Raw genomic sequence first — 56985 nt, 5'->3', positions numbered from 1 at the left:
AGGTGAACAGCAGCTCCACGGCGCGCAGGTCGGTCGGGAAGCCGACGACCGTGCTGAAGCCGAGGCCCTTCTGCCACACCGCGGTGCACCGATTTGCCCCGGCGATCGCCGAGACCAGCTGGAAGCGGGCCGACTCGTAGGGGCGGTCCACCCCCACGCGGATGGCGGCGGGTCCGTCGCCACCACCAGCGTCCCGGTCGAGCAGGGCACGGTCGATGCTGTGGCGCGTCATCAGCTTCTGGGCGGCGGCCGTGAAGGTCTCGGCCTCCGCCGGGAACGTGGTCGACTCGGCCTTGGCCAGCATCATCCGCACCCTGCTGAGCAGGCGCTGGTCGACCTCTGGCCCGGGCGCCTGCCGTGGCGTCGCCTCGCCCGGTCGCGCGGACAGCTGCTCGATCGGCGGCAGGACCTTGAGCGTCACCTCCAGCAGGGCGGCAGCCCGGCTGACCGCCGCCCAGCCACCGTTGGCACGAGCGGCTCGTGCGGTCACCGGCTCCTCCTCGGGACGCCACCACACGAACGCGCCGATCTCCTCCAGCTGGGCCTTCCACCGGGCATCAACGGTCACCGGCGCATACCTGGCCACGTCGGCCGCCATCAGGTCGCCGAGCAGGTCCGCGACGAGCGCAGACTCCACGCGGGTGGCGACGCGGTGCAGGTCAACCGGCTCCCAGCCCCTCGCCCACGCCTCCTGGACCAACCGCCCCAACTGCGGCCCCGGGCCGCCGGTGCCTCTCGTGCCGGCCCCACCTGTCGACATACGATCCCCTCCTCGTCGTGCCCCGCCCCGTCGGCGGACCTCATCCCGGTGCCCACGGTGGCACACGGCACGGACAGGGCGTCCGTCGCCTGTGGATAGTGATGGAGGCCTCGGCGGCCCCGCTCCGCCCGGGTCAGCACCGCCCGGCGGGAGGGAGGACTCCAGCAGTAAAGAGCCGGTCAATTCTGAGTGCCGTGTTCGTATGACCTGGGTGCTACCGGGGAGTTTCGGCCTAGCCTGCTCGCGCAGGGGAAAACCTTCATAGGAGCGAAAGTGTTGAGATCGCGTTCCGCTGCTCTGCTTGCGGCGCTTCCCGTGCTGGCCCTCGGACCGGCCACCCTGTCCACCGCCATCGTCGAGAGCCCCGAGCCGACGTCCGAGGTCGCCAGCGCCTCGACCACGACCGAGGAGCTGGCCGCTGCCCCGCACATCGTGCGGCTGGTCGACCCGCCCCTCGCGACGTATCGCGGCGGCATCGCCGGCCTCTCGGCCACGACCCCTCGGACGACTGGTGAGACGCGGCTCGACGTCTCGTCCCCTGCGTCCCGCGCCTACCTGGCCCATCTCCGCACCGAGCAGGACGCGTTCCTGACCGCCGCGACCCTGGCTCTCGGGGAGAGGCCCGAGGTCGAGCACCGCTACTCCCACGCCCTCAACGGTGTCGCGGTCCACGTCACGCAGGCCCAGGCCGAGCGGCTGCGCGGGTTGCCGGGCGTGGCCGAGGTCGAGGCACCGTTCGCGCGGGAGGTGCAGACCGACGCCGGGCCCGAGTGGATCGGTGCCCCCGGGCTGTGGGACGGGACCGCTGGTCCCGGCGGCGCCGCCTCGATGGGAGAGGGTGTGGTCATCGGGGTCATCGACACCGGGATCAACCACGACCACCCGTCGTTCGCGGACGTGGGTGGCGACGGCCACGACCACGACAACCCGCGCGACACCTTCTACGGGCTCTGTGACCCCCTCACCGGTGCACCGCTGTGCAACGACAAGCTGATCGGCGTCTGGGACCTCACCGGCACGGGGCCCAACGACGAGCACGGCCACGGCAGCCACACCGCCTCCACGTCCGGTGGCAATGTGGTGGACGCCGTCGTGAAGGCCCCGACCATCGCGCTCGAGCGCCCGGTCTCCGGGGTCGCGCCGCACGCCAACCTCATCGCCTACAAGGCCTGCACCCCCGCGGGCACCTGCCTTTCGCCCAGCCTCGTCGCGGCGATCGACCAGGCCACGGCCGACGGGGTGGACGTCATCAACTACTCCATCGGTGGCGGCTCCAGCGACCCGTGGGGCGATGCTGACGCTCTCGCGTTCCTGGCGGCTCGCGAGGCCGGCGTCTTCGTGGCGACCTCGGCCGGCAACGAGGGCCCCGGCGCCGAGACCATCGGCTCACCCGCCGACGCGCCATGGGTCCTCGGCGTGGGTGCCGCCTCGCACGACCGGGCGATCATCAACTCGGTCGCGGGCCTCAGCGGTGGCGCGTCGACCCCTCCGGGCGAGCTCGTGGGCCGGAGCATGACCGCCGGCTACGGCCCCGCGGCACTCGCGGATGCCAGGGCGTTCGGCGACGCCCAGTGCCTCCAGCCGTTCCTGCCGGGCACGTTCGACGGCCAGATCGTGGTCTGCGAGCGCGGTGTCAACCCCAGGGTGGAGAAGGGCACCAACGTCCAGCTCGGTGGTGCCGGCGGCATGATCCTGGTGAACACCGAGGCCGACGGCGAGTCCACCGTCGCCGACCCGCACGTGCTGCCGGCGGTGCACCTCGGATACACCGACGGCGCCCGGCTGGCGGCGTGGATGCGGGACGGCGGGGACGGTCACACCGGCTCGATCACCGGGACGGTCGTGACCAACGAGGCGAGCCTCGGTGACATCACCGCAGGCTTCAGCTCCCGCGGGCCCAACCTGTCCGTTCCCGGTGTCATCAAGCCGGACGTCATCGCCCCGGGCGTGGACATCCTGGCGGCCGTCCACACCGTCGACCCCACCGCCGGCCCCGAGTTCGGGCTCATGTCCGGCACCTCGATGTCCAGCCCGCACGCGGCGGGGGCCGCGGCGCTGGTGCGTGCGCTCCAGCCGGAGTGGACGCCCGCCGAGGTGCAGTCCGCCCTCATGGTGACCGGCCTCGACAAGGTCGTCCGCAAGGACGACGGCACCACCCAGGCCGACCCCTTCGACGAGGGCGCCGGGCGGGTGGACCTGACCCGGGCGGCCCGTGCCGGGATGGTCCTGGACGTCCCGGGCGCCGACTACCTGGCGGCTGACCCGGCACAGGGCGGCGACCCGAGCACCCTCAACCTGCCCAGTCTGGGTGAGGACGAGTGCCGCGGGACGTGTTCCTGGACGCGGCTGGTCCGCAACCCGGGCGACACGGCAGTGACCTGGCGGGCCACCACCGAGGGTGATGTCGGGCTGACCGTCTCGCCGCGCCGGTTCACGGTGCAGCCGGGAGAGCAGGTCGCCGTGAAGGTCACGGCCGACGTCAGCGGTCGGTCAGTCGGCACGTGGACCTTCGGGGCCGTCCGCTTCACGGCAGCGGGCAGCACCACGGTCCCCGAGGCGCACTTCCCCGTCGCAGTACGACCCGCCGGCGCCGGTGGCGACTCGATCGACATCGAGGCCGGCGCCGCCACCGGTTCGCACACCGAGACGGTGACCAGCCCCATCGACGTCAGGAGTCTGCAGGTCACGGTCGCGGGCCTGCAGCAGGGGGTGCGCGAGACCGTCCTGGTGCCGCAGGACCCGACGATGCTCGACCCCTACGACACGACCGTCGGCACCCACACCACGCTGGTCGAGGTGCCTGCCGGGTCCAGGGTGATCGCAGCCGACATCGGCCGCACCACCGCCAACGACCTGGACCTGTTTGTCGGCATCGACAGCAACGGGGACGGGGTCGCCCAGGCGGGGGAGGAGCTGTGTAGCTCAGCGACGGCCGGACCGATCGAGGGCTGCACGGTCGCCGACCCGGAGGGCGGGACCTACTGGGTGATGGTGCAGAACTGGCTCTCGGGCCAGGTTGCGGACGAGGCGGATCTGACCATCGCCGTGGTCCCCGGTGCCGATGCCGGGAACCTGACGGCGAGCGGCCCGGGCAAGGTCGCGGCGGACACACCGTTCGACCTGAGGTTCGACTGGGCGCTGCCGTCGCTCGAGTCAGGTGACGTCTGGGTCGGGGCCGTCGACCTAGGCTCCAGCAGGCAGAGCCCTGACGACGTGGGCTCGGTGCTGGTGACCCTCCACCGTCCCTGACGCTGCTGGACGGCCTGCTCGGGTCGCGGACAGTTCAGCCGCCACCTCGTCGAGCAGCTGTTGGAAACCTGGCTCCTCGACGGGGAAGTGTCCGCAACCTTCCAGCCGCACGGCCCGGGTGGGCGCGGGCAGCGCCGCGAGAAAGGCCTCGCTGAGCCCCGGTGCGGTCCACCGGTCCTCGTCGGGATGGAGGAGTATGACGGGTGGCCGGCTGACCGTCTCGGGCGGCACGGCCGGGCCGGACGTCAGGAAGGTGCGGTACCACCCCAAAGGCATCGCGCCGCGGCCACCGCGGCGGTCCTCCAGCACCTCGGCTGACAGGCCGGGCGAGTTCGAGATCGTCGCCATCGGCGTCAGCCAGCGGATCGGCAGGGGCAGGCGCGCGAGGGGACCGCGGGCGAGGTGCAGCAGGGGGAGGCCGAGCGTGGCCAGCCAGGGGCACCGGACGATCCCGGCGCGGACCTCCGGCTGGGTGCTGTCCAGCAGGCAGGTCACGATGACCCGGTCCGCCAGGCCGGAGCGGGCCGCGGTGTCGAGGGCCAGCATCCCGCCCATGCTGGCGCCGACCAGGATCAACGGTCGGTCGTCGCGTTCGTGGTGGACGAGGTCGACGAGGATCTGCTGCCAGTCCGGGTAGCGCACGCTGCCGGACCGTCCGGACGGGTGCGTCCTCAGCCCCCACGTGCTCGACGTTGAGGAGCCAGTCGCCGCGGCCGTCGGCGTCGTGCCATGACCAGGCCGAGCGGGTCCGTGGCACCGGCCGGGGGAGCGGCCGGACGTGGCGCTCGGAACGGTCGTCGTCCGGGGTCAACCTCTCCGCGGCCGCGTGGAGGCGGGTGGCACGGGCACGGCTTCTACCCACGATTCGACGTATCCCTGGGTAGTTGTCGGGCACGTGTCTGGATGACCGTCCAGCTCTCCCGGCTGCCCCTCACCAAGTGAGCGGGTCCGGTCACCGGCACCACGGCATACGGCCTGATCAGTCGTCGTCGTGGGCGTTGACCATGAAGTTGGCCGCGTGCGCCATGTAGCCGCGCATCAGCTCGTCGTCCATCGGGGCGAGGCCGAGGGTGTCGATGGCGGCGTTCATGTGGGTGAGCCAGCGGTCCCGCTGGGTCGGTGTCACCTTGAACTCGATGTGGCGCATCCGCAGTCGGGGGTGGCCGCGCTGCTCGGAGTAGGTCTTGGGGCCGCCCCAGTACTGCTCCAGGAACATCCGTAACCGGACCTCGGCCGGGCCCAGGTCCTCCTCGGGGTACATCTCCCGCAGCGGCTCGTCGGTTGCGACGCCCTTGTAGAACTCGTGGACCAGCTTGACGAACGTCTCGTGTCCACCGACCCGCTCGTAGTAGGTCTGTGTCTGCTCCTGCTCTGCCTGGCTCACCCGGCCAGTGTCTCAGGAGCGGGTGCCGGTGCCGAATCCCGTCCGGACCGCGGCAGGAGGACCAGCGAGACCAGGGCGATGACCACCGTCACCAGGATCAGCAACCGGTAGTCGACCAGGCCCAGGACCGCCGCGCCGACGAGGGTGACGAGTGTCTGGGGCAGGTTGATGGCGATCGCGGTCGCGGCGCCCGTGCGTCCCTGCAGCCTGGGCGGGGTGAGCCGCTGCCGCAGCGTGATGAAGGAGACGACGGTCCACGTGACCCCGAAGCCCACGGCGGCGAGGCCGACGACCACCGCCGGGAGACTGGAGGTCATCGTGGGGGCCATCCCGAGGGCCAGGAGGACGACGCCGATGGCGAACACCCGCACCTCACCCCACCGGCTGATCACGGCGGCCGCGGTCAGGCCCGCGACGACCGCCCCCAGGCCCTGGATGCTGACCAGCGGTCCCAGCGACTCCGGCTGGAGCCCGAGCCCCTGCTCGATGATCGGGAAGATCGCGACGTTGACCAGGCCGGTCACGCCGAAGGCGATCGCGAGGATGATCGTCAGGCGACCGAGGACGGGGATGCCCGCCAGGTGCCGGAAGCCCGCCGTCAGCTGCGTCCAGTAGGTGCCCCGCTGGTCCGCGGTCTCCGGCTCGGACTCGCGCACCTGCACGGTCGTCAGCAGGCCGGCGGCGACGACGAACGCCCCGGCGGTGAGCAGGACCACGGCGTGGGGGCCCCATACGGCATACAGGGCGGTGCCGAGCAGCGGGGAGACCAGGCGCAGCGACTGGTCGATGCTGGAGAGCAGGCCGTTCCCCGAGGCGAGGTGCTCGTCGGGCAGGAGGTCACGGACGAGGCCGGTCTGGGCGGCGGCGGTCAGGTAGGCGACCATGGCGTAGGCCAGCACCACCCCATAGATCCACACGATCTGGCTGGCCGAGTCGACCAGCAGCAGCGTCAGCACCACCGCGGCGACGGCGAGGTTGGCGAGCACCAGGGTGCGTTTGCGGGAGAACCGGTCGGCGACCTGGCCGAGGACCGGCGCGAGCAGCGCGGGGACACCGAGCATCACGAAGGTGAGGGCGGCCGCGGCGTCGGAACCGGTCAGGTCCTTGAGCCAGACCGCGAGCATCAGGTAGAGGGCGCTGTCGGCCAGGTTGGTGAAGACCCAGGCCGTGGTCAGCCGTCGGAAGCCAGGGCTCTGCAGGGCAGCGGGGCCCCGCCTCCGCGTGGTCGGCATGCTCTGAGGCGTGGTCATGACGGATCCTCCGGATCGGGGTTGACGGTGCCGAACATGCGCACCTGGCGAGCGCCGGGCGGGCGGAGTGAGGGGTCCTCCGACCGGCCGGCGAAGCGCTCGCTCAGCCGGCGGAGGTCCTCGGAGTACTGCGCGGTCTCCTCGGCCGTCGCCCAGAACGAGCCCGAGGTGACCGTGGAGGCGTTCATCCACGCGGAGGTCTCCTGCCCCAGGGCAGCGAGATAGCGACGGACCCGTTCGGTCTCCCGCAGCATGTGCAGCGAGGCGACCTCCGAGACGGCCGTCACCGACCCGGGCTGCCCCTCCTGGGGACGCAGGTCGTAGCCGCCGGGGATGACCCGCCAGGGCTTCTCCCGGCCGCGGGACTCGGCCCGTTCGATGTAGCCGTACTTGTGCAGCATCCGCAGGTGGAAGGAGCAGCTGGCGACGGACTCGCCGATGTGCTCGGCGCACTGGGTCGCCGTGGCGTCCTCGACGTCGCCGAGGAAGTCCAGCAGCTCGAGGCGCACCGGGTGAGCCAGCGCGCGGATCCGCTCGGGGTCTGAGATGGGCTGGTCGGGAGAGGGCATGTCTCCATCATGCATCCTAAAGAACTGTTGCGCAAGAGTTCTTTAGGATGTTCACACGCTCGGTGGGATTGGGGAACGGGGGTTGGGGGGCGGGTGGCCGGTGCGCTCGGTGAGGCCAGGGAGCGGGTGCCGGTCTGCTCGGTGGGATGAGGGAGCGGGTGCCGGTGCGCTCGGTGGGACTGGGAGCGGGTGCCGGTGAGGTCGGTCGAAGGGTGGGGTGGTCAGGACGGGGGTGCGCCGAAGGTGACCGGCGGCAGGCGCACGCCCTCGGCGTCGAAGGTGGCCTTGGCCTTCTCACGGATCTGGCGCGGCACGCCCCACTGCTGGCCCGGCACGCACTTGGCGAAGACACGGATCGTCATCGCCCCGGCCGCGACCGACTCGACACCCGCCACGGTCGGCGGCTCGAGCAGCTTGGCGGCGGACTCCGGGTCGGCATAGAACTCGGCGACGACGCGCTCGACGAGGGGGATGACGCGGGCGGGGTCCTCGGTCGCGGCGACCTGCAGGTCGATGGTCGCCATGGCCCAGCCCTGGCTCTGGTTGCCGATCCGGATGATCTCCCCGTTGCGGATGAACCAGACGACGCCCGCCGCATCGCGCAGGCGGGTGACCCGCAGCGTCACCTCCTCGACGGTGCCGACCGCCTCGCCGGTGTCGATGACGTCGCCCACGCCGTACTGGTCCTCGATGATCATGAAGATCCCGGACAGGAAGTCCTTGACCAGCGACTGCGCCCCGAAGCCCAGGGCGACGCCGCCCACGCCGGCGCTGGCCAGGAGTGGTCCCAGCGGCAGCCCGACCAGCGACATCACGGTGAGGACCGCGATGGTGGCGACCACGAAGGTCGCCACGCTGCGCAGCAGTGAGCCCATGGTGAGCGCCCGCTGGCGCCGTCGCTCGGCCGCGACGCCGAGCAGCCGGCCGCTCGTGCTGAGCCGGTTGTCCTCGGCCCGCCGCACCGCGTTGTCGACGACGGTGCGGATCGCCCGGTGGCTGAGCCAGCGGGCGACGAGGGCCAGGAGGATCGTCACCAGCACCAGCAGGGGTGCCCCCAGGAGCCAGGTGCCGAATTCGGGCCAGGTGCTGAACGGCATACCTGGCATTGTCACTCACCCGACCCGGCCGGCTGGCAGACTGGCCGGGCACACCCCAGACCGACCCGAGAGGCCCACAGTGACATCTGCTCTTCCCGCCCGGCTCGTCGAGCTCGCCCAGGGGCACGGGGTGGCGACCGAGTTCTGGGACTGGCAGGGGAACCACCGCGACGTGGAGGAGTCGACGATCCGCGCGGTGCTGGAGGCGCTGGGGGTGCCGGCCGCCGACGAGGAGCAGGTGCGTGCGGGCCTGGCCGACCTGCGGGAGGCACCGTGGCGCCGGGTCCTGCCGCCGGTCAGGGTCATCCGCGCCGGTCGGGCCCACCGGCTCCCGGTCCACCTCCCGACGGGGAGCGAGTTCACCGCCCGCGTCGTCCTCGAGGGCGGTGGGGTGCTGGAGGTGGCGCACGACCGCGGGACGGTGGAGCGCGAGGTCGACGGTATGCCGCTCAGCCAGTTCGAGGTGCGGCTGCCGGACTCCCTTCCCCTGGGGTGGCACCGGGTCGAGGTGCGGACACAGTCCGGTGCCCGGGAGGCCGACTCCCCCACGATGCCGCTGGTGGTCGCCCCTGCCCGGCTCGAGCTGCCGGACTTCCTGCAGGGGGACGGCGACCAGGCGTGGGGTGTGATGACCCAGCTCTACGCGATGCGCTCGCGCCGCTCGTGGGGCACCGGCGACCTGGCCGACCTCGCCGACCTCGGCGCCTGGGCGGCCGGCCTCGGCGCCGACTTCGTGCTGGTCAACCCCCTGCACGCCGCGGAGCCGTCGGCGCCGATGGAGCCCTCGCCCTACCTGCCGACCACGCGGCGCTTCGTCAACCCGCTCTACATCCGCGTCGAGGACGTGCCCGAGGTGGCCTACCTGTCGGCCGCCGAGCGCCAGCTGGTCGAGTGGCACGCCGACGACGCCCAGCGCTTCAACGACCTGGACTTCCTGGAGCGCGACGCCGTCTGGGCCGCCAAGGAGGCGGCGCTGCGGATGGTCTTCCGGCAGGGTCGTTCGGTGCGCCGCGAGCGGTCGTTCCATGCGTTCGTCGAGCGCGAGGGCCAGGGGCTGGTGGACTACGCCACCTGGGCGGTGCTGTTCGGCGTGCACGGGCCCGACTGGCGCGAGTGGCCGGAGGAGCTGCGCGACGCGCGCGGCGCGGCCGTCGACAGCTTCCGCCAGGAGCACTCCGCGGAGATCGAGTTCCAGTGCTGGCTGCAGTGGATCCTCGCCGAACAGCTCGCTGCGGTGCAGCGCGAGGTCACCGAGACCGGCATGCGGCTGGGCGTAGTGCACGACCTGGCCGTCGGCGTGCACCCGCACGGCGCCGACACCTGGGCGCTGGGCGACGCCCTGGCGCGCGGTGTCACCGTCGGGGCGCCCGCCGACCAGTACAACCAGCTCGGCCAGGACTGGTCCCAGCCGCCGTGGCGCCCGGACCGGCTCGCGGAGCTGGGCTACGCGCCCTACCGCGACATGATCCGGGCGGTCCTGCGCGATGCCGGGGGCCTGCGCGTCGACCACGTGATCGGGCTGTTCCGGCTGTGGTGGATCCCGGAGGGGCAGGAGCCGCGGCTGGGGACCTATGTGCGCTACGACCACGAGGCGATGGTCGGCATCCTGATGCTCGAGGCCCACCGGGCGGGCGCCGTCGTCGTGGGGGAGGACCTGGGCACCGTCGAGCCGTGGGTGCGCGACTACCTCGCCGACAGCGGCATCCTCGGGACCTCGATCCTCTGGTTCGAGCGGGACTACGACGGCGACGGCGGGCTGCTCCCACCGGAGAGCTACCGCAAGCTCTGCCTGGCCACGGTCACCACCCACGACCTGCCGCCGACGGCGGGCTACCTGCAGGGCGTGCACATCGACCTGCGCCACTCCCTCGGCCTCCTAGACCGGTCGCTGGAGGAGGAGCGGGCCGCCGACCGGACCGCGCGTGAGGAGGTGCTCGCCGACCTGCGCCGGCGCGGGCTGCTGCGCCCGGGCGCAGGGACCGCCGAGCAGGTCGAGGCGCTGCACCGGTTCCTCGGCTTCACCCGCTCCGCGCTCATCGGGGTGTCGGTCAGCGACCTCGCCCAGGACACCCGGATCATCAACCAGCCCGGCACCGACGAGGAGTACCCGAACTGGCGGGTACCCCTCGCCGGCACCGAGGGCCGGCCGGTGCTGCTCGAGGAGCTGTTCGCCTGGCGCTCGGCCCGGCGGCTCGCGCGGACGGTGTCACGCGAGGCCTGAGCCCGGGCTGGTCAGGCGGCGTCGCGCGCCTGGACACTCAGCGCGCGGGCCACTGTGTCCCGGTTCTCCGCCACGGTGCGGCGCAGGCCCGACGGGGCGTCGGGGTTGGCCGTCAGCCACTCGGTCGTGGCGTCCAGCAGCCGCTTGTCAGCGAGGGCGTGCGGATAGAAGCCGATGGCGATGGACTCCGCGATGTGGTGGGTCCGCGACGCCCAGACGGAGCCGATCGCCTCGTGGTAGCGGTCGACGTAGTCGCCCAGCAGCTCCGGGTCGTGCACCCGGCCGAACCCGAGCGCGGTCGCCGCGATGACAGCGTTGGGCAGGCTGTCGTCCTCGACCCCCGACTCCCAGGCCGCGGCCTTGGCGGCCGCGGTCGGCCGGGAGGCCAGCGCGCGGGCGGCCCGCTCCCGGCCGGTTGCCGTGTTGTCGCGCGTGCGCTCGGCCTCGATCTCGGCCTCACCCGCGGCGCCGGCCGTGGCCAGGGACGTGACCAGGGTCCAGCGGATGTCCTGGTCGACGGTCAGGCCGTCGAGGGACTCCGTGCCGGAGAGCAGGGCCTGCACGAGGGACACCGACTCCGGCGACCGGGCGAAGGAGGCCCAGGCGGTGACCAGCTGGAGCTGCGCGTCCGAGCCCGGCGCGGCGGCCCGGGTCGCGGCGCGCAGGGCGACCTCCACCTCGTCGAGGAGCGCGTCCCGGCGGGCCGGGGCGGTGTAGGTCAGCGCCGCGGTCGTCACCTGCTGGATCAGCACGCGCAGGAGGGTCGACTCGGTCTCGACCGCAATCGCCTGCAGCCCGAGGCGCACATAGTCGGTCGCGGCCATCTCGCCGTCGCGGGTCATGTCCCAGGCCGCGGCGAGCACCAGGGAGCGGGGGAGGGACTCCACCAGCGCGCGGGGCTGCGCCAGGGCGACGGCCAGCGACATCTCGTCGAGCCGGATCTTGGCGTAGGCCAGGTCGTCGTCGTTGACCAGCAGGAGGTCCGGCATGGGACGGCCGACCAGCTCGGGCACCTCGGTGGACGCACCGTCCACGTCGAGCTCGACCCGGTGGGTCCGCACGAACGCGCCGTCCTGCAGGTCGTAGCAGCCCACGGCGAGCCGGTGCGGACGCAGCGTCGGCCACTCGGCCGGGGCGCTCTGCGCGATCGCGGCCGCGGTGATCGTGCCGTCCTCGACGGTGACCTGCGGGGTCAGCGTGTTGACCCCGGCGGTCTCCAGCCACAGCCGGCTCCAGGTCCGCAGGTCGCGGCCGGAGGTGGCCTCCAGCTCGGTGAGCAGGTCGCTCAGGGTCGTGTTGCCCCACGCGTGCTTGACGAAGTAGGACCGCAGCCCGTCCCGGAAGGGTTCGCGTCCGACATACGCGACGAGCTGCTTGAGCACCGAGGCACCCTTGGCATAGGTGATGCCGTCGAAGTTCACCTCGACCGCTGCCAGGTCGACCATGTCGGCGGCGATCGGGTGGGTCGAGGAGAGCTGGTCCTGGCGGTAGGCCCAGCCCTTCTCTGCGGTCGCGAAGGTGGTCCACGCGTCGGTCCACTGGGTGGCCTCGGCCTGGCAGGTGGTAGAGGCCCACTCCGCGAAGGACTCGTTGAGCCACAGGTCGTCCCACCACTGCATCGTCACCAGGTCGCCGAACCACATGTGCGCCAGCTCGTGCAGGATCGTCAGGGCGCGCCGCTCGATGATCGACTCGGTCACCTTGCCGCGGAAGATGTACTGCTCGACGATGGTCACGCAACCGGCGTTCTCCATCGCGCCCATGTTGTACTCCGGCGTGAAGATCTGGTCGTACTTGGCGAACGGGTACGGCTGGTCGAACTCCTCCTCGAAGAAGGCGAACCCGCGCTTGGTGACGTCCAGGACGTTGTCGGCGTCGAGGTGCTCGCTCATCGACCGGCGGCAGAAGACCCCCAGCGGGATGGTCCCGGCGCGGGTGTCCACCTCGTCGCGCACCACGGCATACGGGCCGGCAACCAGAGCAGTGATGTATGACGAGATGCTGGGTGTGGCCCCGAAGGTCCAGGTCGCGATGGGGCCGGCCTCGGCGTCGGCCGAGTCCGTCTGTCCCGCACCAGGTCTGCTGCCGGCGGCGACCGGCTCCGGCGTCGGCTGGTTGGAGATGACCTGCCAGTGCGCCGGGGCGGTCACGGTGAGCTGGAAGGTCGCCTTGAGGTCGGGCTGCTCGAAGACGGCGAAGACGCGGCGGGAGTCCGGGACCTCGAACTGGGTGTAGAGGTAGACCTCGCCGTCCGCAGGGTCCACGAAGCGGTGCATCCCCTCGCCGGTGTTCATGTACGCGCCCGTGGCGTCGACCGTCAGGGTGTTGCGCTCGCGCAGTCGCGGCAGCCGGATGCGGGAGTCCGCGAAGTGCTCCGCCGGGTCCAGCTCCTCCCCGTTGAGCGTGATCGCCTGCACCGACGGCGCGATCAGGTCGATGAAGGTCTCCGCGCCCTCCCGCGCCCCGAACTCGACGGTGGTCACCGTGCGGAAGGTCTCCGGGCCGGTCGTGAGGTCCAGCGACACGGCATACGAGTCGGTGGTCACGATCGCGGACCGGGCCGCGGCCTCGTCGCGGGTGAGGTTCTTGCCGGGCATGCGGTGGCTCCTGTGCGTGGTCGGGGTCGGGGCGATGGGTGTCGCAGTCTGGTGCAACGATGGTGCCATGAGCACCCCGACATCGAGCACTCACGAACCCGGCAGCCGCACGGCGGCCGAGATGTGGTTCGACCCGGTCTGCCCCTGGGCCTGGATGACGTCCCGCTGGCTGATGGAGGCCCAGCAGGTCCGTGACCTGGACATCACCTGGTCGGTGATGAGCCTGTCGGTCCTCAACCAGGGCCGGGACCTCCCCGAGGACTACGCCGCGCTGATGGACCGGGCGTGGGCGACGGTGCGCGTGGTCATCGCGGCGGCCAAGGAGCACCCGGGCGAGGACGGTGGCAACACGACCCGCAAGGCGCTGTATGACGCGCTCGGCCGTCGGATCCACACCGAGGGTCGCGGCTCCGAGGACCTGGCCACGGTCATCGCGGAGGCCCTGGAGGAGGTCGGCCTGCCCGTCGACCTCGCCCGCCATGCCGACACCGAGGAGCAGGACGCCGATGTGCGTGCCAGCCACGAGCGGGCGATCAGCCTGGTCGGCGACGACGTCGGCACTCCTGTGGTCTCGGTCAACGGCGTGAGCTTCTTCGGCCCGGTCGTCACCCCGGCGCCCAAGGGTGAGGCCGCCGGCCGGCTCTGGGACGGGTGCGTGCTGGTCGCCGGCACGCCGGGCTTCTACGAGCTCAAGCGGACCCGCGACGCCAGCCCCGACTTCAGCTGAGGAGAGACCAGATGCGCATTCACATCGGTGGCGACCACGCCGCCTACGACCTGCAGCGCGAGCTCGTCCGGTGGCTGGGCGAGGAGGGGCACGAGGTCATCGACCACGGGCCGGTGACCTATGACGAGCTGGACGACTACCCCGTGTTCGTGCTGCGGGCGGCCGAGGCGGTGGCTGACGACCTCGGCTCGCTCGGCATCGTGCTCGGCGGCTCCGGCAACGGTGAGCAGATCGCGGCCAACAAGGTCACCGGCATCCGTGCCGCCCTCTGCTACCGGCCCGAGCTGGCCCAGCTCGCACGGGAGCACAATGACGCGCAGGTCCTCTCGATCGGCGCGCGGATGCACTCCGTCGAGGAGGCCAAGGAGATCGTGCGCACCTTCCTGACGACCGAGTTCAGCGGCGCCGAGCGGCACCAGCGGCGGATCGACATGATGGCGGCCTACGAGGTGGACGGCGCCCTGCCCGACGTGCCCTGAGGGCCGGCCTGCCGAGCCGCGGCCTGACACACGGAGCCCCCGGGACCTCCCCGGGGGCTCCGTCGTGTCGACCTGTCTCAGCCCTGTGGGGCCGGGGGAAGGTTGGTGTCGAGGGTGCCGTCGGTGGTGGCCGCGTCGGTGGGCGCGTCCGTGGTGGGGGTCTCGGCCCCCGGCTCCGCGCCGAAGTCGTCGGCCGTGCCGTCCAGGCTGTCGAGGCCGCCCTTCAGCTTCTCCTGGCCCTGGTCGATCTGGTCGGAGTACTTGCCGCCGGTCTTGTCGTCAATGAACTCTCCGGCCCGCTCGAGGCCCTGTTCGATCTTGTCTCCGTGCTGGTCCACCGCGTCCGTGATCTTGTCCTTGTTCTTCTCGAAAGCACCGGTGATCTTGTCCATGAGACCCATTCGGGGTTCCTCCCGTTCTTGGTGCCGGCGCGAGGACCGGCCTGACCCCCACACCCTGCACCCCGACGGGGGCACTTGTCGAGTGCGCTGACCGTGGGGCAGTTGCTCTCCTGCCCAACGGTTTCGGCTCTGGACGCGAAACAGCCCCCGGCCGCGTGTGCCAGGTGCTGCCCGTATGCCGTGTGGTGACTCAGGCTGGGGGATCGCCCTCACCCTCGGCGCTGCCGCCCCCGAAACCCTCGACCGCGTCACCCAACTTCTCCTGGCCCTGGTCGACCTGGTCGGAGTACTTGCCACCGGTCTTGTCGTCGACGAAGTCACCGCCCTGCTCGATGCCCTGGTCGATCTTGTCACCGTGCTCGTCGACGAGGTCGCCCACCTTGTCCTTGTGGTCGTCCGCGGCGCCGGTCACCTTGTCCATGAACCCCATGAAGTCATCCTTCCGTGTTCCTGTGCCGACCTCGGTCGGCCTGACGCCTCCAAACGTGGCACACACGGGCCCGGCTGTCGACCGCAGTGTCAGCGGAGCTCCCAGCTGACGGTCACCCGGGCCGCCACGGTGTGCTCGCCCGCCTCGACCGGCATCGAGGCCTCTGCGAACGCGGCCCGGGCCGGTCTCGGGACCGGCCCCTCGGCGTCCGGCACGTCTCGGACGCCACGGACCGCTCCCAGCGTCCGCTCCGCCAGCGCGGCATACTGCTCGGCGCGTGCGCGGGCATCCGCGAAGGCCGCCTCCCGGGCGCGGGCGTGCAGGTCGGCCTGGTCGGCCACGGAGAGGGTGAGCCCGTCGATGCCCAGCGCGTCACCGGCGGCCTCCGACAGCACGCTCACGACCTCGCCCGCCAGGTCGGTGCCCGGCAGGCTGAGCCGCAGCTGCTGGGAGGCGGTGTAGCCCACGACCCGCTGCCCCCCGCGGTCGTGCCGGGTGAACAGGCTCAGCCCCTGGGTCCGTGGCGCCGGGACGGAGCCGGAGCGGTGGGCGGCGGTGCGCTCCACGACCGCGCGCACCGCCTCGGCGACTGCGCGCAGGCTCGCGGCGACGGTGTCGCGCTCGGCCTGGATCCGCAGGTCGAGCACGACCAGGTCGGGGGTGCCCGCGGCCTGGCCGCTGCCGGTGACCTCGATGGTGTCCGTCATGGCGAGATGGTACGCGCCAGAACGCCCCCGGAACGCCCCTGACGTGGCATTCTGGAGGTGACAGGGTGCTCCAGGGCACGGGCAGGAGGACGTCATGACGAACCATGGGCTCCCACCGGTCGAGGTCGCGCCGCTGCACAAGGGCGGCTGCCTCTCCGGTTTCCTGCTGCTGCGTCGCTGGCCGCAGGACCCGGTGGAGTGGTCCCGCTTCCTCGTCCTGGCGGTGCAGATGGCTGCCGTCCCGGGCATGCTGCCGCGGGGCAGCACGGTGTTCCGCGTCGTCGAGGAGGTGCCTGACCGCGAGACGGACGAGGTGGGCGCGGTCGGTGGCGGTGGGGACCTGCTGGCGGATGCCATCGGGCTCGTGCTCGCCGAGGGCCAGCTCCTGGGGGAGCACCACCTGGAGCCGGGGCAGTTCGCCGACCATCCCCCGCCCGGCCTCGCCGTGCTCCACCCGCCGGCCAGCACGCTGAGCTCGGTCCCGGAGTACGAGACCGCCTCCGGGTGCATCCTGCTGCCCGGTGTCCCGGACCTCGGGCTCGACCACCGCGCCGCCTGGGCGGAGGTGGACCGCGAGGGCACCATCACCCGCCTGACGACCAAGTCGTGGGTGGACCCGCAGGGCGACGCCGACACCGCGGCGCTCTCGCTGCTGCTCGTCGCCTGAGTCGCGGGGAGCCCGTCCCGGGACCCTGGTGAGGGGCCGATCCGGTGCGTCACGGCATACGGCCGGCCTGTGGAGCGGGTGACGAGAATCGAACTCGCGTAACCAGTTTGGAAGACTGGGGCTCTACCATTGAGCTACACCCGCGTGCGGCCAGTGCGGAGACCGGCCAGCGAGGGACTACTGTACTGCCCACCCGTGCCGAGTCGGAAACGACCTCCGGCACCGGGTGAGCGCGGGGTATGGCGCAGCTTGGTAGCGCGTCCGCTTTGGGAGCGGAAGGCCGCCGGTTCGAATCCGGCTACCCCGACCCCTTACCATGGGGCGATCTGTGGATGTCCGGCTGCCCTGTTGCCGGCGCCGACCGCGAGGAGTATGCCGGACCGAACCGGCGCGTTGCTGCGGTCCGGTGGGAGCACCCACGGATCCCGAACGCCAACGACCAGATTCTGGAGTGCCGCAGAGTGAAGAGTGCCGTCGAGACCCTGAGCCCGACCCGGGTGAAGCTGAGCGTGGAGGTCACCTCCGAGGAGCTCGCACCCCGGATGGATGCGGCCTACAAGACCATCGCGCAGCAGGTCAACATCCCGGGCTTCCGGCGCGGCAAGGTGCCGAACCGGATCATCGACCAGCGCTTCGGCCGTGGCGCCGTCGTGCAGGAGGCCGTCAACGACGCCATGGGTGAGTACTACGCCCAGGCGCTGGCCGAGCACGAGGTCAAGCCGCTGGGGCAGCCCGAGGTCAACATGACCGAGCTGCCGCTGGAGGACGGCCAGCAGCTGAAGTTCGACGCCGAGGTCGACGTCGTGCCGACGTTCGAGCTGCCCGACTTCAGCACCATCACCGTCGAGGTCGACCCCGTTGCGGTCGACGAGGCCGACGTGCAGACCCGGCTCGACAACCTGCGGGCCCGCTTCGGCACGCTCGTCGGTGTCGACCGTCCCGCCCAGGAGGGCGACTTCACCTCCGTGGACATCCGGGCCACCATCGACGGCGAGGACATCGACGCCGCCGAGGGCATCTCCTACGAGATCGGCTCCGGCACGATGCTCCCCGGCATGGACGAGGCCCTGATCGGCCACACCGCCGGTGAGACCGTCGAGTTCACCGCCCCGCTCGCCGGTGGCGACCGCGCCGGTCAGGACGCCGAGGTCACCCTCGTGCTGCAGTCCGTCAAGGAGCGCCAGCTGCCCGAGGCGGACGACGACTTCGCCCAGCTCGCCTCGGAGTTCGACACCTTCGAGGAGCTCATGGAGGACCTGCGCAAGCAGTCCGAACAGGGCGCGAAGTTCGAGCAGGGCGTCCAGGCCCGCGACAAGGTCCTGGAGCAGATGCTCGAGCTCGTCGACATCCCCGTGCCGGACTCCGTCGTGGAGGCCGAGGTGCACAGCCACCTGGAGAACGAGGGTCGCCTCGAGGACGACGTGCACCGCGCCGAGGTCACCGAGAGCACCCAGAAGGCCGTCCGCACGCAGCTGCTGCTGGACGCCCTGGTCGAGCGTGACGAGGTCCAGGTCGGCCAGGAGGAGCTGGTCGAGTACCTGATCATGGCCGCGCAGCAGTACGGCATGAACCCCAACGAGTTCGCCCAGCAGCTCGACAGCCAGAACCAGGTCCCCGGCATGGTCGCCGAGGTCGGTCGCCGCAAGGCGCTGGCCAGCGTGCTCGAGACCGTCACCGTCAAGGACACCGACGGCAACGTCGTCGACCTCAACGAGATCGAGACCGGCGAGGAGGACGAGGACGAGGACGCCGACTCCGCCGCGTCCGCGGACTCGGTGGACAGCGTCGACTCGGTCGACAGTGTGGACTCCGTGGACAGCGTCGACTCCGTCGACAGCCCGGACGTCGAGGACGACGAGGTCGAGGCCACCGAGAAGGCCTGACCCACTGCACACGCACGACGCGGACTGCCGGTTCTCCGGCAGTCCGCGTCGGCGTGTGCGGGGCAGGGCGCAGGGCGTCACGACGGCTCGGCAGAAGGCGCGGAGCGTCACGACGGCTCTGCACAAGGCGCGGAGCGTCCCGATGGCTCTGCACAAGGTGTCGCACGCGACATCTTCTGCAGAGCCGGGAGCGTCTGGCCGGGGTGGGGCTGCTGCGCTCAGGGCGAACACGGACGGAATGCGGGAGTGCCCCGTCGAGTGCGGGCGTTAGGGTCACTGACGAAGGACGCGGCCGGGCCGCGACCCCCAGCGATGAGATGGAGCAGATGGTGAGCAACAGCGAGATCGTCGCGGCCAGCGAACGACCGGTGGCCGGACTGGACGACCAGATCTACAACCGCCTCCTCAAGGAACGGATCATCTTCCTCGGCTCGGACGTGCGGGACGACAACGCCAACGCGATCTGCGCGCAGCTGCTGCTGCTGGCCGCGGAGGACTCCGAGAAGGACATCTGGCTCTACATCAACTCCCCGGGTGGCTCCGTCAGCGCCGGCATGGCGATCTACGACACGATGCAGTGGGTCCCCAACGACGTGGCGACGGTCGCGATGGGCCTGGCGGCCTCGATGGGGCAGTTCCTGCTCTCCGCGGGTGCACCGGGCAAGCGCTACGCGACCCCGCACGCCAAGGTGATGATGCACCAGCCCTCCGGCGGCATCGGCGGCACGGCCAGTGACATCAAGATCCAGGCCGAGCAGATGCTGCACACCAAGCGTGAGATGGCGGCGCTGATCGCCGAGCACACCGGGCAGTCCGTTGACCAGATCGAGGCGGACTCCGACCGCGACCGCTGGTTCACTGCCCAGGAGGCCAAGGAGTACGGCTTCGTGGACCACGTCTACGAGCGCTCCGACGACGCCGGCGCCAAGGCCTGAGCCGGACCGACCAGAGACGAGAGAGAGCAATCATGACTCAGACCCCGTATGCCGGCGGGTCGGCCCTGGCGGGACCGTCCAGCCGCTACATCCTGCCCCAGTTCGAGGAGCGCACCTCCTACGGCACCAAGCGGCAGGACCCCTACACCAAGCTGTTCGAGGACCGGATCATCTTCCTGGGCATCCAGGTCGACGACGCCTCGGCGGGTGACATCATCGCCCAGCTGATCGTGCTCGAGAGCCAGGACCCGGACCGGGACATCCTGATGTACATCAACTCCCCGGGCGGCTCGTTCACCGCGCTGACCGCGATCTACGACACGATGCAGTACATCAAGCCCGATGTGCAGACCTTCGTGATCGGGCAGGCGGCGTCCGCGGCTGCGGTGCTGCTCGCGGCGGGGACCCCTGGCAAGCGGTTCGCGCTGCCCAACGCCCGGGTCCTCATCCACCAGCCGGCCCTGGCCGGCGGTGACTACGGTCAGGCGTCCGACATCGAGATCCAGGCCAACGAGGTGCTGCGCATGCGCACCTGGCTCGAGGAGACCTGGGCCCGGCACTCGGGCAAGACGACGGAGCAGGTCCGCAAGGACATCGAGCGCGACAAGATCCTCACCGCTGCCGAGGCCAAGGAGTACGGCCTCATCGATGAGGTGCTGGAGTCCCGCAAGGCCTCTGCCGCCCTCTGACATCCGCACGCCACCGGAGCGGGTCGGTCCACACGGACCGGCCCGCTCTGCTGTGCGGCTAGCCGAGGCGTCCCCGGACCAGGTCGAGCAGGCTGCCCACCATCAGGTCGAGCAGGGCGTCCCGGTCCACTGCCGGGCCGTCGAGCCACTCCAGGCACAGGGCGATCACCAGAGCCAGCCAGCCGCGCACGGCAAGCCGCAGCACCTCGGGCGGCTCCGGGAGGGCGCCGAAGGCCTCCAGGACCCGCTGCTCGTCCCGGGCCAGGTCCTGCCGGCGCAGCTCGCGCACCTCGGGGTCCGCGATCAGGCCGCGGTGCATCGCGCGGTAGCCCGCCCTGTTCTCCTCCGCGAACCGCACATACGCGTCGAGGACGAAGCGCAGCTGCTGCTCGACCGGCCAGCCCCCGTCCGGCTGCGCGTCGTGGAAGACGTCGCTGCACACCGACTGGGTCACCGCGATCGCGAACTCACGCTTGGTCGGGAAGTAGTGGTACAGCAGGCCCCTGGAGACGCCGGCGCGGTCCGCGACCTCGGTGATCCGCACCGCGTCGTACGGCGTCGTGGCGAAGAGCTCTGCGCCGATCTGCAGCAGCTGGCCACGCCGGGCGTCGGTGGACATCCGGGTCCGGGTCCGTGGCGGCATGCGCACAGGCTAGTTCCTCCCACACCGATTACTTGACAGGGGTTCAGTAGTCCATCAGTGTATTAGACACTGATTCAATAGGCATGGGAGGCCATTGTGCGCACCATTATCGAGTCAACCTTCATCTCGCTGGACGGCGTGATCGGAGACCCGCACGAGTGGGGTATGCCCTACTGGGACGAGGACCACCAGGGCTATGCGACCCAGCTCATGGACCGGGCGGATGCCCTGCTCCTCGGGCGCGAGACCTACGAGGCCTTCGCGGAGGCCTGGCCGCAGCGGTCCGGCGATCCGTACTCCGACAAGATCAATGCGATGCCCAAGCATGTCGCGTCGCGCACCCTGACGGAAGCCACCTGGAACGCCACGCTGCTGCCCGACGACGTCGCCGGTGCCGTTCGAGACCTCAGGGCGCAGGAGGGCGGTGCCATCCTCAAGTTCGGCACCGGGGAGCTGGACCGCACCCTGCTGGCCGAGGGGCTGCTCGATGAGCTGCACCTGTGGGTGTTCCCGGTGATCGTGGGTCGGGGTGACCGGCTGATGGACGGCCTGGTCGACACCACCCACCTGCACCTCAGGGACACGGCGGTCATGCCCAACGGCATCGTCGTCCACGTGCTGGCGCCGACCGGCTCGGACGAGCGTGCGGGGCAGGCATGACGGGCGAGCGCATCGCGCTGAGCCCCGTGCAGGAGCTGCACGTCCGGCAGCACACGGCCGACCTGCTCGAGGTGGAGTCGGTCTGGCAGCCGGGGGAGCCCCCGCCCAGGCACCTGCACCCCCGGCAGCAGGAGGAGTTCGAGGTGCTGGAGGGCCGGCTCACCGTGGAGCTCGGCGGCGCCGGGCCGCGGTTGCTCACGGCCGGCGAGACCGTCGTGGTCCCGCCCCGCACGCCACACCGGATGTGGAACGCCGGCCCGGAGACCGCGCGGGCGTCCTGGAGGGTCACCCCGGCGCTGCGCAGCCTGGAGCAGTTCCGGTTCATCGCCGGCGGCACCGGACCGCCGCGGGCGCTACGGATGCTGTGGACCTTCCGGCACGAGTTCCGGCTCAGCCGCTGAGCCCGCGACGCGGAGTCAGCCGTATGCCGTGGCCCGGGTCGGTGCGAGCCGGCACCTCAGTGGGGCTGGGCGAGGTTGCGGAGCACGGCGCGGGCCAGGTCCGGGAGGGACTGCCCGGTCTCCCCGCTCGGCAGGTTGCCGGCCAGCGCCAGGGTGGCGAAGCCGTGGGTGAGGCTCCACGCGGCGAGGGCGAGCGGGTTGGTCCGCGGTGCGCCCTCGGAGGGTCGACCTGAGAAGTCGGCCACGCCGAGCATCAGCGCTCCGGCCAGCTCGCCGAGTGCCGTCTGCAGCGCGGGGTCCGCCTCGTCCACCAGGTCCGGGCGGAACATCACCTGGAAGTGTGCCGGGTGTGCCAGGGCCCACTCGATGTAGGCGACACCGGTCTCCAGGAACCCCTCCGGTCCGGTGCGGTCGACCGCACGCAGGGCCTGCGTCATACCGGCATATCCCTGCGCTGCCAGTGCAGTGAGCAGCCCCCGGCGGTCACCGAAGTGGTGGCGGAACGCGGTGTGGCTGACCTCCGTGGCGCGGGCGAGCCCCCGGATGCTCAGCCGGTCGACCCCGTCAGCGGCGATGGCGGTCGCGGCGGCCTCCAGCATCGCGCGGCGCAGGTCTCCGTGGTGGTAGTGCATCCCGAGAATTTACCACTGGTAATTTCCCGGTCCAGGCCCTAGTCTTTCCAGTGGAAAGATTCAGAGCGAGGGAGAGCCCATGTTGAGTGCCAGCGCCGCCCAGACCGGCGGCATCGTCCTGCTGACCGTCGTCGCGATCGCCTACGGCGGCACCTTCCTGCTGCGCGTGGTCACCGCGAAGGTGCCCACGAACGACCTGCAGGCGTCGTTCTTCCGGGCCGGGCACGCGCACGCCGGTGTCCTGGTGATCCTCGGCCTGGTCGCGACCCTGTATGTCGACCTCGCGGGCGTGTCCAGCCCCTGGCGAGCGCTCACGAGTGGCGTCCTGCTGGCGGCCATCCTGATGCCCGCGGGGTTCTTCCTCTCGGTCATCGGCCGGGACCCGCAGCGGCCCAACCGTCTGATCGCGCTGGTCTGGCTGGGGGCCCTGAGCCTGACCGTCGGCGTCGTGAGCGCGGGGGTGGGGCTGCTCACGGTCTGACCGGGCCGGCTCGGCGCGGCCCGAGGGGTGCTGGGCGGCGGCCCGTCGGCGGGCGGCGATCTGTGGCCAAAACCACAGGTCAGGTTGCGGACCGATAACAATTGACCAATTGTTGACAATCTCTTGGTGCGCGCCCTTCAGGACGTTTCCGCAGGTCAGGACGCTGTGGGAGGTCGCTTTTGCGGTCGTGAGCCCGGCTGGGCCCGCGTGTCGCCGGTTGTGGTCGCGAGGGCAGTTCCCTACGTTGGATGGCGATTCCAGTCCCCGAGGGGCGACGTCTCTCCGTGTGCGGCGTGCGCGCGCGGTCCTAGGCAACAGCCTCGTCCAACCGAAAGGACCACGTATGAACAGTTCCAGGATCCGCAAGGGCGCCCTCGCGCTCACCATGACCGCGGGGCTCCTCGGCCTCGCGGCGTGTGGCGACGACGGCGGCGGTGAGGGCAACACCCTCGAGCGGGCGCAGGAGGAAGGCACCATCAAGATCGCCTACGCCGGTGAGATCCCCTACAGCTTCGAGAACGACGAGGGCGAGCTGACCGGAGCGACGATCGCGATCGACGAGGAGATCTTCAAGGCACTGGGGATCGACAACGTGGAGGGCCAGCTCGTGGAGTGGGATGCTCTCATCCCCGGCCTGAACAAGGGCGAGTACGACGCGGTCTCCGCCGGTATGTCGATCCTCCCGGACAGGTGCGCGAAGGCCGCGTTCGCCGAGCCGACCATCATGTACACCAGCACGCTGATGGTTGCCGAGGGCAACCCCGAGGGTCTGAGCGACTTCGCCAGTATCGAGGGGACCGGCCTGACGCTGGCCGTGCAGTCGGGTGCGATCGAGCAGGGCCAGGCACAGGACCTCGGCCTGGAGAACACCATGACGGTCAACTCCGCGCAGGACGGCATGGACGCGGTCGCCAACGGGCGGGCCGACGCGTTCGCGCTGACCAACATCACCCTCTCCACCATGGCCGAGGACAACCCGGACGCCGGTGTCGAGACCACCGACGCGTTCGTCGCCGAGATCGACGGCCTGAAGCAGATCAGCGCCGGCTCGACCGTCTTCCGCCCGGAGGACACCGCGCTCCTGGAGGCCTACAACGAGGAGCTGGCCAAGATCGTCGGCGACGAGCAGCGGTTCGTCGAGACCGTCGGCGAGTTCGGCTTCACCGACGCCGAGCGGCCCCCGGAGGGGCTGACGGCCGAGATGCTCTGCGAGGGTGACCTCGAGGCCGCCAACGAGGCGGCCGACGGCGCCGGCGGCTCGACCGACTCCGAGGACTCGACCGGCTCCACGGACTCGACCGACTCCACCGACGGCTGAGCACTCACCTCCCGTGAGCGACTTCTTCTCAGGCGTCGCCACGGCCCTGCCGCGACTGCTCGGGGAAGGCCTGCTGGCCACCCTCGTGTCCTTCGCCGGCGGGGCCGTGGTGATGGTCCTCGTTGCTGTCGTGCTGGGCCTGGTGGAGCACCAGGCGCCGGCCTGGCTCGCCGTGATCGCCAGGGTCATCGTGGAGCTGTTCCGCGGCAGCTCCCTGGTGGTGCAGCTGTTCTTCTTCTTCTACGTGATCCCCACCCTTACCGGTGTCGACCTCGGATCCACCTGGACGGCGATCATCGCCCTCGGCCTGAACTACGGCGCCTACGGTGCCGAGGTGGTGCGCGGTTCGCTGAACGCCGTGCCCAGGGGGCAGTGGGAGACGACCACTGCCCTGTCGATGCCGTGGGCCACCAAGATGAGGCGGGTGATCTGGCCCCAGGCGTGGGCGCTGATGCTGCCGGGCTTCAACAACCTGATGGTGATGCTGATCAAGGGCACCGCAGTCGTGAGCCTCGTGCTGCTCAGCGACATCACCTTCGAGGCCGACCAGCTGCGCCGGCAGGTCGGGCTCTGGCCCGCCTTCCTCTCGGCCCTGGTGATCTACTACCTCATCGCCCTCGTGGTCTCAACGGTCATGCGCTGGGGCGAGGGACGTGCCCAGCGTCGGCTCGGCCTCGGTGACTTCCAGATCCGTCAGGCCCGCCGGGACGCCGCCAAGGTCCTCGCGGGTGCCGCGGCGGCCGAGGCTGGCTCCGGCGGGTCCGGTGCGCGACGAGAGGGGCGTGACACCTGATGTGGGAGAACGAGCTGTTCTTCGAGGCAGTGCCGCTGCTCCTCGAGGCCTTCATCAAGGTCACCCTCGTGGTGACGGTGCTCGGCACCCTCATCGCGGTCGTCCTCGGCCTGGTCTGGGCCATCGCGGTGCGGGAGCTGCCGCCCCTGCTGGCCGCACCGCTGAGGTTCCTGGTCGACTTCATCAGGATGACGCCCCTGCCGGTGCACCTGCTGGTGATCTACTACGCGTTCAACTCCCTCAGCGCCATGACGGTGGGCATCCTGGTCATCGGCGTCCACTACTCGACCTACATGGCGGAGTCCTACCGGGCCGGGATCGAGTCGATCCGGTCGGGCCAGTGGGAGGCCGCCACGGCGCTCTCGCTGCCCGCCAGCAGGACCTGGCGCGCGGTGATCCTGCCCCAGGCGATCCGCAACACCCTGCCCTCGCTGGGCAACTGGGCGATCGCCATGTTCAAGGACACCCCGTTCCTGATCTTCATCTCGGTCCCGGAGATGGTGACCAGGGCCCGTGAGTTCGGCGGTCAGCACTTCACCTATGTCGAGGCGATGACCGTCGCCGGCGTGCTGTTCCTGCTGGCCAGCTACCCCACCGCCGTCCTGATGCGAAAGTTGGAGAAGAAGCTTGCCTACTGACCAGAACCCCGACCCTGCGACCACCAGCCACCCCCACAACGGTGGGGTGCCTCGCATCCAGTTCGAGGACGTCGTCAAGAAGTTCGGCTCCACCACGGTGCTGGAGGGCCTGAACTTCTCCGTCGACCGTGGGGAGCGCGTCACGCTCATCGGCCCCTCGGGCTCGGGCAAGACGACGATCTTGCGACTCCTGATGACCCTGGAGGAGCTCACCGACGGCTATGTCTGGGTGGACGGTGACCCGCTCACCCACGACCGCCGCGACGGCAAACGCGTCGAGCTCAAGCCCAAGCAGGTCTCCGCGGTGCGCAAGCGCATCGGGATGGTGTTCCAGCAGTTCAACCTGTTCCCGAACATGACGGTCCTGCAGAACATCATCGAGGCTCCTGTCCATGTGCTCGGTCAGTCGACCGAGCAGGCGCGGACCAAGGCGCTGGAGCTGCTGGACCGCGTCGGGCTGGGCGACCGCGGTGACGCCCACCCGATGCAGCTCTCCGGTGGGCAGCAGCAGCGGGTCGCCATCGCCAGGGCACTGGCGATGGACCCGGAGATCCTGTTGCTCGACGAGGTGACATCGGCGCTCGACCCCGAGCTCGTGGGTGAGGTGCTCGGCGTGCTGCAGGACCTCGCGGCGACCACCGACATCACGATGCTGATCGTCACCCACGAGATGCAGTTCGCCCAGGACGTCTCGGACCGCGTGATGATGTTCGACTCCGGGCACATCATCGAGGAGGGCCTTCCCGCGAAGATCTTCTCCGACCCGGACAACGAGCGCACCAGGCAGTTCCTGCAGGCCGTGCGCTGAGACACGTCACGGTGAGTCCGGTCTGTCGTGTCCCACGCGTCACGGCAGTCCCAGCCAACCCCGGTCGGGGGCACCGGCCAGGGTTGCGCTGTCAGCGGACAGCCCCCGAAACACGCCGTGGCGGGCTCCTAATGAACTGTGTTGCCGGCCGGTGTCGGGGTAGCGTCGTGCCAGGGCACCGCGGTTGGTGCCTGTTGTCGAACCGAAGGGATCCGCCGTGGCTCGCATGGGAGAGAGCAGCGACGTGCTGAAGTGCTCCTTCTGTGGGAAGAGCCAGAAGCAGGTCATCAAGCTGATCGCCGGTCCGGGTGTCTACATCTGCGACGAGTGCATCGACCTGTGCAACGAGATCATGGAGGAGGAGCTGGCCGAGGCCAGTGACCTCGGTCTCGGCACCCTGCCCAAGCCGCGCGAGATCTTCGACTTCCTCGAGCAGTATGTCGTGGGGCAGGACCCCGCCAAGCGCGCCCTGGCCGTGGCGGTCTACAACCACTACAAGCGGGTGCAGGCGGGTCAGGCCCGCAAGGGTGAGGACGCCGTCGAGATCGCCAAGTCCAACATCCTGCTCATCGGCCCCACCGGGTGCGGCAAGACCTATCTGGCGCAGACCCTGGCGCGGATGCTCAACGTGCCGTTCGCCATCGCCGACGCGACCGCGCTCACCGAGGCGGGCTACGTCGGCGAGGATGTCGAGAACATCCTGCTCAAGCTCATCCAGGCGGCGGACTTCGACGTCAAGAAGGCCGAGAGCGGCATCATCTACATCGATGAGATCGACAAGGTCTCGCGCAAGTCGGAGAACCCGTCGATCACCCGTGACGTCTCCGGCGAGGGGGTGCAGCAGGCGCTGCTGAAGATCCTGGAGGGGACCACCGCCTCGGTCCCGCCGCAGGGCGGCCGCAAGCACCCGCACCAGGAGTTCATCCAGATCGACACCTCCAACGTGCTGTTCATCGTGGGGGGCGCCTTCGCCGGCCTGGAGAAGATCATCGAGGCCCGCGCGGGCAAGCAGGGGCTCGGCTTCGGGGCCGAGCTGCACTCCGCCAAGGACGCGGGGGAGCGCTACGAGGACGTGCTGCCCGAGGACCTGATGAAGTTCGGGCTGATCCCCGAGTTCATCGGCAGGCTCCCGGTCATCACCACCGTCTCCCCGCTCGACCGTGAGGCTCTGTCCAGCATCCTGACCGAGCCACGCAACGCGCTCGTCAAGCAGTACCAACGGATGTTCGAGATCGACGGCGTGGAGCTGGACTTCACCGACGACGCCATCGACGCGATCGCCGAGCAGGCCCTGCTGCGCGCCACCGGCGCGCGCGGGCTGCGGGCGATCCTGGAGGAGGTGCTCATGCCGGTGATGTTCGACGTCCCCAGCGACGACGAGATCACCCGCGTCGAGATCACCCGCGAGGTCGTCCTGGACAACGTCAACCCGACGATCGTGCGCAAGCAGTCCGGCGGCCGCAAGCGCCCGCCCCGCAAGGAGTCCGCCTGAGTCGGGCAGCGCCTGCCGCTTGAGTCGGGCAGCGCCCGCCTGAGGCAGCGTCCGCGTCAGGCCGTCGGCTCCGCCTGGCGGACCGTCACCACCCAGTAGTGCAGCCCGACCGCCAGGCCGAGAGCCAGGAGCCCGGAGAGCACCGCGATCAGGCCACCCGAGTACCCCCAGGCCTCCTGGGCGTACGCGACCAGGGACAGGACGATGGTGGCGCCCGCCACGAGAGCCAGCCGCACCGCATACGTCCTGAAGAGCTGCCTCGGGAGCTCGGCCTGGGCCGGGGCAGCGGCGCTGAGGGCACAGGCCGTGTGGAGCAGCAGCAGGCACAGGGTGGCCGGCACCGCCCAGGGGTCGAACGGATCGGCGACCCCCGCCCACCAGACAGCCAGGCAGTAGATCATCACCGCGGCCGGCAGGACGGTGTGCGGGTTGATGATGCAGCACGCGCTGAGCAGGGAGAGCACCACGAGCGCGTAGACCGAGGACTCGCCCGCGATCAGCAGCACCGTCGTGAACCCCAGCAGCGCCAGCGCGATGGCGGCGCGCAGCAGCACCTGCTGCTGGCTCAGTGACCGCAGGTCCTCGAGGAGGTCCTTCATCGGGTTCATCGTGCGGCGCCCTGTCGGTGTCGGGCCAGGCTGCGCAGCACCTGGTCCAGGCTCCCGGGGCCACGCCACGGCACGACCGGCACGCCGCTGGCCCGGACCCGGCGCACCTCGCCCTCACGCTCCATCAGCCGGATCCGCCAGCCGAGGCGGGCGATGTCGTCCTGCTCACCGGGCGGTTGGACATCGTCGACGAGGGCGTCGATCACGACGACCTGCGTGCCGCTGCGGCTGAGCAGGGCAGCCTGGGCCAGGGGGGCGGGGGAGACGAGCGCGGAGATCATCACGGCGAGTGTGCCGGGCCCCATGCCGTGGCGGACCCTGCGCGGGTCGATCTGCTCCTGCGGCTGGGCCTGGACGAGGGCGAGCGCCTGCAGCACGCGGTGCGTGTGCCGCCGGCCCGTGCCCGGCGGGAGGCTGAGGGGGGTGCGGGCGGACAGCACCTGCAGGCTGACCCGGTCGCCTTGGTGCAGGAAGTGCTCGGCGACCGCGGCAGCGGCGCGCACCGAGTAGTCCAACGAGCTGGACTGCCGCGTGGCCAGGTCCGAGCTGCCCAGGTCGTAGTGGGCGTCGACGATGATCGCCACGTGCGTGTCCTGGTCGGCATAGCTGGATGTGACGTGCAGCTCGCCCGTGCGCAGCGACCGTGCCCAGTGGATCCGCTTGAGCCGGTCACCCCACTGGAAGGTGCGGATCGTGTTGAACTCGCTGCCGTCACCCGGGAAGCGGGAGCGGTGCTGACCGACCAGTCCCTGCGGGTGCGGGGCGGGGGCCGAGGTGTCGAACACCGCCGGGTCGGGTAGCACCTTGACCGTCTGGTGCTCGATCGGCACCGGACCCCACCGGAACGCGCCCCAGGGGCTGGTGGCACCCACGAGGACCGGTCCGACCCGACGCAGCCCCCAGCGCCCGGGCCGGACCCGGGTGCTGACGTGCAGCTCGGCGCGTTCCCGGTCCCGCGCGGTCACCAGGTGGGTCCGCGCGCCGCGCTCCGGGTCCAGGTCGACCTGCGTGCCGTGGGTGAGGGAGCTCGACACCAGCTCGGTGTGGGGGCAGGTCATGACGCCGACGACGGCGCGGCTCCACTGTCCCTCCCGCAGGTGTGCGGCCGGGATGACCAGCCGGGTCTCCGGCACCGTGGTCGGCCGGCTCAGCACCGACCAGAGCGCGACCATGCCCAGCGGGGAGCCCATCAGGAGGAGGTCGGGGCGCTGGGCCAGCAGCGCCCCGAGGGCAGCCACGGCGAAGACCAGGACGGCGCGGGCGTGGGCATGGGTGACTCCCCACCGGTTGTCCGGGTGGGTCCGTGCCGACTGCCGCTTCAGGCTCATGCGCGCTGCGGGGCCCCCGTGACCTGGCGGGCCGAGGGCACCGGGATCTCGGCGAGCACGGCCTCGACGACGCCGTGCCCGCCCAGGTCGGACATCCACAGCTCCGGCTTGATCGAGATCCGGTGGTCCAGGACCGCGTGGGCGACGGCCTTGACGTCCTCGGGCGTGATGTAGTCGCGACCGGAGACCACGGCGTGGGCCCGGGCCGTGAGCATGAGCGCCAGGGAGCCGCGGGGCGAGGCACCCACCTGCACCGCGCGGTGCCGCCGGGTCGCGGTCGCCAGCGCGACGCAGTAGCGGCTGATGTCCTCCTCCACCGGCACGGTCTCGATGGCCAGCTGCATGGCCAGCAGGCCGGTCGCATCGGTGACGGGGGCCAGGTGCTGGTCCTCCTGCTGACGGGCGACGCGGCGCCGCAACACGTCATACTCCTCCTCCTCGGTGGGGTAACCGAAGGAGATCCGCAGCAGGAACCTGTCCAGCTGGGCCTCGGGGAGGGGATAGGTGCCCTCGTACTCGACCGGGTTGGCCGTGGCGAGGACGTGGAACGGCTGCGCGAGCGGGAAGGTCTCTCCCTCGACGGTGACCTGGTGCTCCTGCATCGCCTCCAGCAGGGCGGACTGCGTCTTGGGAGGGGTCCGGTTGATCTCGTCCGCCAGCAGCAGCCCGGTGAACAGCGGCCCCCGCCGGAACTCGAACTCCCCGGCCTTCTGGTCGTAGACGAAGGCGCCGGTCAGGTCCGCGGGAAGCAGGTCCGGGGTGAACTGGGCGCGGGTGAACTCCAGCCCCAGACTCTGGGCGAAGGACCGGGCGGCCAGGGTCTTGCCGAGGCCGGGGAAGTCCTCCAGCAGCACATGACCGCGAGCGAGTATGCCGCACAGCACCAGGGTGAGAGCCTGCCGCTTGCCGACGACTGCCGTCTCGACCTGGTCGAGGACGGCGGCCACCTGCTGGGAGACCTGGGTGACGCTGAGGGCGGGTGGGGACGGACTGGTCACAGTTCCTCGATTCGGTCGAGCGCTCGGTCGATGTCGCGCTTGCTGCGCCTGCCGGTGCCGACCGGTGGGCGGGACAGGTAGGTCGTGAGCTCCGGGTGCATGACCGCCTCCGCGGCCTCGCGGTCGGTGGCCAGGTCGATGTCGTGGTGGGCGAGCAGCCGCTCGGCCGCGAGCGCACGCACCACCGGGAAGATCTCGTCCACGCGGTCGTTGCGCTCGGTCGCGTCGCGCAGGTCACGGCGCAGGCGCAGCATCCGGTAGTCCAGGGCGGCGGGGCGGACCGACTCCTCCCGCACGGTGGCGAACCAGTAGGCGGGCTTGAGCCGGGGGCTCTCCTCCGACATCACCCAGGTCAGCAGCGTGACGACGGCGCCCACGGCGAGGGCGACCACCACGGCCGTCACCAGGTCGAACCGCAGCACGTTGAGATACCAGAGCAGCAGTCCCACGGCTCCGGTGACGACGAAGGCCACGAGGGCGCGGCGAAGGCGTTCCCAGCGGGTGCTGGCGCGTCGGGCGGTCGACTGCCGGGCGAACCCTACCGGTGGCATCACGGGGCACCACCGGGCTCTGTGGTGGGGCTCGCCGCGGTCACCCCGGCAGCCTCCTCCGCGCGGTGGGCGCTCGCGCGCAGCTGCTCGTGGATGCTGCCGACGACCGCCACGGCCCGGTCGCCCGTCGCCCGCGACACGGGGTGACGGGAGAAGCGTGCCTCGCGGTAGAGCTCGGCGAGCTCCCGGGTGGAGGCCTCGTCGACCTCCCAGGTGCCGAGGAAGCGTCGGGTGAACTCCGCGGCGGTCTCCGCCGGGTCACGGGTCAGGCCCGAGGCGGCCGCGGCGTCCTCGAGGGCGACCCAGCAGCGGACGACGACGTTGCGGGGCTCGCCCTCGGCCAGCGCTGTGGTGCGGGCCGACTCGGAGGTCGCCGCCAGCAGTAGGTCGAGGTCGTCTCCGAGCTCCTCGTCGTCGGGCTCCTCCGCCTCCTCCCAGTCCCGGTTCAGCAGCCACTGGAGGAAACGCACCGCGATGGCCAGGACGATGAGCGCGAAGACGATCATCAGCCAGTCGAGGGCCGGGGCGGCCAGCTCGTTCATCTCCTCCGGTGCCGCTGTCGTCTGGGCGGCGACGTCCGGAGGCGGCGGAGCAACTCGGGTCGGCGGGGCACCGGCCTCACCGGAGGGAGAGTGCAGCACCGTGGTGCCGGACCCGCTGCCCCAGAGGAGCAGGAGCAGCATCGCCGCGGCGACAACCGCAGCCGCGACCACCTTGCCCCGATGCATGCGCCAACCCTACGGCGTGCGGCCAGCCGGAGGTCAGAGGTTGGCCGGGGCGGGCTCAGGAGGTCGCGACGAGGGTGGTGTCCGAGACCGTGAAGGCGTCGGCCGGCGCATAGGTCACGTCACCGACGACCTTGCCCGCGGCGCGCAGGTCGGCCTCGGCCGCGCGCACCAGGTCAAGGTCGGCGTCCGGGCCGCTCATCGTGGTCGCGGAGACCTCGGTGCGCATGCCGACCTTGGCCTCGGACTTGGCGCGCCGGACTCCGGCCAGGGCCTGGCCGACGACCTCGAGCATCCGGGGGTCGGCGCCCTCGGCGCCGGCAGCGATCTCGGAGACCGTGGGCCAGGGCTGCCGGTGCACCGAGTCGCTGTGCCACCACGACCAGACCTCCTCGGTGGCGAAGGAGATGACCGGCGCGAGCAGGCGGAGCAGGACGTCGAGCGCGACCTGCAGGCCCGCCCGGGCGGACTCGACCGCCGTGCGGTCCAGGGTCTCGTCGGAGCCGTAGGCGCGCTCCTTGACCAGCTCAAGGTAGTCGTCGCAGAAGGTCCAGAAGAAGGCCTCCGTGACATCGAGCGCCTTGGAGTAGTCGTAGGCCTCGTAGGCGTCCGTCGCCTGCTGGACGACGCGGGCGAGGCCGGCGACCATGGCCCGGTCCAGCGGCTCGCTCACCCGGTTGACCAGGGCGGGAAGGTCCTCTGGCAAGGGCGGCTCGGTGCCCTCGGCCAGCCCGTGCTGGGTCATCCCGAGCGCGAACTTGCTGGCGTTGAGGATCTTGATGGCCAGGCGGCGGCCGACCTTCATCTGCGAGGCGTCGTCCACGGTGTCCACCCCGGGGCGCGCTGCGGCGGCCCAGTAGCGGACGGCGTCGGTGCCGTTCTGCTCCAGCATGCCCAGCGGCGTCGTCGCGTTGCCCTTGGACTTGGACATCTTCTTGCGGTCCGGGTCCAGGATCCAGCCGTTGACGTAGGCGTCCGTCCACGGCACCGAGTCGTGCTCGAAGTGGGCGCGGACGATGGTCGCGAACAGCCAGGTGCGGATGATGTCGTGGCCCTGCGGCCGCATGTCGAAGGGGAAGACCTTCGCGAACAGCTCGCTGTCGTTGCCCAGCTCACCGTCCGGGCGGCCGGCCACCGGCCAGCCCGCCGCGATCTGCGGGGACAGCGAGGAGGTGGCCCACGTGTCCATGACGTCGGTGTCGGCCGTGAAGCCGCCGGGGACGTCACGCTGCTCACTGGTGTAACCGTCCGGGACGTCGGTCACCGGGTCGACCGGGAGCCGGGACACGTCCGGGGTGAGCACGGTGTCGTAGTCCGTCTCGCCGTCGGCGTCGAGGGCGTACCAGACCGGGAACTGCACGCCGAAGAACCGCTGGCGACTGATCAGCCAGTCGCCGTTGAGCCCCTCCACCCAGTTCCGGTAGCGCGAGCGCATGAACGCCGGGTGGAAGTCGATCTGCTCGCCGCGCCCGACCAGGGCGGCATTGAGCTCGGCGTCCTTGCCGCCGTTGCGGATGTACCACTGCCGGCTGGTGACGATCTCCAGGGGCTTGTCGCCCTTCTCGAAGAAGTTGGCCTTGCGCTGGGTCGGCGTCGGCTCACCGTCCAGGTCACCGGACGCCTGCAGGGCCTCGACCACGGCCTTGCGTGCACTGAACGTGGTCTTCCCGGCCAGCTCCGCGGCATACAGCTGCTCGCCGGGACCACCGGCCAGCCACTCTGGCGTCTCGCCCTGCAGCCGGCCGTTGCGGGTGATCACCGAGCGGGTCGGCAGCGACAGCTCGCGCCACCAGATGACGTCGGTCAGGTCACCGAAGGTGCAGCACATCGCGATGCCGGCACCCTTGTCCATCTCGACCATCGGGTGCGCCAGCACCGGCACCTCGACCCCGAACAGGGGTGAGCGGACCGTGCTCCCGAACAGGGCGGCATACCGCTCGTCGTCGGGGTGGGCGATCAGGGCGACCACCGAGGGGATGAGCTCGGGTCGGGTCGTCTCGATGTAGACGGGGTCGGCGCCGGTGTGGAAGGCCACCCGGTGGTAGTGCCCGGGGTAGTCGCGGGCCTCGAGCTCGGCCTGGGCGACCGCGGTCTGGAAGGTGATGTCCCACAGGCCCGGGGCCTCGGAGGTGTAGGCCTCGCCGCGGGCCAGGTTGTTGAGGAAGGCCTGCTGGGCGACGGCGCGGGACCGGTCGTCGATGGTGCGGTACTGGACGTTCCAGTCGATGCTCAGTCCCAGCCGGCGGAAGGTGTCCTCGAAGGTCTTCTCGTCCAGGACGGTGAGCTCCTCGCAGAGCTCGATGAAGTTCGACCGGCCGATCGGCACCTGGTTGGCCGCCTTGCTCGAGCTGTTGCTGCCACCCTGCTGCGGCGGCGTGAAGTCCGGGTCGTGGGGCAGCGTCGCGTCGCCGCGGACGCCGTAGTAGTTCTGCACCCGCCGCTCGGTGGGCAGCCCGTTGTCGTCCCAACCGATCGGGTAGAAGACGTGCTTGCCGCTCATCCGCTGGTAGCGCGCCAGGCAGTCGGCCTGCGTGTAGCCGAAGACGTGACCGACGTGCAGGCTGCCGCTCGCGGTCGGCGGGGGCGTGTCGACGGCGAAGATCTGCTCCCGGGGACCGGCCAGGGCCGCCTCGCGGTCGAAGGCGTAGGTGTCCTGCTCCTGCCATACGGCCGCCCACTTGGCCTCCAGCCCGTCGACGGACGGCTTGTCCGGCAGGGTCACCGGGGTCAGGCGTGCGGACTGTGTGGCATCAGTGGTCATGGGCGGCATTCTCCCATCCCCGGCAGGGCCGGACGAACCTGGTTTCGGCGGCCGCCGGTCACCTCCGGTCGGGTCGCGTCCCGGTCCCGACCCGGTGCGCCGGGAACGGGCATCCATCAACGTCGCGCACTGCGCGGTTGTTCCCCAATTTGGTCACGGTTTGGCAAAGTCTGGTCCCTTGGGTTGCCTGACGGTCCCGATGCGAGTTCTCTGTAGTGATGTTGCACACCCCCGTGATCGTGCCCCCGACCCAGGCGACGGAACCCACCGGAGCCCTGGCCGACATCGAGAAGGCGATCAACGACGCCTTCGAGCCGATCGCCAAGGTCTTCGGTGAGATCGTCTTCTTCCAGATCCCGGGGTGGGAGACGGGCCCACCGTTCGTGGTCCTCTGGCTGGTCGTGGGCGCGGTCATCTGCACGCTGTACTTCGGGCTGATCCAGGTGCGCGGCTGGACCACCGCGTTCGACGTCGTCAGGGGCAAGTTCAGCTCGCCCGACGACCCCGGGGAGGTCACCCACTTCCAGGCGCTGGCCTCGGCCCTGTCCGGCACCGTCGGGCTGGGCAATATCGCCGGCGTCGCGATCGCGGTCACGCTGGGAGGGCCGGGCGCGACCTTCTGGATGATCCTGGCCGGGCTGCTCGGCATGGCGACGAAGTTCGCCGAGTGCACCCTCGGGGTGAAGTACCGCGAGATCAACGAGGACGGCACGGTCTCCGGCGGCCCGTTCAAGTACCTGTTGGTCGCCTACGGCAAGATCCACGGCGGCCTGGCCACGGTCATGACCGGCATCTACGCCGTGGCCATCCTGGTGTTCGGCGTCGCCGGCGGCAACATGTTCCAGGCCAACCAGACCTACGCCCAGGTGAGTGAGGTCACCGGCGAGGACAGCTTCCTGTCCGGCAGCGGCGCGGCCCTCATCTTCGGCCTCGTCCTGGCAGGCCTGGTCGCTCTGGTCATCATCGGCGGGATCCGCTCGATCGCCCGGGTCACCGACAAGCTGGTGCCGTCGATGGCGGTCCTCTACATCCTCTGCTGCCTGACGGTGCTGATCGTCAACGCCTCGCACATCCCATCGGCCCTGACCGGGATCTTCTCCGGGGCCTTCAACCCTGAGGGTGTTGCCGGAGGCATCATCGGCGTGATGATCGTCGGTATGCAGCGGGCGGCCTTCTCCAACGAGGCAGGTCTGGGGTCGGCGGCCATCGCGCACTCCGCGGTCAAGACCCGCCGCCCGGTCTCGGAGGGCTTTGTCGCCCTGCTGGAGCCGTTCGTGGACACGGTCATCATCTGCACGATGACCGCGCTGACCATCGTGGTCGCCGACACCGCCCTCTACGGCACCTCGCGCGACCAGGTGGCGGCCGGTGAGGTGCCCGACGTCAACGGCGTGCTGCTCACCTCCGACGCCTTTGAGTCCGTCGTCTCGTGGTTCCCGATCCTGCTGGCCATCGCCGTCGCCCTGTTCGCCTTCAGCACCCTGATCACCTGGTCCTACTACGGGCTCAAGGCCTGGGAGCACCTGTTCGGCCGGTCCCGGGGCTCGGAGATCCTCTACAAGGTCATCTTCTGCACCTTCACCGTCCTGGGCTGCGTGCTGACCCTCGGTGAGGTCGTCAACTTCGCCGACTCGGCCCTGTTCATCTGCGCCTTCGTCAACATCCTGGGGCTGTACCTCATGCTGCCGGTCATCAAGCGCGAGATGACGGAGTACCTCGCCGACCGCAAGAGCGGCAAGCTGGCGCAGTACGGCCTCCGCGACCACGAGAAGGACGTGCCGCTGCACGAGCTCTGAGCCGCAAGCGGTCGGGCCCGGCCGCCGACGCCGCGCGGTCGCTGCGCCTCAGGCGAAGACCCGACCGGGGTTCATGATCCCCAGCGGGTCGAAGAGGGCCTTGACCTGGCGCTGCCGGGCCACCTCCGCGGCGCCGAGCTCGCCCTCCAGCCACGGCGCCTTCAGCGTGCCGACGCCGTGCTCACCGGTGAGCGTGCCGCCCAGGGACCACGCGGTCTCCACCACCTCGTGGAACGCCGCCTGCGCCGCCGCGACCTCAGCGGGGTCCTGGTTGTCGTAGAAGAAGCACGGGTGCAGGTTGCCGTCGCCGGCGTGCCCTCCGCTGGTGGCCTGCAGGCCGTGCCGGTCCGCGATCTCGTGCACGGCCCGGACCAGGTCGCCCAGCCGCGCGACCGGCACGCAGACGTCCTCGATCATCCGCGGCCCCCGCGCCTCGAGCGCGGGGTTGAGGGCCCGGCGGCCCTGCAGGAGCAGGTCGGCCTCGACCGGGTCGTCGGCCACCGCGACGTCGGAGGCCCCCGCCGAGGTGAGGATCTCGGCATACGCCAGCACGTCCTCGTGCGCGTGCCCGACCCGGTCGGACTGGACGAGCAGCACGCCACCCGCCCCGGACGGGAAGCCGAAGTCGCCGTAGTCCTGGATCGCGGCGACGCTGGCCCCGTCGAGCAGCTCCAGCAGGCTCGGGGTGTGCCGTTGCCCGCGGAGCGCGGCGACGCCGTCCATCGTGGCCTCGAGGGTGTCGAAGACGGCGAGCACCGTCAGCGCGGGGTCGGGGGCGGGCACCAGCCGCAGTACCGCCTCTGTCACCACCCCGAGCGTGCCCTCGGAGCCGACGAACAGCCCGGTGAGGTCATAGCCCGTGACGCCCTTGGCGGTGCGCCGCCCGGTCCGCATCACCTCACCACCAGCCAGCACCACCTCCAGCCCGCGCACGTAGTCGGCGGTGACGCCGTACTTCACGCAGCACAGGCCACCGGCGTTCGTCGCGATGTTGCCGCCGATAGTGCAGGAGGCCGAGCTCGCCGGGTCCGGGGGATAGGCCAGGCCGTAGCCGCGCAGGTGGCTCTTGAGGTCGGCGTTCACCACCCCGGGGCCCACCACGGCGATCCGCTCGACCGGGTCGACCTCCACGGCAGTGAGGGCCTCGGTGTTGAGCACGATGCCGCCCTCGAGGGCGACGGCCGCCCCCGTCGTCGCGGTGCGTGCACCCTGGGGGACGACCGGGACCCGGTGCGCCGCGGCATACCGCAGCACCTCGATCACGTCACTGCGGTCCCGCGCCCGGACGAGCGTGAACCCGTCCGGGGCCACCGCCCCGGGGCTGGCGTCCACGCCGTAGGTGCGCGCGACGTCACGGTCGGTCACCACTCGGTCCCGGAGGCTCTCAGGAAGGTCGTGCATAGCACCACTACACACCACGCGGACGACCGGGAGCACGTGCGGGTCACTCAGGGGCGGTCCGAACCTCCCCAAGAACGTGCAGGGCGCGTTCCGAACCTCCCCAAGAATGGGCGTACCATGGGGCGCAGGCGTCTGAGCCGTCATCAGCGGCAAGCCTCCGGAAGAACGGGCCCCACAGTCAGCGGTGGGGCCTCACTAGAACCGGACGGGTGGGCCCGTCACAGCCTGGACCAGAGCGGTCGTATGCCGTGGCACCAGCAGGTGCGCGCGTGCGGCAAGCGAGGTGGTACCGCGGCGCCCGGCGTCGTCCTCGTGCACAGTGAGTGGACGAGAAGACGACCGAGCAGGAGCGCCCAGAGATGACCTACCCCAAGGTCGACACCGCCGGACAGGGACTGACCGCGTCCCCCGACTTCCCCAGCCTCGAGCAGGCCGTGCTGGCCTACTGGGAGGAGCACGGCACCTTCGCCAAGAGCGTCGAGCAGCGCGAGGCCGGTGAGGACGGCTCCAACGAGTTCGTCTTCAACGACGGACCGCCCTTCGCCAACGGCCTGCCCCACTACGGGCACCTGCTGACCGGTTACGTCAAGGACGTCGTCCCGCGCTACCAGACGATGCGCGGCCGCCGGGTCGAGCGCCGCTTCGGCTGGGACACCCACGGCCTGCCCGCCGAGCTGGAGGCGATGAGCCAGCTGGGCATCAAGACCAAGGACGAGATCCTCGAGCTGGGCATCGAGGAGTTCAATGCCGCCTGTCGCAGCTCGGTGCTGAGGTACACCGACGAGTGGCAGGAGTACGTCACGCGCCAGGCCCGGTGGGTCGACTTCGAGAACGACTACAAGACGCTCAACCCCGGCTACATGGAGTCGGTGATCTGGGCCTTCAAGCAGCTCTACGACAAGGGCCTGGCCTACGAGGGCTTCCGGGTGCTGCCCTACTGCTGGAACGACCAGACGCCGTTGTCCAACCACGAGCTGCGGATGGACGAGGAGGTCTACCAGGTCCGGCGCGACCCGGCGGTGACCGTCGGCCTGCGGGTGCTGCCCGAGGACGGCGCTCCCGAGGACGACGTCCTGGCCGGTGCCCTCGCGCTGGTCTGGACGACGACACCCTGGACCCTGCCCTCCAACCTGGCGATCATGGTCGGGGAGGACATCGACTACGTCGTGGTGGAGGGCGACTACACGGGCCGCACCGAGCGCTACCTGCTCGCCGAGGCCCGGCTGGGCGCCTACCAGCGGGAGCTGGGTGAGGAGCCCACCGTCGTCGGCCGCTTCACCGGTGCCGAGCTGGCGGGCCGGTCCTACGCGCCGCCGTTCAGCTACTACGCCGGCTGGGAGCGGGCGCACCGCCTGGTCGTGGCCGAGTTCGTCACGACCACGGACGGCTCCGGCCTGGTCCACACCGCCGGCGCGTTCGGTGAGGACGACAAGGTGGTCACCGACCGCGAGGGCATCGAGGCCGTGATGCCCGTGGGTGCCGACGGGTGCTTCACCAGCCCCGTCGAGGAGTACGCCGGGATGCTGGTCTTCGAGGCCAACGGCCCGATCATGGACCACCTGAAGGCGGCCACCCGGGCCCAGGACCCGGCCCGCGAGGGCGAGGAGCTGGACCGTGGCGCGGTCACGGAGGGCACGGTGCTGCTGCGCCGCGAGGCCTACGACCACTCCTACCCGCACTGCTGGCGCTGCCGGGAGCCGCTGATCTACAAGGGCGTGTCGTCCTGGTTCGTCGAGGTGACGAAGTTCAAGGACACGATGCTGCGCACCAACGAGGACATCACCTGGGTGCCCGAGCACGTCAAGCACGGCCAGTTCGGCAAGTGGCTGGCCAACGCCCGCGACTGGTCGATCTCGCGGAACCGCTTCTGGGGCAGCCCGATCCCGGTGTGGAAGTCGGACGACCCGGCCTACCCGCGGATCGACGTCTACGGCTCCTTCGAGGAGATCGAGGCCGACTTCGGCCGGCTGCCGCGCAACCGTGACGGCGAGGTGGACCTGCACCGGCCGTTCGTGGACGACCTGACCCGGCCGAACCCCGACGACCCCACGGGGCGGTCCACGATGCGTCGCGTCGAGGACGTGCTCGACGTGTGGTTCGACTCCGGGTCGATGCCGTTCGCGCAGTGGCACTTCCCGTTCGAGAACACGGAGTGGTTCGAGCAGCACTACCCGGCGGACTTCATCGTGGAGTACATCGGCCAGACCCGCGGCTGGTTCTACACCATGCACGTGCTGGCCGCGGCGCTCTTCGACCGGCCGGCCTTCGAGACCTGCATCAGCCACGGCATCGTGCTGGGCAGTGACGGTCAGAAGATGTCCAAGTCGCTGCAGAACTACCCGGACGTCCGTGAGGTCTTCAACCGCGACGGCGCCGACGCGATGCGCTGGTTCCTCATGAGCAGCCCGATCCTGCGCGGTGGCAACCTCATCGTCACCGAGCAGGGGATCCGCGACGGCGTCCGCCAGGTGCTCATCCCGCTGTGGAACGCGTGGTACTTCTTCGCGCTCTACGCCAACGCCGGCGGCCTCGAGGCGAAGTGGTCGACCGCGTCCACCCACGACATGGACCGCTACATCCTGGCCAAGACGGCCGACTTCGTCACCGAGGTGCAGCAGGCCCAGGACGACTTCCACATCGCCGCGGCCTGCGACGCCGTCCGCTCCTTCGTCGATGTGCTCACCAACTGGTACATCCGCGGCTCGCGGGACCGGTTCTGGGCCGAGGACCAGGCGGCGTTCGACACGCTCTACACGGTGCTCGAGGTGACCTGCCGGGTCGCGGCGCCGCTGCTGCCGCTGACCACCGAGGAGGTATGGCGCGCGCTCACCGGAGGTGAGTCGGTGCACCTGACCGACTGGCCGGCCGCGGAGGACCTGCCGCAGGACGACGACCTCGTCGCCGCCATGGACACCGTGCGGGAGGTCTGCTCGGTCACGCTCGGCCTGCGCAAGGCGGACCGGCTGCGGGTGCGGCTGCCGCTGTCCTCCCTCACGGTCGTCACGGCCTACCCCGAGGGTCTGCGCGCCCTGACCGACATCGTCCGCGAGGAGGTCAACGTGCGTGAGGTCACGGTGCTGGACCTCGCCGAGGCCTCCGCCTCCGACTTCGGGGTGGAGCAGCGCCTGAGCGTGAACGCCCGGGCGGCGGGACCGCGGCTGGGTCGCGACGTCCAGACCGCGATCCGGGGTGCCAAGTCCGGTGACTGGTCCGTTGCCGAGGACGGCACCGTGACCGCGGGCGGCCTGGAGCTGGTCGAGGGCGAGTTCACCCTGGAGACCGTGGTGGCCGAGACGGCGGAGGGCACCTCGCAGGCGACCGCCATGCTGCGTGCCACCGGAGGTTTCGTGGTGCTGGACACCCAGGTCACCGACGACCTCGCGCGGGAGGGCCTGGCCCGTGACCTGGTCCGTGCCGTCCAGGGGGCCCGCAAGGAGGCCGGTCTGCAGATCACCGACCGGATCAGCCTCACCGTCGTCGGTGACGACGACGTGTGGGACGCCGCGATGGCCCACCAGCAGCTGGTGATGTCCGAGACACTGGCCGTCCAGTTCGGCGCCGCCGGCGCGGGCACCCCGCTGCCCCCGAAGGTGAGGCACGGCCTGGGGGGTGGCACCGACCCGGACGGCGGCACCCAACCCCGCATCACGTCATACGTCACCGCCGCCGAGCTGGATGGTGGCCGGACGGTGGAGCTGCTGATCACGAAGGTGGACGCCCGATGACCCCCGACGACAACCCACCGGCACGCAGGGACAGGCCCGGCCAGCCGGACCCGGAGGTCCTGGCGCGCATGGCGCAGGTGACCGAGGAGATCCTGGCCCGCTCACCCGAGAACGTCGTCGAGCCGACCCTGGACCGGGTGGCGCAGGTGATGGACCTGCTCGGGCAGCCGCAACGGAACTTCCCGGTGATCCACCTCACCGGCACGAACGGCAAGACCTCCACCACCCGGATGATCGAGCGGCTGCTCCGGGAGCTCGGTCTGACCACGGGTCGCTTCACCAGCCCCCACCTGCACGACCTGCGCGAGCGCATCTCGATCGCCGGTGAGCCGGTCGACCACGAGCGCTTCCTTGCCGCCTATGACGACGTCCTGCCGTTCGTCCAGATGGTGGACGAGACCTCCGTCGCGGCCGGTGGCCCGCGGATCACCTACTTCGAGCTGCTCGTCATCATCGCGTATGCCGTGTTCTCCGACGCACCGGTCGACGTCGCCGTCGTGGAGGTCGGGCTGGGTGGCGTCTGGGACGCGACGAACGTCGCTGACGGCACGGTCGCCGTCGTCACCCCGATCGCGATCGACCACACCAGGCTGCTCGGCGACAACCTCATCGACATCGCCACGGAGAAGTCCGGCATCATCAAGTCGGACTCGATCGCCGTGCTCGGCACCCAGGAGGACGAGGTCATGCAGCTGCTCCTGGAGCGCTGCGACGAGGTCGGTGCGAGCGCCCAGGTCGAGGGGCTGGCCTACGGCGTCCTGGAGCGGGAGGTCGCCGTCGGCGGACAGCTGGTGTCCCTGCGCGGTCTGGCCGGCGACTACCGCGACGTGTTCCTGCCGCTGTTCGGCGCCCACCAGGTGCACAACGCGGCCCTCGCGGTCGCGGCGGTCGAGGCCTTCGTCGGCGGGGGAGAGCAGCCGCTCGATGCCGACGTCGTGCGCGCCGCGTTCGCCGGGGTCACCTCCCCGGGGCGCCTGGAGATCGTCCGGCGCAGCCCCACGGTCATCGTCGACGCGGCGCACAACCCGGCCGGGGTCGCCGCGATGGCCGAGGCGATCCGGGAGTCGTTCACGTTCCACCGGCTGGTCGGCGTCGTGGCAGTGCTCCAGGAGAAGGACGCCTCCTCCATGCTCGAGCTGCTCGAGCCGCTGCTGGACCACATCGTCGTGTCGCGGAGCAGCTCGCCGCGCTCCATCCGGCCCGACCGGCTGGGCGCCATGGCGGTCGAGCTGTTCGGCGAGGACCGGGTGACTGTCGTCAACGAGCTGCCCGACGCGCTCGACATCGCCGGCGGCCTCGCCGACGAGGGCGGCATGACCGGCGCCGTGCTGGTGACCGGCTCCATCACGACGGTCGCCGACGCCCGGATGCTGTTGGGCGCCGACCGCCGGGGTGACCAGCACCCGTGAGCTGGCTGCGGCACCTCCGCTTCTCCGGCGTGCCCGGGAAGATCACGCGACGGCTGACCTCGATCGTGCTGATCGGGCTGGCGCTCACCCTGTTCTTCGGCGGGCTGGCGGCCCGGCAGCTCGAGCTCGCCGTGGACGGTGACAGCGGCCGGGCGGACCTGCTGCTGGTCGGGGGGATCGTGCTGGCGGTGCTCGCGCTCGTCGCCGCGGGGGCCCTGCGCCGTCCGTGGGGCCTCACCCTGGGCTGGGTCCTGCTGGGGCTCACCGCCGTGAGCACGTTCCTGCTGACGGCTATGGGGATCGTCACCCTCATCTTCGGCGCGTTGTGGGTGCTGGCGCTGGTGCAGGGGGCCAGCATGGAGGAGATGACCAGGGACTGGATCGCCGAGCACGGGGACGTGCACCCCGACGAGCAACCCCACCCCGCCCCCCAACCCGACCGAGCGCACGGTGACCCGGAAAACAAGCCCACCGAGCGCACGGAGTCACGTGGTCCTGACCCCACCGAGCGCACAGAACGCGAGGGCGACACCTGATGGGATACCTCGAGGCACTGTTCCTCGGGCTGGTGCAGGGACTGACCGAGTTCCTGCCGATCAGCTCGAGCGCGCACCTGTCGATCGTGGGCCAGCTGTTCGGCTGGGGTGACCCGGGCGCCGCGTTCACCGCGATCAGCCAGCTCGGCACCGAGGCCGCGGTCCTGGTCTTCTTCTGGCGTGACATCGTCCGGATCATCCGGCAGTGGGCGCTGTCCCTGGCCGGGCGGGTCCCGCGGGACGACCCGGACGCCCGGATGGGGTGGCTGGTGATCATCGGCTCGCTCCCCATCGGGGTCCTCGGCTACACGCTCCAGGACTGGATCGAGACCGACCTGCGCAGCCTGTGGCTCACGGCCACCATGCTGCTCGTCTTCGCCCTGGTGATCTTCGCCGCGGACCGGTTCGCCGCGCGGGTGCTCCGGCCCCGGGGGCTGCGGCAGATCACCTGGCGCGACGGCATCCTCTACGGGCTCGCGCAGTCCATGGCCCTGATCCCCGGCGTCTCCCGCTCCGGCGGCACCATCGCGGCCGGTCTGTTCATGGGCTACAGCCGGGAGACTGCGGCCCGCTACAGCTTCCTGCTGGCGATCCCCGCGGTGATCGGCTCCGGTCTGTTCCAGGTCGCCAAGCTCTCGGACGCGGCGACGCCACCGGTGTGGGGGCCCATCGTGGCTGCCACCGTGCTGGCGTTCGTGGTCGCACTCGCGGTGATCGCCTGGTTCATGCGCTACATCAGCACCCACACGTTCACGCCGTTCGTGATCTACCGGATCGGGCTGGCGCTCCTGCTGTTCGCGCTGCTCGGCACGGGTGTGCTCGTCGCCTGAGCGCCGGGGTGGTGCTGGGCGGCGAACCGGGCGACCCGGGCGATCGTCGTCTCGTCCCGGAGCAGCTGCCGGTGGCCGAGGCCGTCGGTGAGCACGAGCTCGGCGCCGGGCCAGGCGCGCGCGATGTCGACCGACCCTCTGGCCGGCGCCATCCGGTCGCCCCGGTCGTGGATGGACAGCAGTGGTGGGACGGTCCCTGCGTCGACCAGGCGGCGCGACATGCCAGGCACGTCGAAGGCCGTGAACGGGTGCCCGACCCTCCGCTCGACGCGTCGGGCAAGCAAGTGCGTGGTCCGCGGGCCCAGGTCCAGCGAGTGCCGGAAGGCGTCGACCATGGGCTCCACCGCGGCGGTGGCGGCGAGGAAGGCGTAGGCGCCCGCCCCTGTGCTGCCACGCTCGCGAGCCCACATGACTGACATGGCGCCGATGGAGTGGGCTACCACGAGGTCGGCCGGGCCCTGCTGCCAGACCACCGCGGCGAAGGCGTCGGCGATCTCCATCACGCGCGAGGACCGGGGCCCGTAGTGGCCGGGTGGTGAGTCTCCGTGGCTGGGCGCATCGTGGGCCACGACGCGGTAGCCAGCCTCCAGCAGGGGGCCGACGAAGCCGGAGAGCTGTTGCCACCATCCCGCCCAGCCGTGGACGAGGTGCGCGGTCGGGGCGTCGTCGGGACCGTAGACCTGTCCGCGGACCGTGAGACCACCGTGGACGGTGGTGAAGGCCCGTCCGCCCGGGGGCGTGCTGTGACGGCGCGACGCGGGGTCGGGTGGTGGCGTGAGCCGGAACCACTGGTGGTCCGCGAGTCGCGCGGCCAGGGCAGGAGCGACAGTGTCCAGGGCCGCGAAGGCCGTCCGCTGCGGGACGGGCGCACGACCCGGCAGTGCGAGCGGGAGGTCCTCGGTGCGCACGCGGGCGTCATCGAGCTCATCCGCGACGGGAATGTCACGAACGGTCGTGCTTTTTTGCAGAGACATGGCAGTTCCTTCGAGGTGGTGCTGGGTCGTGTGTGGCCCGCGTCCCTAGGGGCGCAGGTCCCTGAGGAGGCGTTCGAAGGCGGTGCGCGTGCGGTTCGCGGCGGCACGGTCGCGGAGCAGTCGGGCCGCGAAGTGGTAGCCGAGCATCATGCCGTTGATGTCGTGCGCCACCTGGGCGGGGTCCACGTCGGCGCGGAAGTGTCCCTCGGTGACGCCGCCTGCCACCACGCGGGCCAGCGATGCCAACCATCCGGTCTGCTGGCTGACGACGCGGTCGCGGACGGGTCCGTCGGGCTCGTCGTCGAACTCCCGGGCCGCCGTGACGAAGATGCACCCGCCGGGGAGTGCGTAGTCGGCGTAGCCGTCCCAGCCGAGCCAAAGCTCGACGAGGAAGCGGAGCCGCGGCTCTCCCCGCGGCTGCTCCAGCGACGGCGTGAGCACCCGGCCGATGAACACACGGCCCGCGAAGTCCAGCACGTCGACCTGCAGCTGTTCCTTGGACCGGAAGTGGGCATAGAGGCCGCTCTTGGACATCTCCAGTGCCTCGGCCAGCCCACCGATGGTGATGCCTTGCAGGCCGACGTGGCTCGCCTGTGCGAGGGCCTCGCGCAGCACGGCCTCCCGCGTCTGCTCGCCCTTCGTCGCGCTGATCGTCACCTCACAAGAAAAGCACGAGCGTGCTGTTCTGCACAAGGGGATTTCGAGGAGTCTCGCCAGCCCTGACCGGCGACTGGCCCGGCCCTCCCACTCGGTAGGGTGGGCGCCGTGAATGAGCAGATCGAGCGGTCCCTGGTCATGGTCAAGCCCGACGGCTACCGTCGCGGACTCAGCGGGGAGGTGCTGCGCCGCGTCGAGGCCAAGGGTTACACCCTGGTCGCGCTGGCGGTGGTCACCCCGACGGCTGAGCAGCTGGCCACGCACTACGCAGAGCACGAGGGCAAGCCCTTCTACGAGCCGCTCGTCGAGTTCATGATGTCCGGGCCGGTGACCGCCGCCGTCATCGAGGGGCACCGCTGCATCGAGGGCTTCCGCGCGCTCGCCGGCGCCACCGACCCGAGCGCAGCGCTGCCCGGGACGATCCGGGGCGACCTGGGGCGCGACTGGGGCCTGAAGGTCCAGCAGAACATCGTGCACGGCTCCGACTCCGCGGAGTCCGCCGCGCGCGAGATCGGCATCTGGTTCCCCGAGCTGGGCTGACCGCCCGAGGGCTCACGCACCGAGAGAGCGGTCGACGCCGCGCTCACCCCTCGCTAGGCTCGTCGCGACCGTGCCCCACCCGGGTGGCACCCAGGTCAGGAGCCAGATCGACGTGCGCATCGGCATACTCACCGGCGGGGGAGACGTCCCCGGACTGAACCCGTGCATCAAGGCGGTCGTCAACCGGGTCCACGAGGAGGGGCACGAGGTCGTCGGCATCCGCCGCGGCTGGGGCGGCCTGCTCGGGACCGACCCCGAGGACCCCGAGTCGGTGGCGCGCAACCTGGTCCCGCTGGATCCGGGGGCGGTGCGCACCGTCGACCGCAGCGGGGGCACCTTCCTGCACAGCTCCCGCACCAACCCCGGCAGGGTCGCGCCGTCGGACGTGCCGGACTTCCTGGCCGGCTCGGTCGGCGGCGACGGGCCGTACGACCTCACCGGGCACGCACTGAGGGTGATCGAGCACGCCGGGATCGACGTGCTCATCCCGATCGGTGGCGACGACACGCTCTCCTACGGCCTGCGGATGCACCAGGAGGGCGTGCCGACGATCGCCATCCCCAAGACGATGGACAACGACGTCAACGGCACCGACTACTGCATCGGCTTCTCCACGGCGGTGACGCGGGGTGTCCAGTTCATCCACAACCTGCGCACCTCCACCGGCTCGCACGAGCGGATCGCGGTCGTGGAGCTGTTCGGCCGCTACTCCGGGGAGACCTCGCTGATCACGGCGTATCTCGCCGGCGTCGACCGGGCCCTGATCCCCGAGGTGCCCTTCGACCTCGACCGGGTCTGCGCCCTTCTGATGGCGGACAAGGCGGCGAACCCGTCGAACTACGCGATGGTGACCATCTCCGAGGGCGCGACGATCGCCGGTGGGGAGATGATGCTGTCCGGCGAGGCCGACGCCTACGGTCACCGCAAGCTCGGCGGGATCGGACAGGTGACCGGCGAGCTGATCAAGGAGCGCACCGGCGAGGGCATCGTCTACCAGCAGGTGGGCTATCTCATGCGGTCGGGATCGCCCGACTCCCTGGACCTGATGGTCGCCACCAACTACGCGGTGATGGCCGCTGACCTGGCGCTGGACGGCTCGACCGGGCGGATGGTCGCGCTCCGCAACGGCTCCTACAGCAGCGTGCCGATCTCGGTCACGGGGGAGGGCGTCAAGCGCGTGGACGTCGACGAGCTGTATGACGCAGCGGCCTACCGACCGAAGGTGCGGCACGTGCGCGGCAAGCCGATGTTCCTCTACTGAGCCTTGCCAAGAGACCGTATGCCGGACGGCCCGGTCACCCGACGGCGCGAGGCGGTGCGTGGGGTCGGCTGCGCCACACCACCCGCTCCGCCACGGAAGGGACAGGGCCGCAGATTAGGATCGCCGGGTGACTATCGGACGGGGGCTGCTGGGGCGTGACCTCGCCCTGCTGGGGCGTGACCTCGCCCTCGACCTCGGCTCGAGCAGCACCCTGATCCACCAGCAGGGGAACGGCGTGGTCCTGGACCAGCCGACCCTGGTCGCGGTGGACTCGGCCAGCGGACACCTCGTGGCGGCAGGCGACGACGCGGTCGAGATGCTCGGACGCACCCCGGCGAACGTCCTGACGGTCCGGCCCATGGTCGACGGCGTGGTCACCGACGCCGACCTGACCCAGCAGCTGCTGCGCCACTTCATCCACCGCCTGCGGACCTCCCGGCTCATCCGGCCCCGCATGGTGGTGACGGTGCCGAGCAACGTGACCCCCGTCGAGCGCAGGGCCCTCGAGGACACCGCCCTCAACTCGGGCGCGCGTCAGGTCTACGTGCTCGAGGAGGCGATGGCGGCCGCGATCGGGGCCGGGCTCCCGGTGCACGACGCCACTGCGAGCGTGGTCGTCGACATCGGCGGCGGCACCACCGAGGTCGCCGTCATCAGCCTCGGCGGGGTGGTCAACGCACGCAGTCTGCGGGTCGGGGGGGACGACGTGGACGAGGCGGTGGTCGCCGGAGTGCGTGCCGCCCACGACCTGTTGCTCGGTGAGCGCAGCGCGCAGGACATCAAGATCGGCATCGGGTCCGCCTACCCACTCGCCGAGGAGCTGGACCTGCGGGTGCGCGGTCGCGACGTCAGCACCGGGCTGCCCAAGACCGTCACCCTCACCTCGACCCAGGTGCGGCGGATGGTCGAGCCGGCGGTGCTGCAGGTCGTCGACGTCGTCAAGGCCGTGCTGGACATCTGCCCGCCGGAGCTCTCCGGCGACGTCCTGGACAACGGGGTGGTCCTCACCGGCGGTGGGTCGCTGCTGCGCGGCCTGGACGAACGGCTGCAGCGTGAGCTCGGCGTGCCCGTGCGGGTGGCCGACGACCCGGCCCGCGCGGTGATTCGCGGGGCCGGTGCGTGCGTGGACGACTTCTCCGCCCTCGAACGGGTGCTGGTCACCCCGCGCCGGGGCTGACGGTGAGACAGCTCCTCCGGCGGCTCGTTCCGCACCACCTCGGTGGGCTCACCCGACCCGCGCTGCTCGGCATCCTCCTCGCCCTCACGGTCCTGGTGCTGCTGGTGGACCTGGCCCGGCCGTCGGCCACCGCACCGCTTCGCCGGGCGGCGGCCACCGTCCTGGCACCCGCCCAGTCCGCGATGACCGGCTGGACGGACACCGAGCTCACCGACCTCACCCGGGAGCGCGACGCGCTCGATGCACGGGTCAAGGAGCTGGAGGCGCAGGTCAGGACCTCCGAGCAGCTCACCGAGCTGGAGCGGGCGGCCGAGGGGTGGGGCGGCCATGAGCTGCTCCCCGCCCGCGTCGTCGGCTTCTCCTCCGTCGGCACGCCCGTCGGTGGTCGGACGGTGACGATCGACGCCGGCGAGCGGGACGGTGTGGCTGTCGACCAGACCGTGGTCAGCTCCGCCGGCCTGGTCGGCCGGGTGGTGCGGGCAGCTCCCAGCAGCGCCGATGTCGTGCTCCTCGGCGGCTCGGACGTCGTCGTGGGCGTCCGGTTCGGCGAGGACGGCGCCCTCGGCTCGGTCGACGGCCGCGCCGCCCCCGGCCTGCCGCCCCGGGCCTCCGGCGAGCTCACCCTCACGTCCGTCGGCGACAGCGACATCGCCGAGGGTGACCTGGTCACCACCCTGGGCAGCCCCGAGTCGGTCCCGTATGTCGCGGGGATCCCGCTCGGGACCGTCACCTCGGTGGACCCCCACAGCGGGCAGCTCGGCGAGACCGCCGTGGTGGCGCCCTTCGTCGATCCGGACACCCTCGACCTCGTCGCGGTCGTCGTGCTCGGGGGCAACCGGTGAGCACCGTGCCCGCGGTCCTGGCCCGTGCAGCCCTGTTGCTCGGGGCGGTGCTCGTCCCGACGTTCTTCTCCCAGGAGCTACCCGGTCGGCCGGACCTGGCCGTGCTGGTGGTCGCGGCCGCTGCGCTGCTGCACGGACCGGTGACCGGTGCCCTGGTCGGCCTGGCTGCCGGGTGGCTGGTCGACCTGGTGCCGCCGGGCGGGGAGCCGCTCGGTGCGGGTGGTCTCACCTACGCCCTGGCGGGTGCTCTGGTCGGTGCGGTCAGCCGGTGGGGCCCGTGGTCGCCGCTCGTGCCGTGGGTCGCGACCATCGGAGGCGCCGCGGCGATCCAGGCCGTGCGCGGGCTCACGGCGGCAGCCGGAGTCGGCGTCGCACACCCGGGGGACCTGTTCTGGTCGGTCGCCGCCACCGCGCTGTTCGCGCTCCTGCTGCTGCCCCTCCTGATCGGGGTCGAGCGCTTCCTGCTGGAACGGGGATGGGCGTGAGCCGCCGCCCCGACCGCCCGCGGGTCCGGGTGCCCCGCCCCCAGACGAGCCCGCCGGTCGTCCGTTACCACCGCTCGGTGCGACCGCTCTGGGCGCTGATGGCCGTCGTGTTGCTGTTGGGCACGGTGCTGGCCGGGCGTCTGGTGCACCTGCAGGCCCTCAACCACGAGGAGATCGCCGTCGAGGCGGCCGAGGTCAGCACGCGGACTGTTGTCGAGCCGGCGCTCCGCGGGCGGATCCTCGCAGCCGACGGCAGCCCGCTGGCCGCGAACGACCCCGTCGCGGTCGTCACGGTCGAGCCCGAGACGCTGATGGAGGCCGAGGACGAGGGCCGCGCCCTCATCGAGGCGGTGGCGGCCGAGCTCGACCTGCCGGTCAAGGCCTTGTGGGGCCGGACCCGGGTCTGTGGCACCGAGGGGGCGCCACCCGTGCCGTCCTGCTTCTCGGGCTCGCCCTACCAGCCGATCCCGATCGCCTTCGGCGTCGACCCGGTGGAGGCCCTGTCCGTCCTGGAGCGCCCGGAGCGTTTCCCCGGCATCGCCGTCGACACGACACCGGTCCGGTCCTACCCGGCTGCGGAGGTCAACGCGGCCCACGTTCTGGGCTATCTCGGGCGGCCCACGCAGGAGGAGGTGAGTGCCCGGGAGGACCTCACCGCCCTGGAGCTGGTCGGCCGGTCGGGGCTGGAAGCCAGCTATGACGCGGCCCTGCGGGGGACATCCGGTGAGACCACGGTGACGGTGGACCCGCGCGGGGTCGTGACCGGGCGGGTCGACCACCGGGACCCGGTCAACGGTCACGACGTGCTCACCCACCTGGATGCCGGGGTCCAGGGCGCGGTCGAGCGCGTCCTGGAGAAGACGGTGCAGAGCTCCCGGGAGGACGGTTGGCCGGCCCGCTCTGCCGCCGCGGTGGTGCTCGACGTCCGCACCGGCGGCGTCGTCGCCGCCGCCAGCTACCCGACATACGACCCGGACATCTGGACCACCGGCGTGACCCAGGCGGAGTATGACGACCTGACCGGTGAGGAGTCGGGTGCCCCGCTGGTCAACCGCGTCGTCGGGGAGACCTTCCCGCCCGCGTCGACCTTCAAGGCCGTGTCGCTGCCGGCCGCTCTGGAGAGCGGGGTCGACCCGACCGAGGAGTACGCCTGCCCGGGCTCGGTCAGCATCGGCGGACGCCGCTTCACCAACTTCGAGTCCCAGGCCCACGGCGCCCTGAGCGTGCAGGAGATCATGGAGGTCTCCTGCGACACCGTTTTCTACAACTGGGCCTACGACGAGTGGCGGGAGCAGGGCGGGCTGAGCCAGGAGTCCGACCTGACCGACCCGTGGGTGATCGCCTCGGAGGAGTTCGGGCTGGGCCAGCGCACCGGAATCGACCTTCCCGGGGAGGCCACAGGCACGATCCCGGGGCGGGAGTGGAAACGGGCCTTCTGGGAGGCCACGCGCGAGGACAGCTGCGCCCGGGCCGAGGCGGGCTACCCGGAGGAGACGGACCGGGAGCGACGCGAGTTCCTGGAGCAGCTGGCCCGGGAGAACTGCACCGACGGCTGGCAGTACCGCGCCGGGGACGCGGTCAACTTCTCGATCGGCCAGGGAGACCTGGCGGCCACACCGCTGCAGATCGCGACCATCTATGCCGCGGTGGCCAACGGGGGCACGCTGTGGGAGCCGCAGGTGGCCGACCAGGTCCGGACGCCGGAGGGCGAGGTCGTCAAGGACCTCGAGCCGGTGGCGGCAGGGGACATCGGCCTCGACGAGGAGACCCTGGAGATCGTGCGGTCCGGGCTCGAGGGAGTCAACACGGTCGGCACGGGCGCGGGCGCCTTCGCCACCTTCGACCTCTCCGCCTATCCGGTCGCGGGCAAGACCGGCTCGGCGGAGTCCTTCGGTGAGAGCTCGACCGCCTGGTACGCGTCCTACGGGCCCACCACGGACCCGCAGTATGCCGTCGTGGTCGTCGTGGAGGAGGGCGGCTTCGGCGGTGAGGTCGCCGCCCCCGCCGCCCGACAGATCTGGGACGTGCTGGCCCGCCAGTAGGTCAGCTACTCAGGTGCGGGCCGGCCACTGGGCTGCTGCTCAGGCACTGGCAGGCCAGTAGGTCAGCTGCTCAGGCGCTGCCCAGCACTGTCGTGACCGCGTCGCTCCAGATCCTGGCCGCCTCCGTGACGTCGTCCTCCCCGACGACCAGTGCGGGGATGAACCGCACGCACTGGCCCCAGGCGCCGCAGGTGAGCAACAGGAGCCCACGCCTTGCCGCCTCCTGCTGGACGGCGCTCGCCGTCTCGCCGTCGGGCCGGCCGTCGTCGTCCCGGAACTCGTTGGCGATCATCAGGCCCAGGCCGCGCACGTCGGTGATCTGTGGGTGGTGGCCCGCGACGGCCGTCAGGGCGGCCTTCAGCTGTTCGCCGCGGACGGCGCTGTTCTCGACCAGACCCTCCTCGGTGATCACGTCGAGGGTGGCGATGGCGGCGGCGCAGGCCACGGCGTTCGCACCGTAGGTCCCGCCCTGGGATCCGGGCCAGGCCTTCTCCATGAGGGCGTGGGAGGCGGCGATGGCCGACAGTGGAAACCCGGAGGCCAGCCCCTTGGCGGTCACCAGGATGTCCCCACGGGCATCGAAGTGGTCGCCGCCCCAGAACTTTCCGGTGCGGCCCCACCCCGTCTGCACCTCGTCGATGACCAGCAGGATCCCGTGGCGGTCGGCGCGCTCACGCAGTCCGGCCAGAAACTCGGTGCTCGCAGGGACGTAGCCCCCCTCGCCGAGCACCGGCTCCACGAAGAAGGCCGCGGTGTCGTTGGGGGCCGACAGCGTCTGCAGCGTGTAGTCCAGCTGGCGCAGTGCGAACTCGGTCGTCTCCTGCTGCGACCAGCCGAAGTGCCCCGGGTCGGGGAAGGGTGAGACCTGGACGCCGGCCATGAGCGGTGAGAAGCCGGAGCGGAACTTGGTCCCCGAGGTGGTCATCGAGGCGGCGGCCACGGTGCGCCCGTGGAACCCGCCGTGGAAGACGATGACATTGGGCCGACCGGTGGCCTGGCGGGCCAGTCGCAGGGCTGCCTCGATCGCCTCCGAGCCGGAGTTGGCGAAGAAGAGCCTGTCCAGCGTGGTCGGGAGTACCTCACCGAGCCGCTCGGTCAGGGTGAGTAGTGGCTGGTGCATGACCGTCGTGTACTGGCCGTGGATCAGCTGTGCGACCTGTTCCTGTGCCGCAGCGACCACCTTCGGGTGGCAGTGTCCGGTGCTGGTCACGCCGATCCCGGCCGTGAAATCGAGATAGCGACGACCCTCAGCATCGAAGAGATAGACGCCTTCGCCGCGCGTCGCGACCACCGGGGTTGCCTGCTTCAGGACGGGTGACAGTTCGGCCATGGCTCCTACTCCGTGTCTGTTAGATTGTCGACAATCAGCGTATCTCATGGCCGTATCCGTGGTGGAGGAGAGATGAGCACCCAGGTGACGAAGTCGGATCAGAGTCGAGCGAGCACGCAGCCCGTCGCAGGCTCAGCGAGGGAGGCCGCCGTCCTCGAGGCGGTGCCGACCCAGCTGCTCATCGGTGGGCAGTGGCGCGATGCCGAGGGCGGCGCCACGCTCGAGGTGATCGACCCGTCCACAGGCGGGGTCCTGTGCGAGGTGGCGGACGCCACGCCGGCGGACGGGATGGCGGCCCTCGATGCGGCCGTCGCCGCCCAGCCGGGGTTCGCCGCGATGTCGCCTCGCGAGCGTGCAGACATCCTCACCAGGGCGTTCGAGCTGCTGCACGAGCGGATTGACGATCTCGCACTCCTGATGACCCTCGAGATGGGTAAGCCGGTTGCTGAGGCCAAGGGAGAGATTGCCTACGCCGCAGAGTTCTTCCGGCACTTCGCGGGGGAGGCGACCCGGATCAGCGGTGGCTACCAGACCGCGCCCGCTGGTGGCGCGCGGTTCCTCATCGCCCGACAGCCTGTTGGTCCGTGCCTGCTCATCACGCCGTGGAACTTCCCGATGGCGATGGGCACACGCAAGCTGGGCCCGGCCATTGCCGCGGGCTGCACCAGCGTGATCAAGCCCGCCCACCAGACGCCGCTGTCGATGCTGGCACTGGGACAGATCCTGCTGGAGGCGGGCCTGCCCGAGGGAGTCGTCAACATCGTCACCTGCCAGGGCGCAGGGAAGGTGATGGAGCCGCTGATCCGATCGGGCAAGGCCCGCAAGCTCTCGTTCACCGGCTCGACCAAGGTCGGCAAGATCCTGCTGGAGCAGTGTGCGGAGAAGGTGCTGCGCACGTCGATGGAGCTCGGGGGGAACGCACCACTGATCGTCTTCGAGGACGCCGACGTCGAGGAGGCGGTCGCTGGTGCTCTCGCGGCCAAGATGCGCAACATGGGGGAGGCCTGCACCGCTGCCAACCGCATCTATGTGCATGAGTCGATCGCCGAGGAGTTCGGTCGACGGCTGGGCGAGGAGATGAGCAGTATGCCGATGGGCCGGGGGACCGAACCCGGCGTGCGTGTCGGACCGCTCATCGATGAGGCTGCGCAGGACAAGGTCACTGAGTTGGTGACGGACGCCGTCGACCGAGGTGCCACAGTTCTCACCGGTGGGTCCGCGCCAGAGGGGGAGGGCTTCTTCTACCCGCCGACCGTGCTGAGCGGCGTCTCGCCGGAGGCCCGGATGGGAAGCGAGGAGATCTTCGGCCCGGTCGCGGCGATCACGTCGTTCTCCACGGAGGACGAAGTCGTCGCCGCGGCCAACGACACCCCATTCGGGCTGGTGGCCTACGTCTTCACCAACGACCTGCGACGCTCGCTGCGCGTCGCCGAGGCGCTGGAGACGGGCATGGTCGGGCTCAACCAAGGGGTCGTGTCGAACCCGGCCGCACCGTTCGGCGGCGTCAAGGAGTCCGGCCTCGGTCGGGAGGGCGGCGACACCGGCATCGACGAGTTCTTGGAGACCAAGTACATCGGCATCGCTCTCGCCTGACCCCCTGGTCTGGAGCCCCGTTCTGGGGACGAGAGTGGGAGGGATTCGATGGACGCGACCTGATTCCTTCTGTCGCCTGGGACGACTGAGCGCCTGCGTTCATCACGGGCCATTTCGTCAGAAGGGTGGTGGGGCGTCGGGGTCGTGTGTCCAGGGGGTGGTCGGGCCGTCGCTGCGGGGTGTGGCGGTCGTCCCGTCGTTGCTGGGTGTGGCGGTCGTGGTGGACGCGTCTTGGTGGCGGTCGTGTTCGGCGCGGGTGGTGTGGGGGTCGTCCCGTCGTTGCTGGGTGTGGCGGTCGTGGTGGACGCGTCTTGGTGGCGGTCGTGTTCGGCGCGGGTGGTGTGGGGGTCGGGGTGGTAGGTGCGGCGCCCGTTCTGGGGGGTGTGGGTGAGGGTGATCTGGTCCCAGCTGGTGAACTGTTGCTCGGTGTCCCAGGGGTCGTCATCGGCGGCGGCGAGGCGGCCGGTGGGGGGTCGGTAGGACAGGGCCTGGTAGATGGCGGTGTCGACGGCGGCGGCGGGGTCGGTCCCGGCGGCGACCGCGTCGGTGACGTGCTCGGTGGCGGCGGTCAGGAGGCGGGTGTACTGGGTGTAGTCGTGGGCCTTGGTGGTGTAGATCCGTCGCAGCAGGGTGGTCCAGGTGACGTCTCGGTTGGCTGTGATGGTCGCGTCCCAGAGTTTCTTGGTCTTCAGGTCGTGGTGGGGTTCGTGGGCGGCTTGGCCGTTGCTGATGCAGGTGTGTCCGCCGGGGGTGCCGTATTCCTGGACGTGGTCGATCTGGGACAGGGCGGCCGGGCGCAGGCAGCCGGGGGCGCGGCAGAACACGTCGGCGGCGATGATGTAGGCCCGCATCGCCGTGTCGAACCGGTAGGCGGTGGTGGACCGTTCGATGAGGGTCCCGGTGACCGGGTCGGTCAGCAACCGGTACAACGTCGACCCCGGTGTGAGCGCCACCGTGCGGACTTCCTCGGGGGTCAGGAACAGACAGTGCTTGCCGATCACCTCACCCACCCCCACCTCACCAGAGGGCGGACTCCCCACTGCTGCTGTTGGTGGTGGGCGGTCTTCTCCCGCCGAACCGCGAGTCGCTTCGGGGTCGGGACGGTCTTGTCCTGTCGACCGTCGGCGGCTGCTCGGGCAGCGGATGCGGTGGTGGTGGCGCCGCAGGTGCAGGCACAGGTGCAGCTCGCAGGACCCGCAGCCGTGCCGGTCAGGCCTGCGGCGCCGGAGGTGCTGGCCGTGGACGGTGTCCCGGTCCTGGCGGTGTTCCCGAGGGCGGCAGGATTGGCGAGGGCGGTGGGGTTGGCGAAGGCGGCGGGGATGGGGTTGCCCTCGGGATCCACCGGCCCGTGCGTCCCGTTTTCGGGGCCGGGGCTGGTGTTGTGGATGCCGGTGGTGCCGAGGAGGGTGGTGAGGGGGACGATGAGGTTGAGTTGGGCGGTGGGTAGGGCGTGCAGGATTTTGGTGAGCTGGGCGGACTGCTCGGTGGTGATCTGGTCGGGGTCT

The 56985-nt window shown here is 70.9% G+C and carries 49 protein-coding genes, 2 tRNA genes and 2 pseudogenes (1 of these 53 only partly in view); 29 read left to right on the top strand and 24 right to left on the bottom strand.

The window, feature by feature from the left end; all coding sequences use genetic code 11:
* Nucleotides 1-760: the 5' portion of a DUF2786 domain-containing protein gene (locus DA085_RS18425; protein ID WP_161958551.1), read on the bottom strand. The gene continues 419 nt to the left of window position 1, outside the view; the window shows 760 of its 1179 coding nt (coding positions 1-760); it begins with the start codon at nucleotides 758-760; its stop codon lies off the left edge, out of view.
* A gap of 273 nt (nucleotides 761-1033) precedes the next feature.
* Here DA085_RS18425 and DA085_RS18420 point away from each other — a divergent pair, with 273 nt between their 5' ends.
* Nucleotides 1034-4009 (top strand): S8 family serine peptidase, encoded by a 2976-nt coding sequence (locus tag DA085_RS18420; RefSeq protein WP_161958550.1) that lies wholly within the window; start codon nucleotides 1034-1036, stop codon nucleotides 4007-4009.
* Here the strand turns inward: DA085_RS18420 and DA085_RS18415 are convergent.
* From DA085_RS18415 to DA085_RS18395, 5 genes and pseudogenes are all read right to left on the bottom strand, one after another.
* Nucleotides 3944-4756: pseudogene (locus DA085_RS18415) on the bottom strand (alpha/beta hydrolase); the annotation flags it as partial. The gene DA085_RS18420 and the pseudogene DA085_RS18415 sit on opposite strands and share 66 nt — an antisense overlap.
* A 232-nt stretch (nucleotides 4757-4988) precedes the next feature.
* Nucleotides 4989-5393 carry a globin gene (locus tag DA085_RS18410; RefSeq protein WP_109474451.1) on the bottom strand — a complete coding sequence of 135 codons (405 nt, stop codon included), beginning with the start codon at nucleotides 5391-5393 and terminating at the stop codon, nucleotides 4989-4991.
* On the bottom strand, nucleotides 5390-6643 hold the full coding sequence (locus DA085_RS18405) for an MFS transporter (RefSeq protein ID WP_109474450.1): 1254 nt from the start codon (nucleotides 6641-6643) through the stop codon (nucleotides 5390-5392). Before DA085_RS18405 ends, DA085_RS18410 begins: the two co-directional genes overlap by 4 nt.
* On the bottom strand, nucleotides 6640-7212 hold the full coding sequence (locus DA085_RS18400) for an ArsR/SmtB family transcription factor (RefSeq protein ID WP_161958549.1): 573 nt from the start codon (nucleotides 7210-7212) through the stop codon (nucleotides 6640-6642). The genes DA085_RS18405 and DA085_RS18400 overlap by 4 nt, the downstream gene beginning before the upstream one ends.
* Before the next feature lie 221 nt (nucleotides 7213-7433).
* Complete coding sequence (locus DA085_RS18395; protein WP_237565603.1) at nucleotides 7434-8309, bottom strand: mechanosensitive ion channel family protein; 876 nt, start codon at nucleotides 8307-8309, stop codon at nucleotides 7434-7436.
* 79 nt (nucleotides 8310-8388) lie between these two features.
* Here DA085_RS18395 and malQ point away from each other — a divergent pair, with 79 nt between their 5' ends.
* Entirely contained in the window at nucleotides 8389-10530 is a 2142-nt protein-coding gene (gene malQ, locus DA085_RS18390) for a 4-alpha-glucanotransferase (protein WP_109474447.1), read from the top strand.
* A gap of 11 nt (nucleotides 10531-10541) precedes the next feature.
* Here malQ and pepN read toward each other — a convergent pair whose 3' ends face one another.
* Complete coding sequence (pepN, locus tag DA085_RS18385; RefSeq protein ID WP_109474446.1) at nucleotides 10542-13127, bottom strand: aminopeptidase N; 2586 nt, start codon at nucleotides 13125-13127, stop codon at nucleotides 10542-10544.
* Between the two features lie 67 nt (nucleotides 13128-13194).
* Here pepN and DA085_RS18380 point away from each other — a divergent pair, with 67 nt between their 5' ends.
* Complete coding sequence (locus DA085_RS18380; protein ID WP_202619311.1) at nucleotides 13195-13854, top strand: DsbA family oxidoreductase; 660 nt, start codon at nucleotides 13195-13197, stop codon at nucleotides 13852-13854.
* Nucleotides 13855-13865: 11 nt separating this feature from the next.
* Entirely contained in the window at nucleotides 13866-14333 is a 468-nt protein-coding gene (locus DA085_RS18375) for a ribose-5-phosphate isomerase (RefSeq protein WP_109474445.1), read from the top strand.
* A gap of 77 nt (nucleotides 14334-14410) precedes the next feature.
* Here DA085_RS18375 and DA085_RS22055 read toward each other — a convergent pair whose 3' ends face one another.
* The 3 genes from DA085_RS22055 to DA085_RS18360 all read right to left on the bottom strand — a co-directional run bounded on the left by DA085_RS22055 (nucleotide 14411) and on the right by DA085_RS18360 (nucleotide 15871).
* Nucleotides 14411-14725, bottom strand: a complete 315-nt coding sequence (locus DA085_RS22055; RefSeq protein ID WP_237565602.1) for an antitoxin — start codon at nucleotides 14723-14725, stop codon at nucleotides 14411-14413.
* Between the two features lie 199 nt (nucleotides 14726-14924).
* Nucleotides 14925-15164 carry an antitoxin gene (locus DA085_RS18365; protein WP_109474443.1) on the bottom strand — a complete coding sequence of 80 codons (240 nt, stop codon included), beginning with the start codon at nucleotides 15162-15164 and terminating at the stop codon, nucleotides 14925-14927.
* Nucleotides 15165-15253: 89 nt separating this feature from the next.
* Nucleotides 15254-15871: an SIMPL domain-containing protein gene (locus DA085_RS18360; RefSeq protein WP_161958548.1), complete on the bottom strand. Its 618-nt coding sequence runs from the start codon at nucleotides 15869-15871 to the stop codon at nucleotides 15254-15256.
* A gap of 94 nt (nucleotides 15872-15965) precedes the next feature.
* On the opposite strand from DA085_RS18360, the gene DA085_RS18355 reads away from it, so the two are divergent.
* Nucleotides 15966-16538 (top strand): peptidase, encoded by a 573-nt coding sequence (locus DA085_RS18355; protein ID WP_109474441.1) that lies wholly within the window; start codon nucleotides 15966-15968, stop codon nucleotides 16536-16538.
* 70 nt (nucleotides 16539-16608) lie between these two features.
* Here the strand turns inward: DA085_RS18355 and DA085_RS18350 are convergent.
* Nucleotides 16609-16682, bottom strand: a tRNA-Gly gene (locus tag DA085_RS18350).
* Between the two features lie 89 nt (nucleotides 16683-16771).
* Here DA085_RS18350 and DA085_RS18345 point away from each other — a divergent pair.
* The 4 genes from DA085_RS18345 (at nucleotide 16772) to DA085_RS18330 (ending at nucleotide 20045) form a co-directional block, all read left to right on the top strand.
* Nucleotides 16772-16845, top strand: a tRNA-Pro gene (locus tag DA085_RS18345).
* Between the two features lie 25 nt (nucleotides 16846-16870).
* Complete coding sequence (gene tig, locus DA085_RS18340) at nucleotides 16871-18421, top strand: trigger factor (RefSeq protein ID WP_109474440.1); 1551 nt, start codon at nucleotides 16871-16873, stop codon at nucleotides 18419-18421.
* A 326-nt stretch (nucleotides 18422-18747) separates the two neighbouring features.
* Entirely contained in the window at nucleotides 18748-19356 is a 609-nt protein-coding gene (locus DA085_RS18335; protein ID WP_109474528.1) for an ATP-dependent Clp protease proteolytic subunit, read from the top strand.
* Nucleotides 19357-19388: 32 nt separating this feature from the next.
* The gene (locus DA085_RS18330; protein ID WP_109474439.1) at nucleotides 19389-20045 is read left to right on the top strand and encodes an ATP-dependent Clp protease proteolytic subunit; all 657 of its coding nucleotides are present in this window, start codon (nucleotides 19389-19391) and stop codon (nucleotides 20043-20045) included.
* Nucleotides 20046-20103: 58 nt separating this feature from the next.
* Here DA085_RS18330 and DA085_RS18325 read toward each other — a convergent pair whose 3' ends face one another.
* The gene (locus DA085_RS18325) at nucleotides 20104-20688 is read right to left on the bottom strand and encodes a TetR/AcrR family transcriptional regulator (protein WP_109474527.1); all 585 of its coding nucleotides are present in this window, start codon (nucleotides 20686-20688) and stop codon (nucleotides 20104-20106) included.
* Between the two features lie 96 nt (nucleotides 20689-20784).
* On the opposite strand from DA085_RS18325, the gene DA085_RS18320 reads away from it, so the two are divergent.
* Together DA085_RS18320 and DA085_RS18315 are read left to right on the top strand one after the other, a co-directional pair.
* Nucleotides 20785-21348, top strand: a complete 564-nt coding sequence (locus DA085_RS18320; RefSeq protein WP_109474438.1) for a dihydrofolate reductase family protein — start codon at nucleotides 20785-20787, stop codon at nucleotides 21346-21348.
* Nucleotides 21345-21749, top strand: coding sequence for a cupin domain-containing protein (locus DA085_RS18315; protein ID WP_109474437.1), 405 nt, complete (start codon nucleotides 21345-21347; stop codon nucleotides 21747-21749). The genes DA085_RS18320 and DA085_RS18315 overlap by 4 nt, the downstream gene beginning before the upstream one ends.
* 56 nt (nucleotides 21750-21805) lie before the next feature.
* Here DA085_RS18315 and DA085_RS18310 read toward each other — a convergent pair whose 3' ends face one another.
* The gene (locus DA085_RS18310; protein WP_109474436.1) at nucleotides 21806-22381 is read right to left on the bottom strand and encodes a TetR/AcrR family transcriptional regulator; all 576 of its coding nucleotides are present in this window, start codon (nucleotides 22379-22381) and stop codon (nucleotides 21806-21808) included.
* Nucleotides 22382-22460: 79 nt separating this feature from the next.
* Here DA085_RS18310 and DA085_RS18305 point away from each other — a divergent pair, with 79 nt between their 5' ends.
* The 6 genes from DA085_RS18305 to clpX all read left to right on the top strand — a co-directional run bounded on the left by DA085_RS18305 (nucleotide 22461) and on the right by clpX (nucleotide 27911).
* Nucleotides 22461-22862: a hypothetical protein gene (locus tag DA085_RS18305; RefSeq protein ID WP_109474435.1), complete on the top strand. Its 402-nt coding sequence runs from the start codon at nucleotides 22461-22463 to the stop codon at nucleotides 22860-22862.
* 343 nt (nucleotides 22863-23205) lie between these two features.
* Nucleotides 23206-24180: a transporter substrate-binding domain-containing protein gene (locus DA085_RS18300; protein WP_109474434.1), complete on the top strand. Its 975-nt coding sequence runs from the start codon at nucleotides 23206-23208 to the stop codon at nucleotides 24178-24180.
* Between the two features lie 13 nt (nucleotides 24181-24193).
* Complete coding sequence (locus DA085_RS18295) at nucleotides 24194-24973, top strand: amino acid ABC transporter permease (protein ID WP_109474433.1); 780 nt, start codon at nucleotides 24194-24196, stop codon at nucleotides 24971-24973.
* Entirely contained in the window at nucleotides 24973-25611 is a 639-nt protein-coding gene (locus tag DA085_RS18290; RefSeq protein WP_109474432.1) for an amino acid ABC transporter permease, read from the top strand. The genes DA085_RS18295 and DA085_RS18290 overlap by 1 nt, the downstream gene beginning before the upstream one ends.
* Entirely contained in the window at nucleotides 25601-26419 is an 819-nt protein-coding gene (ehuA, locus tag DA085_RS18285) for an ectoine/hydroxyectoine ABC transporter ATP-binding protein EhuA (protein ID WP_109474431.1), read from the top strand. Before DA085_RS18290 ends, ehuA begins: the two co-directional genes overlap by 11 nt.
* Nucleotides 26420-26636: 217 nt before the next feature.
* On the top strand, nucleotides 26637-27911 hold the full coding sequence (gene clpX, locus DA085_RS18280) for an ATP-dependent Clp protease ATP-binding subunit ClpX (protein WP_109474430.1): 1275 nt from the start codon (nucleotides 26637-26639) through the stop codon (nucleotides 27909-27911).
* Between the two features lie 56 nt (nucleotides 27912-27967).
* Here the strand turns inward: clpX and DA085_RS18275 are convergent, their stop codons facing one another.
* Genes DA085_RS18275 through valS form a run of 6 tightly spaced genes read right to left on the bottom strand, consistent with a single transcriptional unit; the run spans nucleotide 27968 to nucleotide 34882 of the window.
* Nucleotides 27968-28510, bottom strand: coding sequence for a hypothetical protein (locus DA085_RS18275; RefSeq protein WP_109474429.1), 543 nt, complete (start codon nucleotides 28508-28510; stop codon nucleotides 27968-27970).
* A 5-nt stretch (nucleotides 28511-28515) separates the two neighbouring features.
* On the bottom strand, nucleotides 28516-29847 hold the full coding sequence (locus tag DA085_RS18270; protein WP_109474428.1) for a DUF58 domain-containing protein: 1332 nt from the start codon (nucleotides 29845-29847) through the stop codon (nucleotides 28516-28518).
* A complete protein-coding gene (locus DA085_RS18265) occupies nucleotides 29844-30845 on the bottom strand; it encodes an AAA family ATPase (RefSeq protein ID WP_109474427.1) in 1002 nt (333 codons plus the stop codon). The genes DA085_RS18270 and DA085_RS18265 overlap by 4 nt, the downstream gene beginning before the upstream one ends.
* Nucleotides 30842-31396: a hypothetical protein gene (locus tag DA085_RS18260; RefSeq protein WP_109474426.1), complete on the bottom strand. Its 555-nt coding sequence runs from the start codon at nucleotides 31394-31396 to the stop codon at nucleotides 30842-30844. The genes DA085_RS18265 and DA085_RS18260 overlap by 4 nt, the downstream gene beginning before the upstream one ends.
* On the bottom strand, nucleotides 31396-32124 hold the full coding sequence (locus tag DA085_RS18255; RefSeq protein ID WP_109474425.1) for a DUF4129 domain-containing protein: 729 nt from the start codon (nucleotides 32122-32124) through the stop codon (nucleotides 31396-31398). The genes DA085_RS18260 and DA085_RS18255 overlap by 1 nt, the downstream gene beginning before the upstream one ends.
* A 55-nt stretch (nucleotides 32125-32179) precedes the next feature.
* A complete protein-coding gene (valS, locus tag DA085_RS18250; protein ID WP_109474424.1) occupies nucleotides 32180-34882 on the bottom strand; it encodes a valine--tRNA ligase in 2703 nt (900 codons plus the stop codon).
* Between the two features lie 218 nt (nucleotides 34883-35100).
* On the opposite strand from valS, the gene DA085_RS18245 reads away from it, so the two are divergent.
* A complete protein-coding gene (locus DA085_RS18245; RefSeq protein ID WP_109474423.1) occupies nucleotides 35101-36678 on the top strand; it encodes an alanine/glycine:cation symporter family protein in 1578 nt (525 codons plus the stop codon).
* A gap of 48 nt (nucleotides 36679-36726) precedes the next feature.
* Here DA085_RS18245 and DA085_RS18240 read toward each other — a convergent pair whose 3' ends face one another.
* Nucleotides 36727-38043, bottom strand: a complete 1317-nt coding sequence (locus DA085_RS18240) for an FAD-binding oxidoreductase (protein ID WP_237565601.1) — start codon at nucleotides 38041-38043, stop codon at nucleotides 36727-36729.
* Nucleotides 38044-38438: 395 nt separating this feature from the next.
* Between DA085_RS18240 and ileS the strand changes: the two genes are divergently transcribed.
* Genes ileS through DA085_RS18220 form a run of 4 tightly spaced genes read left to right on the top strand, consistent with a single transcriptional unit; the run spans nucleotide 38439 to nucleotide 44579 of the window.
* Nucleotides 38439-41804: an isoleucine--tRNA ligase gene (gene ileS / locus DA085_RS18235; protein WP_109474526.1), complete on the top strand. Its 3366-nt coding sequence runs from the start codon at nucleotides 38439-38441 to the stop codon at nucleotides 41802-41804.
* On the top strand, nucleotides 41801-43213 hold the full coding sequence (locus DA085_RS18230) for a bifunctional folylpolyglutamate synthase/dihydrofolate synthase (protein ID WP_109474421.1): 1413 nt from the start codon (nucleotides 41801-41803) through the stop codon (nucleotides 43211-43213). Before ileS ends, DA085_RS18230 begins: the two co-directional genes overlap by 4 nt.
* Complete coding sequence (locus tag DA085_RS18225) at nucleotides 43210-43749, top strand: DUF4233 domain-containing protein (protein ID WP_109474420.1); 540 nt, start codon at nucleotides 43210-43212, stop codon at nucleotides 43747-43749. The genes DA085_RS18230 and DA085_RS18225 overlap by 4 nt, the downstream gene beginning before the upstream one ends.
* A complete protein-coding gene (locus tag DA085_RS18220) occupies nucleotides 43749-44579 on the top strand; it encodes an undecaprenyl-diphosphate phosphatase (RefSeq protein WP_109474419.1) in 831 nt (276 codons plus the stop codon). Before DA085_RS18225 ends, DA085_RS18220 begins: the two co-directional genes overlap by 1 nt.
* On the opposite strand, the gene DA085_RS18215 is transcribed toward DA085_RS18220, so the two are convergent.
* Nucleotides 44516-45553: an alpha/beta fold hydrolase gene (locus DA085_RS18215; protein WP_154402253.1), complete on the bottom strand. Its 1038-nt coding sequence runs from the start codon at nucleotides 45551-45553 to the stop codon at nucleotides 44516-44518. The two genes, DA085_RS18220 and DA085_RS18215, sit on opposite strands and share 64 nt — an antisense overlap.
* 45 nt (nucleotides 45554-45598) lie before the next feature.
* The gene (locus DA085_RS18210; protein WP_237565600.1) at nucleotides 45599-46210 is read right to left on the bottom strand and encodes a TetR/AcrR family transcriptional regulator; all 612 of its coding nucleotides are present in this window, start codon (nucleotides 46208-46210) and stop codon (nucleotides 45599-45601) included.
* Nucleotides 46211-46318: 108 nt separating this feature from the next.
* Here DA085_RS18210 and ndk point away from each other — a divergent pair, with 108 nt between their 5' ends.
* The 6 genes from ndk (at nucleotide 46319) to mrdA (ending at nucleotide 52557) form a co-directional block, all read left to right on the top strand.
* The gene (gene ndk, locus DA085_RS18205) at nucleotides 46319-46750 is read left to right on the top strand and encodes a nucleoside-diphosphate kinase (RefSeq protein WP_109474417.1); all 432 of its coding nucleotides are present in this window, start codon (nucleotides 46319-46321) and stop codon (nucleotides 46748-46750) included.
* A gap of 70 nt (nucleotides 46751-46820) precedes the next feature.
* Nucleotides 46821-48011, top strand: coding sequence for a 6-phosphofructokinase (locus DA085_RS18200; RefSeq protein ID WP_202619310.1), 1191 nt, complete (start codon nucleotides 46821-46823; stop codon nucleotides 48009-48011).
* Nucleotides 48012-48138: 127 nt separating this feature from the next.
* On the top strand, nucleotides 48139-49188 hold the full coding sequence (gene mreB / locus DA085_RS18195; protein WP_272914504.1) for a rod shape-determining protein: 1050 nt from the start codon (nucleotides 48139-48141) through the stop codon (nucleotides 49186-49188).
* 2 nt (nucleotides 49189-49190) lie between these two features.
* Nucleotides 49191-50030 carry a rod shape-determining protein MreC gene (gene mreC / locus DA085_RS18190; RefSeq protein ID WP_109474416.1) on the top strand — a complete coding sequence of 280 codons (840 nt, stop codon included), beginning with the start codon at nucleotides 49191-49193 and terminating at the stop codon, nucleotides 50028-50030.
* A complete protein-coding gene (mreD, locus tag DA085_RS18185; RefSeq protein WP_109474415.1) occupies nucleotides 50027-50515 on the top strand; it encodes a rod shape-determining protein MreD in 489 nt (162 codons plus the stop codon). Before mreC ends, mreD begins: the two co-directional genes overlap by 4 nt.
* Nucleotides 50506-52557, top strand: a complete 2052-nt coding sequence (gene mrdA / locus DA085_RS18180) for a penicillin-binding protein 2 (protein ID WP_419866523.1) — start codon at nucleotides 50506-50508, stop codon at nucleotides 52555-52557. Before mreD ends, mrdA begins: the two co-directional genes overlap by 10 nt.
* Before the next feature lie 70 nt (nucleotides 52558-52627).
* Here the strand turns inward: mrdA and DA085_RS18175 are convergent, their stop codons facing one another.
* On the bottom strand, nucleotides 52628-53887 hold the full coding sequence (locus tag DA085_RS18175; RefSeq protein WP_109474414.1) for an aspartate aminotransferase family protein: 1260 nt from the start codon (nucleotides 53885-53887) through the stop codon (nucleotides 52628-52630).
* Nucleotides 53888-53959: 72 nt separating this feature from the next.
* Between DA085_RS18175 and DA085_RS18170 the strand changes: the two genes are divergently transcribed.
* The gene (locus tag DA085_RS18170; RefSeq protein ID WP_109474413.1) at nucleotides 53960-55480 is read left to right on the top strand and encodes an NAD-dependent succinate-semialdehyde dehydrogenase; all 1521 of its coding nucleotides are present in this window, start codon (nucleotides 53960-53962) and stop codon (nucleotides 55478-55480) included.
* Nucleotides 55481-56477: 997 nt separating this feature from the next.
* Here DA085_RS18170 and DA085_RS21190 read toward each other — a convergent pair.
* Nucleotides 56478-56985, bottom strand: a pseudogene (locus DA085_RS21190) (hypothetical protein); the annotation flags it as partial.

The sequence above is a fragment of the Ornithinimicrobium cavernae genome, assembly GCF_003121625.1.
GTDB lineage: Bacteria > Actinomycetota > Actinomycetes > Actinomycetales > Dermatophilaceae > Ornithinicoccus > Ornithinicoccus cavernae.
This window is presented reverse-complemented; position numbering and strand designations above follow the sequence as displayed.

Coding starts and splice junctions, on each gene's coding strand:
- DA085_RS18405 (WP_109474450.1), bottom strand. CDS start 6,643: ATGACCACGCCTCAGAGCATGCCGACCACGCGGAGGCGGGGCCCCGCT.
- DA085_RS18400 (WP_161958549.1), bottom strand. CDS start 7,212: ATGCCCTCTCCCGACCAGCCCATCTCAGACCCCGAGCGGATCCGCGCG.
- DA085_RS18395 (WP_237565603.1), bottom strand. CDS start 8,309: ATGCCGTTCAGCACCTGGCCCGAATTCGGCACCTGGCTCCTGGGGGCA.
- pepN (WP_109474446.1), bottom strand. CDS start 13,127: ATGCCCGGCAAGAACCTCACCCGCGACGAGGCCGCGGCCCGGTCCGCG.
- DA085_RS18380 (WP_202619311.1), top strand. CDS start 13,195: ATGAGCACCCCGACATCGAGCACTCACGAACCCGGCAGCCGCACGGCG.
- DA085_RS18375 (WP_109474445.1), top strand. CDS start 13,866: ATGCGCATTCACATCGGTGGCGACCACGCCGCCTACGACCTGCAGCGC.
- DA085_RS22055 (WP_237565602.1), bottom strand. CDS start 14,725: ATGGACAAGATCACCGGTGCTTTCGAGAAGAACAAGGACAAGATCACG.
- DA085_RS18365 (WP_109474443.1), bottom strand. CDS start 15,164: ATGGGGTTCATGGACAAGGTGACCGGCGCCGCGGACGACCACAAGGAC.
- DA085_RS18360 (WP_161958548.1), bottom strand. CDS start 15,871: ATGACGGACACCATCGAGGTCACCGGCAGCGGCCAGGCCGCGGGCACC.
- DA085_RS18355 (WP_109474441.1), top strand. CDS start 15,966: ATGACGAACCATGGGCTCCCACCGGTCGAGGTCGCGCCGCTGCACAAG.
- tig (WP_109474440.1), top strand. CDS start 16,871: ATGTCCGGCTGCCCTGTTGCCGGCGCCGACCGCGAGGAGTATGCCGGA.
- DA085_RS18335 (WP_109474528.1), top strand. CDS start 18,748: ATGGTGAGCAACAGCGAGATCGTCGCGGCCAGCGAACGACCGGTGGCC.
- DA085_RS18330 (WP_109474439.1), top strand. CDS start 19,389: ATGACTCAGACCCCGTATGCCGGCGGGTCGGCCCTGGCGGGACCGTCC.
- DA085_RS18325 (WP_109474527.1), bottom strand. CDS start 20,688: ATGCCGCCACGGACCCGGACCCGGATGTCCACCGACGCCCGGCGTGGC.
- DA085_RS18315 (WP_109474437.1), top strand. CDS start 21,345: ATGACGGGCGAGCGCATCGCGCTGAGCCCCGTGCAGGAGCTGCACGTC.
- DA085_RS18310 (WP_109474436.1), bottom strand. CDS start 22,381: ATGCACTACCACCACGGAGACCTGCGCCGCGCGATGCTGGAGGCCGCC.
- DA085_RS18305 (WP_109474435.1), top strand. CDS start 22,461: ATGTTGAGTGCCAGCGCCGCCCAGACCGGCGGCATCGTCCTGCTGACC.
- DA085_RS18300 (WP_109474434.1), top strand. CDS start 23,206: ATGAACAGTTCCAGGATCCGCAAGGGCGCCCTCGCGCTCACCATGACC.
- DA085_RS18290 (WP_109474432.1), top strand. CDS start 24,973: ATGTGGGAGAACGAGCTGTTCTTCGAGGCAGTGCCGCTGCTCCTCGAG.
- DA085_RS18275 (WP_109474429.1), bottom strand. CDS start 28,510: ATGAAGGACCTCCTCGAGGACCTGCGGTCACTGAGCCAGCAGCAGGTG.
- DA085_RS18270 (WP_109474428.1), bottom strand. CDS start 29,847: ATGAGCCTGAAGCGGCAGTCGGCACGGACCCACCCGGACAACCGGTGG.
- DA085_RS18260 (WP_109474426.1), bottom strand. CDS start 31,396: ATGCCACCGGTAGGGTTCGCCCGGCAGTCGACCGCCCGACGCGCCAGC.
- DA085_RS18255 (WP_109474425.1), bottom strand. CDS start 32,124: ATGCATCGGGGCAAGGTGGTCGCGGCTGCGGTTGTCGCCGCGGCGATG.
- valS (WP_109474424.1), bottom strand. CDS start 34,882: ATGACCACTGATGCCACACAGTCCGCACGCCTGACCCCGGTGACCCTG.
- DA085_RS18245 (WP_109474423.1), top strand. CDS start 35,101: ATGTTGCACACCCCCGTGATCGTGCCCCCGACCCAGGCGACGGAACCC.
- ileS (WP_109474526.1), top strand. CDS start 38,439: ATGACCTACCCCAAGGTCGACACCGCCGGACAGGGACTGACCGCGTCC.
- DA085_RS18230 (WP_109474421.1), top strand. CDS start 41,801: ATGACCCCCGACGACAACCCACCGGCACGCAGGGACAGGCCCGGCCAG.
- DA085_RS18220 (WP_109474419.1), top strand. CDS start 43,749: ATGGGATACCTCGAGGCACTGTTCCTCGGGCTGGTGCAGGGACTGACC.
- DA085_RS18215 (WP_154402253.1), bottom strand. CDS start 45,553: ATGTCTCTGCAAAAAAGCACGACCGTTCGTGACATTCCCGTCGCGGAT.
- mrdA (WP_419866523.1), top strand. CDS start 50,506: ATGGGCGTGAGCCGCCGCCCCGACCGCCCGCGGGTCCGGGTGCCCCGC.
- DA085_RS18175 (WP_109474414.1), bottom strand. CDS start 53,887: ATGGCCGAACTGTCACCCGTCCTGAAGCAGGCAACCCCGGTGGTCGCG.
- DA085_RS18170 (WP_109474413.1), top strand. CDS start 53,960: ATGAGCACCCAGGTGACGAAGTCGGATCAGAGTCGAGCGAGCACGCAG.